Origin of the sequence: Halostagnicola kamekurae (assembly GCF_900116205.1) — an archaeon.
Taxonomy (GTDB): Archaea; Halobacteriota; Halobacteria; order Halobacteriales; family Natrialbaceae; genus Halostagnicola; species Halostagnicola kamekurae.
The window spans coordinates 733,726-788,951 of record NZ_FOZS01000001.1 but is presented as its reverse complement, the minus strand read 5'-3'; the positions used below and the strand labels follow the sequence as shown (position 1 = coordinate 788,951).

Genomic DNA, 55,226 nt, shown 5'->3' with positions numbered 1-55,226 from the left:
TCTCCCGCCATCACAGTCAGGACACCACACCGTCGCCCGGACCGTCAGGAGGCGTCGGATTCGCTCGACGGAGCCTCGAGACACCCACCGCTCTCGAGTAACGCTTCGAGAACGTCGCGATCAGGCGGCGCGTCGATGAGATGTCCCGCACACTCACAGTCCGACGAACCGAACCCCCGAACCTGATCGCCGGGGATCGATCGGGCGAGTTCGCACTCTCGTCGTTCGTCCGGAAAGAAGACGGGGTTCTCGAGGCTCGCGTCGGGGCACCCGAGCAGATAGTCGACGTGCCAGTGGCGCGTCTCGCGCTCACCCCGGGCGAGTTCGGCGTGGCGATCCACGCGAGCGAACCCGCCGGGGCCGAACGCGCTGCCGACGTAGGCGTAGGTTCCGGCGTCGAACGCGAGCGATCCCAGCGACCCGACCTCGAGAGTCGTCGGCCGCTCGAGGGCGAGAACGAGAACGTAGGTTCCACGCATGCGTTCGAGTCGACGGTCGGTTCCGACGGCAAAAACGGAGTCGGTTCGGTCGAGTCCCGGTTCGGGCGATGGGTTACGTCTCGCCGGTACCGGGGTCCTCGACGGCGGGCAACCCGGTCGCCATCAGGCGGCGAGCGATCGCGACGAGTCCGTTATCGAACCCGCGGCCGAAGACCGCCTGCTCGCGTTCGTGTTCGCCCGACGACGACTCGTGGAAGGTACTCACCAGAATCGAACTCTGATCGACCAGAAGTAGCCGGCTGATTTCGGTATCGTCGCCCGACCAGAGAGAGCCCGAAAGCCACGCGAGACCCGAAACGAAGACCTGGGTTCCCGGTAGTTCATCCTGTACCCGTTCGCGGATCGACTCCGCCGTCGTCCCGATAATGACGGTGACACCGCGTTGCTGGGCCGCTCGGAGCCGCCCGATGAGTTGTTCGGTGAAAATGTCCTCGTCCCCGAGGACGAAGACCAGTTCCTGATCGGCGTCGTCGATCAGTTGCTGTGTCCGACTCGTGATCCCGGCCGTTCCCGACAGCGACCACACCTCGTGGGTGACGTCCGTTTCGGCGTTCGTGGACACCGAATCGATCGCCTCGAGCGTGTCTCGAAGCGAGTCCGTCCGCGAGTCGTATTTTTGCTGGAGCGTGTCGGCCGCTTCGCCGACGGAAACGGCCCGAAATCGCTGCGGGTTCGAGTGTTGGATCTCGACCAGTCCGCTCGATTCGAGTACTCGCACCGCATCGTACACTCGAGTGCGGGGAACGTCCGAAACTTCGCTGATCTCCTTTGCAGTCCCCTGCTGGAGACGGGTCAATGCTACGAAAGCCTTCGCTTCGTACTCCTGTAGCCCGAGCTGTTGGAGCAGTTCGACTGCCTCTTCGTGGTTCGATAGCTCATCCATGGGTCCCAACCCCGCCACCGGTCGCCCAGTAGCTGAGTACCGTTTACCGCTCCACGTGAAAACACCTTCCGCTTGGCACGGTCTCACGGAATAGCCATTTTGGTCCGGTCTGCTACGAACCCCAGAGACGATCCGTTTCCGGGCCCAAGCGACGGTCTTGATACAACGTGCGAACTCGACATGGGCCTCGAGTGTGCGGCGATCGAACGAATCGGTCAGCGGTTTCACTCAGATAATCACAACAGATATTTACGGAGTGACTGTGAAGTGGGAACCGGTACGCGGCTTCAAGCAGGGTCCCAACCACGCTGTCGCCGTGTACCGGACTCCCCTCGGGGAGATTTCCGTACTGACGACCCATTTCGATTATGTCCCATAATACGGGAGACGAACCGGCGTCTCGCGCCACGACGCAACTCGAGGCGTTCGGACTGAGCACCTACGCGGCCCGGACGTTCGTCGCGCTCGTCAGCCTCGGCGACGGAACGGCTCAAGACGTAAGCGACGTCTCCGAGGTCCCACGAACCCGCGTGTACGATGCAGCCGCGGAGTTGCGCGACCGCGGCCTCGTCGACGTACAGCACTCGAGTCCCAAACGATTCGTCGCCATCTCCGCGGAGACCGCCGGCCGGCGGTTCAAGCAGGACTACGTCCACCGAGCGAACGAATTGACGGACGCGCTCGATTCGCTCGAGCCGAAAACGCTGTCGTCGGAACAACGAGGCGTCTGGACCGTGACGGGACGGGAAACGATCACCGAACGGCTCCTGTCGTTCATCGAGGAGGCGACGGACGAAATCGTGTACATGACCGTCGAAGCCCTTCTCTGTGAGAAGCTCACCGACGCGCTTCGGGCGGCGTCTGATCGGGGCGTTACGATTCGGGTTGCGGGGATGTCGCCGGCTGCGACCGCTGAGATTCGCCAGTCGATTCCGAACGCCGAACCGTTCGACTCGCTGTGGGACTGGTCGGATATGCCCGCCGGACGCCTTTCGATGATCGATCAAGAGAAGACGCTGGCGAGCGTCCTCGTGGACGAAGACGGGACAGAGACGTCCGAACGTCGCGACGAGACGGCGATCTGGGGGATGGGTGAGACGAACAGTCTGGTAATGGTTCTGAAGGCGATATTCACGTGGCAACTCGACGGAAACAGAGACGATTGAGTCACCGTCGAAGACACGGTTGGCGCTGTGGGAGCACTAACTCGCCAACTACTATTCGAGTCACTGACTCAGCCGCTGGTACTCGAGCCACGAACTCAGCCGCTACTACTCGAGTCACCAACGCGACGACTACGCTTCGAGGTCACTACCGCAGCAACTACTCTTCGAGTCGCCTCGAGACGAATCCGAGGAGCGCTTCGACCCGGTCGTGAGAGCGGTACCTGACGGTCCCGGTTCGGCTATCGTACTCTATAACGCCGGCATCGGCTAACTTCGGCAGGTGGGTGTGATGGAGTTCGGCTCGAGTGAGTCGCTGGTCATCTGTTCTCGCAGTCGGCGGGTCGGTCTCCTCGATCGGACTCGACCGAGCGGTCCGCTCGGCGACGACGTCGGCGAGGGCTTCGATTTCGATGACACCACCGTTCTCGCGGAGTTGGTGGAGGATGGTTCGTCGCCGGGGGTCGGCGACCAAATGGAGTACTGTCTCGGTCGAGATGGTCTGCGTGTTGACGTTCATAGAAAGTCCCACCATGTTCAGACGGGACATTCGCTCGCAGGAACATGGATGTGAATGTTTGTCACCTCTGGGGAAACCAGTGGCGTTAACCCAAATCCTCACACCTCGTCGGCGGCCTTCACTACTGTTTTCCCGGTGACGGCCCTGAGAAAACCCATGGAACGCGCACTCGTTATCGGCGGCACTCGCTTTATCGGCCGCCACCTCGTCGAGGAACTGCTCGAGCACCACTACGACGTGACGATATTCACTCGCGGGACTCGCGACGACCCGTTCGCGGACGACGACCGGGTCACCCATCGCGAGGGCGACCGGACGAACGATTCGGCGCTCGAGGCCGCTGCTGCGGACGTCGACCCCGACGCCGTCTTCGATTGCGTCGCCTACCACCCGAAGGACGTGCGCGCGGCGACGCGGCTGTTCGCCGACGTCGACGCGTACGTCTACGTCTCGAGCGGCGCGGCCTACGGGAGCGAGGAGATTCCGAAGCGAGAGGGCGAGACGGCCCTCGAGCCCTGCACGACCGATCAGGAGACCGACGACTCGAGCGAAACATACGGGAATCGAAAGGCCGAGGGCGACCGGGCGGTGTTCGCGGCCGCAGAGCGCGGCGTCAACGCCATGTCGGTCAGACCCTGCATCGTCTACGGGCCCCACGATTACACCGAACGGCTGGACTTCTGGATCGACCGCGTGAACGAGTACGATCGGGTCCTCGTCCCCGGCGACGGGACGAACGTCTGGCACCGGGCCTACGTCGAAGACGTCGCCAGCGCGCTGCGGATCGTCGCCGAGCGCGGCGAGCCGGGCGAGGCCTACAACGTCGGTGACCGGCGACTCGTCACACTCGGGGAATCGATCGAGCTGATCGCGTCGGCGCTGGACACGTCGGTCGAGGTCGTCGACGCGGGTCGCCGTGAACTCGAGGCCGGCGAACTCGAACCCGCCGACTTCCCGTTCTATCGATCCTATCCCCACGTCCTTTCGACGGCGAAACTCGCCGGTCTGGGTTGGGAGTCGACGCCGCTTTCGACCGCGATCGACCGGTCAGTCGCCGACCACCGCGAGAGCGATCGCGACGGAGCGGACCACGACCCGGGGCGAGAAGCGGAAGAACGGGTCCTCGGGATTCTCGAGACGATGTGAGAGGGATCGGTGGCGACTCGAGCCGGGGCGGACGATCCGGCTTCTCGAACTCGGGCGATATCGCCCAGATACCGCGGCACACCGACGCCTACATGGGAATCGGCAGCGAACGTGCGATGTCGATTCCGATTCTCTCAACGACCCGCGATCGAGGGATCGAACGTTTACGCGTTCACAACTCACTTAACATATAGATAATTGAATTGATACGAAAACCCTTATTGCAGCGTTTGAGCGTGGGGTGAGCATGGCATCGCCGATCCACCGTGCCGTCGATACGTACCGGAACGACGGCCTCGCGGCGCTCTCGGCAACGGCGTTTCGCAGCCTCCGCAGGCGGGCCGCGACGGCGTACTGGCGCGCTCGCAAGTCGCGGACGTTCGAGATCGACGGCGTCGAAGCGACCTTCGACACCCGCGGTCGCGCCGCGCGATCGCTCCGGATCTTCGATAGGGGCGAGCGAATCATGGTTCGGGACCTGCTCTCGGAACTCGAGGCGTCGGACGTGTTCTGGGACGTCGGCGCGCACATCGGGTTTCACTCGAGTCTCGCCGGCCAGCGGGCCCGCCGCGTCGAGGCGTTCGAGCCGACCCCACACACCGTCCGGCAGGGTCGGGCGAACCTCGAACGAAACGAGGTCGACGGTCAGGTACACGAGTGTGCGGTGTGGGACGCCGACGAAACGCTCACGCTCGATCCCGACAGCTCCGCGACCGGCGGCGGTGCGATATCGGTGCCCGCCCGCACTGGCGACGGCCTCGTCGACGAGGGGCTACCACAGCCGACCGTCGCAAAGATCGACGTGGAAGGAGCCGAACCGCGCGTGGTCGACGGGATGGCCGAAACGCTGGCCGACGATCGCTGCCGGATCGTCTACTGTGAGGTTCACCGTCCCGCGGACACGCGGCCGTCGGTCGAGGACCACGGCTCCTCGGTCGATGGATTCCTCGAGTCGTTCCGCGACCTCGGCTTCGCCGTCGAGACGCTCGCGGATCGAGGCCCCGACTTTCACGTCAAAGCGACGGCCCTCGAGTGAGCCGGACTTCGTTCGCGACGAGAACGCCTTTATATCGCGGCCACCCTCCACAGAGATATGTTCGATAAGTCGACGTGGATTCGCCTGCCGCGAAACGTCGTCGTCGGCAAGGGCGTTCGCTCGCAGTTTCTCGAGGTCGTCGACGACCTCCACCTCCGGGGTCGGCCGCTTTTCGTGACGAGTCCGACGCCGCGTTCGATCGCTGCGGAACCGATCGCCGCCGACCTCGAGGCGGCGGGGATCGAGCCGGCCGTCGTGACCGTCGAGCGGGCGAGCTTCGAAGCCGTCGAGGAAGTTATCGAGACGGCCGAAGCCGAGGAAGCCGCCTACCTCGTCGGCATCGGCGGCGGAAAGGCGATCGATATCGCGAAGATGGCCAGCCACCACCTCGAGATGGGTTTTTGCTCGGTTCCGACGGCGGCGAGCCACGACGGCATCGTCAGCAACCGCGGCTCGGTGCCGGACGGCGATACGCGCCACAGCGTCGCCGCCGAACCGCCGCTCGCGGTCGTCGCCGACACCGAACTCCTCGCGGACGCCCCCTGGGAGCTCACGACCGCCGGTTGTGCGGACATCATCTCGAACTACACCGCCGTGATGGACTGGCGGCTCGCCCACCGGCTCAAGAACGTCGAGTACTCGGGCTTCGCCGGCGCGCTCGCGGAGATGACCGCAGAGATCCTCGTCGACAACGCTGATCACGTCCGCCCCGGCCTCGAGGAGTCGGCCTGGATCGTCACCAAGGCGCTGGTCTCCTCGGGCGTAGCGATGTCCATCGCCGGCTCCTCGAGACCCGCAAGCGGCGCCGAACACCTCTTTTCCCACCAGCTCGACAGGCTCGCTCCCGACGCCGCCCTCCACGGCCACCAAGTCGGCGTCGGCTCGATCATGACCGCCTACCTCCACGACGGCGAGCGCGGTCTCTGGCAGGACATCAGGGACGCGCTCGACAGCATCGACGCGCCGACGACCGCGGCAGAACTCGGCATCGACGACGAGACCGTCATAGAGGCGCTGACGACCTGTCACGCGATCCGCGACCGGTACACCATCCTCGGCGACGGCATGAACGAGGAGGCCGCTCGAGAGGTCGCCACGACGACCGGCGTCATCTCCTGACGCGGCTCGAAGGGCGAGGGAAACGCGCGACCCCCGAAGCGAAGCCGAGACTGTCCGGTCGCTAGCACTGGGACGTACTCGCCGCACTGAAATTTCAACTACCTAAAGTTTTTGCAGGATCCGTACGGAGGGTCACGTAATGGCCCCCTACACTCCGCTGGTCCGACCCCGGTCGTACTTCGAAACGCGACCCCGTCCGATCGGAACTGCAGTCGGCGTGTTCTCGCTCTATCTCGCCGGCTCGATCGGGACGCTGTACGCCGTCACGTCCCTCCTGCTCGAGCGGACGTGGGGACTCCCGGCAGATGGTGAAAGGGTCGTATTCGATGCGATCAACGCGTCGAATCTGAGGTTCGTTCTGCGCTCGGTCGTGCTCCTGGCACTCATCGCCGCCGTGATTCATTTTCTGAGCGGGTGGGACGAAACGGATGGCACTCGCGCCGATGCGCTGTGTGTCGCTGGCTGGAGTTTCGCCCCGCAGATTGTCGCGCTTCCGATCGATTTCACCGTTTCGTGGTACGTCCTTCGGGGTCGGCAGTTCGTCTTCTCGGACGACGCGGCGTTGAGCGCACAGCAAACAGCCCTCGGCGGAACGATCGAAACGATAGCGATTCCGCTCGCCCTGATCGTGGCCGCGTGGACGGTGTACATCGTTCTAGACGGCGCGGCAGCAGCCTACGACGTTGGCCGAACCGAAACGCTCGCCCCCGCCGTCATCGTCGGTGCTGTAACCATCCTCCTGTAACTCATCTACGTCCTCGACTGTGATTCACCTACGCCCTCGACTGTGATTCACCTACACCCTCGAATAGCACTCGATCGAAACGCCACCATTCGACGACTGCGTCGAGAGACCACCGCCGGCCGAGTGAGACGCTCAGACGTGCTCGTCGAGGAAATCCGCGATTTCGGCGTAGGCCTCGATCCGGTTGTCGAGTTTCGAGAAGCCGTGACCCTCGTCGTCGAAGAGTAGCTTTCGGACGGGTACGCCCTGCTCTCGAGCCTGGTCGACGATCTGCTCCGCCTCGCCGACGGGCACCCGCGGATCGTTCTCGCCGTGGAGGACGAAAAGCGGTGCCTCGAGCGATTCGACGTTGTTGATCGGCGAGATTTCCGCTAAGAACTCCCGGTCGTCGGCGAGTGAGCCGTACTCCGCCTCCCGGAGTTCCCGCCGCCAGTCGCCGGTGTTCTCGAGGAAGGTGACGAAGTTGGCGATACCGACGATGTCGATCCCGGCCGCCCAGAGGTCGGGGTACTCCGTCAGCGCGGCGAGTACCATGAAGCCGCCGTAAGAGCCGCCCTTGCATGCAATCCGGTCGGGATCGATCGCCGGGTGATCCCGTAGCCACTCGACGCAGGCGCGGATATCGGCGACCGAATCCATGCGCTTTTCGACGTCGTCGAGGCTCGCGTACTCGCCGCCGTAGCCCGCCGAACCGCGAACGTTGGGTTCGAAGTAGGCGTAGCCGCGATCGAGGAAGTACTGCTTGACGCTCGAGAACGAGGGCCGACGCTGGCTCTCGGGCCCGCCGTGGATGTCGACGATGACCGGCGTTTGTCCTTCCTCAGTCGACTCGGGGAGGGTAAGATAGCCCGGTACCGCCAACTCGTCGAAGCTCTCGACGTGTTCGATGGTCGATTCGCGGAAGCTCTCGCGCGGAATGCCGGCCGTCGGTGCCGCCGTCCACCGTTCGGCCTCGCCGGTCTCTACGTCGACGACGAAGACGTTCGTGTTGATCGTATCGCCGGACGTCGAAACCGCGAACCGCTCCGCGTCCGGGCCGAAACTCACGCCGCCGGCGATGCCGCCCGGCAGGTCCGGTTCGGGAAACGTCTCGAAGTTCGTCGGCGCGTCGGGATTGAACTCTCCGACCGTGAGGTCGGTGTAGCCCTCGACGTTTCGGGAGAAGACGAACCGACCCGTCTGGTCGTCGACCGCGATACCGTCGACGTTCCACTCGCCGCCCGATTCGACCGTCTCGAGCGCCTTCGTCTCGAGGTCCAGATACGCGAGCTCGAGCGTGTCGGACTCGCGATCCGTGATCAGGTAAAGTCCCGGACTCTCCTCGGCGCCCGGCGGTATCGGTGCCCAGCTCGCGCTCTGATAGCGAACGTCGCCCTCGTGTGGCGTGAGGTGCTCGAGTTCGGTCGAGTCGGGGTCGATCGACTCGAGGTCAGTTTCGCCGTCGCCCTGCTCGAGATCGAGCACGTACAGATCCTGATCGAAGTTCGAGTAGGCCTTCGAGACGAGCAGTTTCGAATCGTCGGGGCTCCAGCCCGCGAGCGTGAGCCAGCCGTCGCCTTCGAAGACGAGGGTCGCGTCGGCGGGGGCCGACGGTTCTCGAGCGGTCGGATCTCGCCCCTCGCCGGCTTCGTCCGCCGCCCGCGGTTGCACGTAAACGTCGAAAACGGCCTCGTCGCGCCGGTTCGAGGTGAACGCGAACCACTCGCCGTCGTGGCTCCAGCCGCCCCAGCGGTGTTTCGCGTCGGGCGCTCGGGTCTGGTTCTGCACGAGGCCGGTTTCGGCGTCGAGTCGGAACAGTTGGGCGCGTTCGTTACCGCCCTCGTCCATCCCGAAGATCAATTCGGGCCGCTCGGGCGACCACGAGGCGAAGCTCACCTGTTCGTCCGTAAACGTGCGCTGTTCGGGCCAGGAAAGGGGTTCCTCGAGCGTCCAGACCTGCGGGACGCCGGTCGTGTTCATCAGAAACGAGAGGGACTCGCCGTCGGGCCCGAACGACGCGCCGTAGGCGCTTCGGATGTTGAGATAGCGTTCGATATCGTACATCGGCTACCTCGACTATCTCGGGTCGAGTCAGTAACCGTTTCCCCTCGAGACCGCGGGCGTGCCGCGGCGAAACTCGCCCGTAGGTCCGGCCTAGTTCGTCCCGCCGAGATCAACGGTCCGTCGCGCGGTCGCGATGGGGCGATCAGCTGGTCGGGTTGCCGGCTGCATAGCCCGAACGCGTGTTGGGTGCGGTTAACGAAATACAGGAATCCAGAACAGTAACGGACGATGCCAGACGAGGCCGAATCCGGCGGCGAAGAACAGCCCGCAGCAGTCACGACGGTCCTCCTCACGGTGCTGGTCGTCCTCGTCGCGTTCGGGCTGACGGTCGCGGTGATCGGCCCGGGGTTCTTCGACGAGGGAATGGCCGGCGACAACGATCCGGAATCGCTCGGCGATCTCGAGGGGTCCTCGAACGTCAATTCGACGGATAGTGCGACCAACGAGACGGCAAGCGACGGTGAGTCGTCCAGCGACGGCGAAAGCGACGAGAGTGACGATGAACCAACAAACGCTATAGAGAATAGTTCAGGGGAGGAGGAAACGGACGACGAAGACTCAGACGACGAAAGCGACGAAGACGGCGAGGAAGACGGATCGGACGACACGGACGGCTCTGACGGCGAAGACGGCGAAGACGGAGGCGATGACGAGGAAGAGACCGATGCCGACGGCGAGCGAGAGGGCGAGGGCGTCGACGAGGGGGCAGGGGAAGCCGACGAGAGCGAGGAGACTGACGAAGCAGAAGACGACGAAGAGAGCGAAGGCGACGACGAGACTGGAGGTGGAGACGACGGGGAAGATGGCCCGCTCGACGGACTCGACGAGTTCATCGACGGAACCATCGAGGACGCGATGTCGGACGACGAGTGAGCTGAACGATAGGCGCGATTACGGTCATTTCTGCACAGAGGCGCGTGAGAGTACAGTGCTGTGGACGTTCGGCCCTCGAGTCGTACCGACCGCCCGCGGATCAGATAACTTAGGTGATTTTTTAATCCGGGGCTGCGTCCCGACGGCATATGCAGGTCGCGTTCGTCTCGTTCGAAACGCTCGAGCACCGAGAGACCGAGACGAACCGGCGATTTCGCGACGTCGTCGAGGGACTCCGCGACGGCGGACACGACGTCCACGTCTTCTGTGCGCAGTTCTGGACCGAGGAGAAGTCGGTCTACGAACGCGAGGATATCACCTATCACGCCGTCGCCACGGGCCTCGACGCGCGCGCGTCCTTTCTGCTTCGACTCCCGTTCGTCCTCGCGTCCGCTCGACCGGACGTCATCCACGCGAGCGCGACGCCGCCGGGGCAGGTGATCGCCGCCAACTGGGGCTCGAGGCTGGCCCGCTGTCCGTTCGTCCTCGAGTGGTACGGCGACGGCGGCGTCGCCGAGGACAGACTCACCCGGTGGGCGACGAGCCAGCCCGACCGGATCGTGGCGCCCTCGGAACTCGTCGGCACCTGGGTACAGGAGATCGGTGCCGAGACCGAGCAGGTGACGACGATCCCGAACCGAATCGATACCGATCTGATACGGGACGTCGTGCCGGCAGAACAGGTGGAAGTCGTCTACGCCCGACGGCTCGACGAGGGCGCGAACTTAGAGAGTCTCCTGCTCGCACTGGCGGAGATCCGCCAGCGGGGCTGGAACGCCGTCGTCATCGGCGACGGTCCCGAACGCGAGCGCTACGAGGAGTTGGCGAGCGACCTGCGGATCGACGACCGCGTCCGCTTTGCCGGCGAATGCTCCCGCGAGGAGCGAATCGCCGTCTACCGGGGCGCACACGTCTTCGCACAGACGGCCGAACGCTGTGTCTTCCCGACGGAGATGCTCTGGGCGCTCGCCTCGGGCTGTGTCGGGATCGTCGAATACCACGCCGACTCGAGCGCTCACGAACTCGTCGAGGGCTGGGACCGCGGTTTTCGCACCACCAGCGAACAGGAGCTGACGAACGCGATCATCAGCGCGGGCGACCTCAAGTATCGCGACTTCGACGACCGCTTTACTGCGTTCGATCGAAGCGCGGTCAGCGATCGGTACCTCGAGCTCTATCGGACGCTACAGGACCAGTCTGGCGTGTTGTAGGGCATCGACTGACTCTTCGGTACCAACAGTTCCGCAGGAACGGCTACAGCCCCTGGGCCAGCGCCCAGGCGAGCGTGCCGCCGAGGACGAGAAAGCTCCGACGCCGACCAGGACGAGGAGGTTCGGGAGAACGGGCAGGACGAGAAGCGCGAGGACGGCGACCAGAAGGACGATGACGAGGTTGAGGCGGCGAACGATCGCATCTTCTATCAGTAGTCGTGAATTTATGTACGCCGACAAATAGATTGGATACACGACGGCGCTCGTGCGGTCCGGCGGCCGGTCAGAGATCGAACTTCTCGGCCGCGGTTTCCATGTCCTTGTCCCCGCGCCCAGAGAGGTTGACGAGGATGCGCTCGTGATCGGTCTCCTCGGCCAGTTGAATCGCTCGAGCGAGCCCGTGGCTCGACTCGAGGGCGGGGATGATCCCCTCCGTCTCGCTGAGTTCACGGAACGCGGCGAGAGCCGCCTCGTCGGTGACACCGCTGTACTCACAGCGGCCGACGGCGCGGAACATGGCGTGTTCGGGGCCGACGCCGGGATAGTCGAGACCTGCCGAGACCGAGTGAACCTCGACGTCCTCGTCGATGACGCGGGTTTTCATCCCGTGAAGGACGTCGTCCGCGCCGCTCGAGAGTGGCGCCGCGTGGCGACTCGAGTTCGAGCCCTCGCCGCCGCCTTCGGCCCCGTAGAAGTCGACGGGGTCGTCCCGGAAGGCGTGAAAGAGCCCGATGGCGTTCGAGCCGCCGCCGACACAGGCGACCGCGGCGTCGGGCAGTTCGCCCGTCCGGTCGACGAACTGCTCGCGAGCCTCCCGGCCGATGACACTCTGGAAGTCCCGGACCATCCGCGGAAACGGGTCCGGACCGACGACGCTGCCGACGAGGTAGTGCGTGTCGTCGACGTTCTGGGCGAAGTCCTCGAGGGCGGCGTCGACGGCGTCGGCCAGCCCCTCGTCCCCGCGGGTCACTTCGTTGACCTCGGCCCCCATCAGTCGCATCCGGAAGACGTTCATCTCCTGACGTTCGACGTCCTTTTTCCCCATGTAGATCTCCGTCTCGAGGCCGAGCAAGGCGCCGACCATCGCCGTCGCAGTGCCGTGCTGGCCCGCGCCCGTCTCGGCGATCAGCCGATCCTTGCCGGCGCGTTTGGCCAGAAGCGCCTGGCCCAGCGCGTTGTTGATCTTGTGTGCGCCGCCGTGGAGCAGATCCTCGCGTTTGAGGTAGATCTCGGCCCCGTAGCGCTCGCTCAGGTTGCTCGCGTAGTAAAGCGGCGTCGGCCGGCCCGCGAACTCCTCGAGCAGCGCGCGCAGATCGGCTTGAAACTCGTCGCTCGTTCCGATCTCGTCGTACGCGGCCGCGAGTTTCTCGAGCGGCTCCTCGAGCGGCTCGGGGACGTGTCGACCGCCGTATCCGTCGAAGTCTCCGGAAGACATCTCTGCCCGCCAGTTGTGACCTCGTCGTAATGTATGTTTGTGATAGTTGCCGACCGGAGTGGAAAATCGGCTCTCGAGACGGGACTTACTGGTCGCCTTCGCCGTCGTCCTCGGAGTCGACACCACGTTCGGTGGTTTCGTCGGCCACATCGCCAGTATCAGCGTGGGAGTCTTCGTTCTCACCGCCGGCATCGGCGTGAGGTCCCTCGCTTTCACCGTCGGCGCGAGGTTCGTCCGGGGTGTCGGCTCGCATGTGGGAGGCGTCCGCTTCGACGGTTCCCTCGGGTTCGGTCCCTTCCGTCTGCGACGGCTGGGCTTGCTCCGGGTCCGGTCCGGTCGCTTCGGAGGGCTCTTCTGCGAGCGCCGAGTCTGAAACGTCGATTTCGACGGCGTCGTCGTCCGTACTCCGCCGCGGATCGCCTTCCCCTTCGACCCCCGGACGAGAGCGGGATAGCTCGTCAGTGTCCTCGGAAAAGTCGACGTCCGAATCCGGATCGTCGTTTCGCGACGCGCCGAGTTCGGCGTCGGCGCTCACGTCGCCGTCCTCGTCGGTCTGGGCCGTGCGGCCGAGATCGTGGCGCTCGGCCGCAGTGTGTGCCTCGTCGGACAGCGCTTTCCCGTCCGTTTCGTTCGCCGTCGTCTCGTCTCCTCCGCGACGACCGAGTGCCCGTTCGATCGCCGTTCCACCGCGTTGTTGTCGCTGGTACTGGCCGAATTTGAGGAGCCCGCCGCCCAGAGCGAGTTGTGCGATCGCCCGAAACCTGCCTCGAGCGAGGGAACGAGCGCCCGCCAAAACGAACGCGCCACCGCCCGCGAGCGCCAGCGAGCCGTCGCTCGCACCCGTCTGAAGGAGCGTCTCGAGCGCCGATCGGTCGGTATCGTCGTCGCCACCGTTCGTCTCGAGTCCCAGTTCGTCCGCGGCGTCGGAAAGAGAATCATCGGTCATTGTATCCGATAACGGGGAGAGCCCGCATCGAGGGGGCTACTCGCTCGAGATGGTTGAAAGGTGGGCCGGCAGGTGACTACGGGCTACCACTCGAGGTCGTCCTCGACCACGCGATCCGGGTTCGCCGTGGCGAGCGCGGTCTTCACCGCGGCGACGGTTTCGGGCACGTCGTGGACGCGAACGATATCGGCACCCCGATCGGCCGCGAGCGCGCTCGCCGCGACGGTCGGAACGAACCGATCACCGGACTCGTCAGCGATCGGGTCGAACATCGACTTGTGGGAGTGACCGATGAGGACCGGCGAGCCGAGCGCCCGAAACTCGTCCGTTCGGCGCAGAATCTCGAAGCCGTCTCGAGGCGACTTGCCGAAGCCGAGCCCCGGATCGACGATGATCTGTTCGCGGTCGAGACCCGCTTTCTCGGCGAGCAACACGAGTTCCGCGAGTTCGTCGATCACGTCCTCGACGACGTCGTCGTAGTCGACGTCTCGGTCCGGAACGACGGGCGCGTCGATGCTGTGCATCACGATCAGCGGCGCGTCGTACTCGGCGGCGACGAACCGCATTTCGGGGTCCTCGAGTCCCGAGACGTCGTTCAGGATGTCCGCGCCGGCCTCGAGGGCGGCCTCGGCGACGGCCGCTTTTCGCGTATCGATGGAAATGAGCACGTCCTCGGCGAGCGAGCGCTCCTCGAGTCGTTCGACGACGGGGACGACGCGGTCGATCTCCTCCTCGAGCGAGACCGGGTCGGCACCGGGGCGGGTGGACTCGCCGCCGATGTCGATCACGTCGACGCCGGCCTCGATCATCGACTCGGCGCGGGCCACCGCGTCCTCGAGAGTGCCGTACTCGCCGCCGTCGTGGAAGCTATCGGGCGTCACGTTCAGGATGCCCATCACCGCCGTTCGGTCCTGCCACGGGTACTCGCTATCGGGCTCGGACCCGCCGATGTCGAGCGTCTCGCGCAGTTCGCGTGCCACCTCGGCCAACCCGTAGGGCTGGGCCTCGAGTTTGTCGGTCAGGCGCTTGAACTGGGAAAGCGTCCCCATCAGGACGGCGTCGGTTCGCTCGTCCTCGCGCTGGAGTCCCGAGAGGGCACACTCGCCGCCGAGGCTCAGAAGCTCCTGTTTCAGGTAGGAAGCCTGTCTGTACTGCAGGTTCGTCTTGACGACGCGGTGGACGGCCTTGCCGCGCATCCGGTAGACGCCCTTTTCGGTGACGTCGGCCCCCTCGAGCGTCTCGCGGGCGTCCTCGAGCGACCGGATTCGCTTCGGCACGTCCGCCGAGGTCCACCGGGACCGGGCTTCGGCGACCGCGAAGAGCGACCCGGTGACGACGACCGCGTCGCCGTCGTCCGCCCGCTCGAGCGCGCTCGAGAGGGCGTCCTGCACGGCCGAGTCCGTGTGAACGTCGTCGGGGTCGACGCCGGCGTCGGCGAACACCTCCGCGAGGACCGCACGGTCTTCGGCGCGGTCGACCGTCGGTTCGCAGGTAACGACCGAGTCGGGCGTCGGCAGCGCGGCAGCCATCTCGCGGTGATCCTTGTCGTGCATCGCGCCGAACACGAGGTGGAGGTCGTCGTACTCGTACGTCGAGAGGGTTTCGGCGACCCGCTCGCACGCGCCGGGGTTGTGCGCGCCGTCGAGGACGATCAGCGGGTCGGTGTCGAGCACCTCGAACCGGCCGGGCCAGTGGGCGTTTCGCAAGCCGCGTGCAATCTCGGCGTCGGTCACGTCCGCGACCTGTCGGGCGAGCGCCGCCGCGATACCCGCGTTTTCGGCCTGGTGTTCGCCCGGCAGCGGAATCCGCGTCTCGAGGGCCCAGCCGTCGCCGACGAGTTCGATGTCGGCTTCGATGTGGTTCGCCCGACCGTCGTAGGTGACTCGAACGTCGGGTCGGACCGCGGACGACGATCGGTCGCCCGTCTGACGGTCACTCGCCCCGTACTCGACCGTCTCGCCGTCGTGGCCGACCGTCAGCACGTCACCCGCGACCGCGCGGATAGACTCGAGCGTCTCGTCGGTGACGCCCGTCACGAGCGGCGCGTCCGCGGGGGCGACGTGGGCCTTGTCGCGGGCGATCTCCGCTTTCGTCTCGCCGATGATGCCGGTGTGCTCGAGGCTGACGCTGGTCACCGCGCTCGCGACCGGATCGACGACGCTCGTCGCGTCGAACTTGCCGCCGATGCCGACCTCGAGAATCGCGATATCGACGTTTTCGCGACCGAAATACCAGAGCGCGAGCCCGGTCATCGCCTCGAAAAACGTCGGGGATTCGCCCTCGGCACCCCGACTGGTAACGTAGGGGCGACTCGCTTCGACGAACGAACGCACTGCACTTCGGGGGATTTTCCGGCCGTCGACTCGGACCCGTTCGCGCAGGTCCTCGAGGTGTGGCGAGGTGTAGAGTCCGACGGAGAGACCGGCTTCGCGAAGCGTCCGCTCTAACATCCGCGCGGTCGACCCCTTGCCGTTCGAGCCCGCGACCTGCACGAAATCGACGCCCTTGTGCGGGTTCTCGAGGTGGGCCAGGAGGTCGGCCGTCGACTCCGTCCCCGGTTTCGGACGGAACCGCCGCAGACCAAAGAGGAAATCCGCTGCCTCGTGATACTCCATATCTGATCCACAGAGTCCGTCCGCTTTAGGGTTGCGCAACGGCATTTGCCACGACACTACGTGTCGTCGAACGAGCCGTTTCGGATCGATTGATGGTCAGGTTCGACCGACGTTCGGACTTTCTTACCGTTACCTGAGAGGGAAAACTTATGATCTGGTGTTCGAATCTGTCCCGTGTATGACGCAGTTACTCACGATTGGCGGATCCGAAACGCCGTCTAACTTCGAAATCACCGTGGATGGAACGATCGAACCGACCACCGGGGACTCCTTCGAGGACGCGATCATCGCGTCGGGAACGACCGTCGAGGGGGCCGTTGACTCCGACCACCTCGAGTTTCAGTTCTCCGGCGAAGTCACGGACATCACCGTCACCGGCGGTAGCACGGATGTCGAAATCGACGGCGAGGCGGTCGATCCGGGCGAATACGCCACGTAATCGAATCGGGGAGCGGAACGGATCGATAGGGGGTTGCTGGATCGACAGCGGGCGTTAGACCGACATATTCGTTACTCCGAGAGAGTTCGGTGGATCGCCGATCCGGGGCGTATCCATGGATCCGTTCGCCCGTCGTCGAGACGTATCAATCGAGTTGGATCGCCAGTAGCTCGAGTTCGTCGGACGGAATCGCCTCGTCGAACGCGCGTTCGATTTCGTCCCACGTCTCGGGACGGGAGGCGTCGATTCCGAACGATTCTGCGAACGCGACGAAGTCCGGATTCGTGAGCGTCGTCCCGAAGTGCTCGCCGCGTGTCGCCCGTTGCTGGGCGGAGATCAACCCGTAATCGTCGTCGACGAACACGACAACCGTGAACGAACACTCGAGTCGGGTCGCCGTCTCGAGTTCCGCGGCGTTCATGAGGAAGCCGCCGTCGCCGGTGCCGGCGACGACGTTCGCGTCGACCGCGAAGTCGGCGGCGAGCGCTCCCGGAACCGCGATTCCCATGCTCGCCAGCCCGTTCGAAACGATGCAGGTGTTCGGTTCGTAGGTCGGGAACCCCCGGGCGATTTTCATCTTGTGCGTGCCGACGTCGGAGACGAGCACGTCCGCGTCGGCCATCGCCTCGCGCAACAACGGGATGACGTTTTCGACGGTGATCGGATCGTCGTCGGTCGGTTTCGCCGTCGCCGCCTCGAGGATGCGATCGTGGTCGTCTTCACACCACAGCGAACACGCGTCGGCGGCGACTCGATCCGCGATCGCGGCGAGCGACGCACCGGTGTCGGCGACGATCTCCACGTCGGGCGCGTAGTGACGATACACCTCCGCGGGCTCGATATCGATGTGAACGATCGACTTCTCGAGATCCGGATTCCAGCCGGCGGGGTCGTGCTCGGCGATATCGTACCCGACCGCGACCACGCAATCGGCCTGCTCGATGGCCGTCGCGGCTTCGCCGTTCGGCCCCGAATCGAGCGTCATCAGCGACGCGGCGTGCCGGTCGGAAAGCGCGCCCTTCCCCATGTACGTCGCGACGACGGGAATCCCGAGTCGATCGACGAGCGCGCGGATGCTGTCGGAGCTACGCGTTCGAACCGCTCCGTTGCCGGCGAGGACGATCGGGCGCGCTGCGGATTCGATCAGCGCCGCGGCCCGTTCGACCGAGTCGTCATCGGGGTCCGGACGCCGAACTCGTTCGCGACTCGAGATCGGCGCGGATTCGATCTCTTCGCGGGCGACGTCTTCCGGAAACTCGAGGTGGGTCGCGCCCGGTTTCTCGTACTCCGCGAGTTTGAACGCTTTGCGCACCGACTCCGGGACGGTTTCGGGATCCGCGACCTGCGTATTCCAGGTGACGATCGGCTCGAACACGTCGACCACGTCGAGGGCCTGATGACTCTCCTTGTGTAACCGCTCGCGGTCCCCCTGGCCAGTGATCGCGACGACGGGGCTCTTGTCCAGTTGCGCGTCGGCGACGCCGGTGATGAGGTTCGTCGCGCCGGGGCCGAGCGTCGACAAACAGACGCCGGCCTCGCCGGTCAACCGACCGTGAACGTCGGCCATAAACGCCGCGCCCTGCTCGTGGCGCGTCGGAACGAAATCGATCTCGGAATCTCGGAGCGAGAACAGCAGGTCCTCGATTTCTTCGCCCGGCAGACCGAACACGCGGTCGACCCCCTCGGCCTCGAGGCAGGTGACGAGCAGATCGGATGCTGTCGGCATGGTCATCGCTCCGGGCTCTCAGCGTATTAGTCTACAGCCTGCAGCGCCACGACGAACGCGAGAAAGGGCGAAGGGGGAAACGGTCGGTTACTCGTCGGCTCCCCAGCGAGCGGCGCGTCTCGGTCGGTCGGAGACCGTCTCGACCTCGAGGTCGCCGCCCGCCGACTCGAGTCCCTCGACGTAGGCCTTCGCGCTGGCTTCCGTCGAGAGGTACGGGATCTCCTCTTCGACGGCCATCTCGAGCGAATCGCGGTCGCGACTGACCACGAAGTCGACCTTCCCTTCGCGGATGGCCTGTGGAACGTCGTCGAACTCGGCGATTTCGAAGTGGTCCTCGAAGCCGTCGACCTCGAAGTCGACGACCGCGGTGCCCTCGCTGACGGCGTTGTGGGCCGCCTCCTGGGCCTTCCAGTAGGCCGTGCCGAACTCCGCCGCGGTTCCCATCACTTCGCCGGTCGATTTCATCTCCGGACCGAGACGGGGGTCCGATCCCGGCAGGCGGTCGAACGGCAGGACGACCTCCTTGATCGAGGTGTGTTCGGGGATCTGCTCTTCGACGCCCAGACTCTCTAGGGTCTCCCCGGCCATTACCTTCGCCGCGAGCTTCGCGATCGGAACGCCCGTCGCCTTCGAGACGAACGGCACGGTGCGCGAGGAACGCGGATTGGCCTCGAGCACGTACACCTCGCCGTCTTGGACGGCAAGCTGGACGTTCATCAGGCCGCGGGTCTTGAGCGCCGTCGCGATGTCTTCGGTCACCTCGCGGACGCGCTCTAGAGTGTCTTCCTCGAGCGAGCGCGGCGGGATCATACAGGCGGAGTCGCCCGAGTGGACGCCCGCGCTCTCGACGTGTTCCATGATGCCGCCGATGAGCACCGAGCGGCCGTCGGAGACGGCGTCCACGTCGAGTTCGACCGCGTCCTCTAAGAACTCGTCGACGAGGATCGGTTTGTCCGGCGCGACGCGAACCGCCTCCTCGATGTACTCCTCGAGTTCGTCGTCGTCGTAGACGACGTCCATCGCGCGGCCGCCGAGCACGTAGCTCGGGCGGACGAGGACGGGGTAGCCGATGTCGTGGGCAAGCTCGAGGGCTTCTTCCTTCGAGGTGGCCGTCCCGCCGTCGGGCTGGGCGACGCCCATCTCGTCCATCAGCGCGTTGAAGCGGTCCCGGTCCTCCGCGAGGTCCATCGCCTCGACGCTGGTTCCCATCACGTCACAATCGAGGCCGCGGCGCTCGATCTCGTCGTGGAGCGGTTCGCCGATGTTGACCGAGGTCTGGCCGCCGAACTGGATCATGACGCCGTCGGCGTCGGCCGCTTCGGCCACGTCGGCGACCTCCTCGGCCGTGATCGGCTCGAAGAAGAGGCCGTCTGAGGTGTCGTAGTCCGTCGAGACGGTTTCGGGGTTGTTGTTGACGACGTGCGCGTCGATGCCGAGCTCGCGGAGCGCGCGAACCGCGTGGACCGAACAGTAGTCGAACTCGACGCCCTGCCCGATGCGGATCGGGCCGCCGCCGACGACGATGATGCTCTCGACGTCGCGGTCGACCTCGAGTTCGCCCGCGGCGGCGTCGCCGACGAGCGGCCCCTTGTCGAACTCGGACTTGCGCGCCGAGTAGTAGTACGGCGTCTCGGCCTCGAACTCGCCGGCGCAGGTGTCGACCTGCTTGTAGGTGCGGCCGGGCACGTCGGTCTCGACGGTGTCGACCGTCGAGCCCGTCGTCGCGGCGATCGAGGTATTGGTGTGGCCCGCGATGGCGGCCTCGGTGAAGTCGCCGTCCTGTGCGGCGCGCATCGATTCGGCGATACGGGAGTAGCGTTCGGTGTACCACTCGAAGATCCCAGTGAGCTCGACGACCTCCTCGGTCGTGTAGCCGCGCTCGAAGGCCTCGAACATCGCGTACGGGCGGTCGGGCGACGGGCGCTCTAGGTAGTGATCCTCGAGTTCCTCGTCGCTTACGTCCTCCCAGTCGACGTCGGGTTCGTACTCCGAGGATCGCAGCGCCTTCAGCAGCGACTCCTCGAAGGTCCGGCCGATGGCCATCGCCTCGCCGGTCGACTTCATCGCGGTCGTCAGTTCGAAGTCGACGTCGTCGAACTTGTCCTTGGGCCAGCGCGGGACCTTGGTGACGACGTAGTCGATCGCCGGTTCGAACGCGGCGGTCGTCTCGCCGGTGATCTCGTTTTCGATCTCGTGGAGGCGCTTGCCGAGCGCGACCTTCGCGGTCACGCGGGCGATCGGGTATCCCGTCGCCTTCGAGGCGAGCGCGGAGGAGCGAGAGACGCGCGGGTTGACCTCGACGACGCGGTACTCGCCGCCGGGCGTGCCGTCGTCGTGCCAGGCGAACTGGATGTTACAGCCGCCCTGAATCCCGAGTTCGCGGATCACGTCGAGCGCGGCGGTGCGCATCTCCTGGTGACCCTCGTCGGGGACGATCTGGGAGGGCGTGACGACCGTCGACTCCCCAGTGTGGATGCCCATCGGGTCGATGTTCTCCATGTTGCAGATGATGATACACGAGTCATCGGCGTCGCGCATGACCTCGTACTCGTACTCGACCCAGCCGGAGATGGACTCGGTGATCAACACCTCGCTATTGCGGGAGAGGCGAAGCCCCTTGCGAACGCGAGCGAGGAGTTCGTCGAACTCGTGAACGACGCCCGATCCCGACCCCCCGAGCGTGTAGGTGGTTCGCGCGATAACGGGGAGGCCGCCGACCTCGTCGACGGCCGCCTGGACGCGATCTTTCAGGTCGGCCTCGGTCAGTTCGGAGACCGACTCGCCCTCGTCGAGCGAGATGGTCGTCGAGGCCGGAACCGGCTGGCCGATCTTCTCCATGCGCTGGCGGAACAGATCGCGGTCCTCCGTCGCATAGATCGTATCCAGCGGCGTCCCCATGATCTCGACGTCGTGTTCCTCGAGCACGCCCTCCTCGGCGAGTTCGGCGGTGACGTTGAGCCCGGTCTGGCCGCCGAGTCCGGCGATCACGCCGTCGGGCTTTTCCGTTTCGATGATCTCGGCGATGGCGTCGGTCGTGATCGGCTCGATGTAGACCTCGTCCGCCATCTCCGGGTCGGTCATGATCGTCGCCGGATTGGAGTTGACGAGAACGACCTCCGCGCCCTCTTCTTGCAGCGCCCGGCAGGCCTGCGCGCCCGAGTAGTCGAACTCGGCTGCCTGTCCGATCTGGATCGGGCCGCTCCCGATCAAGAGGATTTTGCGCCCGTCCCCCGTGTCGCCGTCAGTGTTCGTGCTCATTGGTCTTGTTCATCCAAAATTCGCACATCGTAATAAGCCCCACGAAACAGTACGATTCTCGAAATCGAATTTCGAATTTCGAACTCGCTCGATTTCGACCGCGCTCGAACGCACTCGAGTAACGGGCGGCGCTCACGCACGGTAAGCGAACAATGAACTGTGCGGAGGGGTGTGCGAGGTCCTCTATCACGGAGACCAACGAGAAGCGTCGCGGAACAGCGAACGGCGAAGTCATTCGAAACGGTCTGCCGTTTCGTGACTGAGTGGATCGGAGATTCGCGATGCCCGCGAACGGGATACGTTCACTTGATGACGAAAGTCGGCGGCCTCTCGAGCCACCGTGAGCCTGTGAGCGAGGGAATCGGCTGGGGAGAGTGTGGAAATCGGCTCTGTGGAAACCATCAGCGGCTAACAAATTTCGAGAGGGATCGGTAAGTACAGGAATAGAAAGATCGGTCGTCACAGAGTGTTACGTGTTCGCTTGGGCACTCAACGGTATCCACTGACGATGAGGAGGAGTCCATAGAGAACACCGAGTATGATAAACACACCACCGCTGATCCCATAGAGCTCTCCTGTGGTATACTCGAATTGACCGCCATATCTCATTATCCCCGCAGATACCAAGAGTGTCAGCCCCGACCCGGTGAGAACTGTTGCAACGTCGAACCCAAACGGGTTACCAATGTCAGTCACGTCTCATATAACGCATTGATGATAAATAGAACTGCTGCTTGTAGAACCACTGAAGCAGACAAGAAGCATCTGTAGTTGCCGTTCAGTACAGAGCGTGAATCTATCACGACTGTCTGTGCAGACGAACCGCACGTACGAGCAGGCCAACAGCCACCGCGAACCAGACGATTGCCCAGACATCATTTGGAATCGGGTCGTTGATACTGTCGGTCAGTATCGCCACAGCGTACACTACACCTAACAGTGCAACGCCGAGTTTCACACTCCGCGGTAGTCGGGCATACAGGCCCCCGCTAGAATCAATTCCATTGGTCGACATAAATTGCCGTAGGTCGTTTCGATATATGTCACTTCGGACTAACCGACTGTGCTGGTAAGCTCATATCCATAGTGTGTGTTTCACATTCAAATTCCTCTGAAGAAGAGGATTTCAACAGAGCCGGAAATCCACGTTGCCAGCGTTTGTGGTGTACTCGAGTTCGCGGCTTCGCACCATCTCTGCGATCAGACTCGAGTTCGTCCCACACCAATGCACCACGCGAACTGGCTGATGAAAACTAGCTATTCCGCGACTTGCTTTGCCACGGCTAGTGTGAGCGCGATACCGGCAACGAAGAGCAGAATGTTACCGCTCGCGAGAAGGAGGAGCGATCCGAGGACACCGACGGGGTAGACGAACCGCGCCGGATCCTGTTCGGTGCTAGACGGAGCGGCGTCACACTCACCGGATTCGGTCATTACGATTTACTTGAGGCTGCCTCGATATAATACTTTTTTCACACTTCGGGAGACATCCAGGCGGGGTTCGAACAGACGACTCGCAGATACCGCCAGCATGTAGCTCCCCGACGGAGGTACGCGACCGCACTGACACGTGCTTCGGGCGACGAGGCCCCAACAGCGCCCCTCGAACTCACAGCGCCTGGTCGTGCTCGGTCTCGAACTCTCGAGCCTGCCGATACTCCTCGACGAACGCCTCGACGTCGAACTCGAGCATCTGTCGTTCGAACTGCGAAACCGCCTGATCGTCGCCGGCGTGGCTCATCGCGTGCTCCATGAGTTCGATGACCAGTTCGACGACGATCTCGTGCAGCCGTCTCGAGTCGAACCCCGTGACCCAGACGAGCGTGTAGCCGACGCTGCCGTCGTCGGCCGCGTCGTAGGAGGCGACCTGCTCTGGGAACTCCTCCATTGTCACACCGAGCAAGTGCGGCGTGCCGAAGCTGTCGAACTCGTCTTCGGTCTCGATGGTCTCCTCGAGCACCGTGACGAACGACTCGGGGAAAAATCGCGACGGGGGATGGGCGTCCGTCACGACGGCGTGGGTCTCGCCGCAGGAACAACTGTACTCGCGCATCCCCAGGTCGATGTCGCGTGGGTCGATCTCGGTGCCGCAGGGTAGCTCGAAACTGCCGACGTCGTCACCCGGAACGCGGGGTGTAGCCATTGTGCCACGTTCGGCCGGCGCGGGGATAAGCGCGACGCCTCGAGGCGAGAGCGGTGATGAGTTTAGCTCGAGGGCGTGATCGCGCAAAATGAACAGAGACCGACCGATTTGGAATCCTTTGCGATCAATATAGGCCAAGTAATAAACACACAAGACATATATTTGAGAGTAGGTGAGAACACGAGATCATGAACGGGAACCCAGTCATCTTCCGCCTCAATCTGATAATCGCGCTTTTGATTAGTAACATCGTACTAATGATTATCTTTTTTCTCCCTCTGGAATTGCTAACTCTCGGAGTGGTTTTGCTTGCCACCCTACTTCCAGTAGCGGGTCTGATACTCCTGCTTCGTATTCGACATCGGTGAAAATTGTAAATGTATGAACAATTAAAATGGAGATATGACGTCGAAAGCCAGTTCGATTCTCATTCCTGGAATCATTTGCATGGGTATCGGATTTTCCCTTTTCAATGTCCTAGGGGCCGAATTCGGGTTGATTTACAATATGATAGGAGCCGCATTCGGGTTAGTAATCGGATTTGCGATGGGTGAGCAGTTTTACCGGCGTCACGAATTAGAGAAGCAGGTCAGCGAACTGCAGGCAGACGAGAAAGACGAGGTGTGATGTTGTCCGATGCGATCAGTTTACACCGGAGGTCTCGAGGGGAATAGAATCACTCGAGACTCTCAGGGCCAGTCGTCTCGAGACGTATCCGGCTCGATTTCCTCGGGCGTCGTCTCCGACCCCATCGTCCAGTCAGCGGCCTCGGCGGCGTCCTCGATGTCGAGGTACTCCCAGCCGAGCTCGTCGGCGCGGGCTTCGTCGTCGTCGGTCGTTCCGATGAAGACGTACCGATCGGTGTCGAACTGGTCTTTGACGCCCTCGAGGCTCTCGTCAACGCCACGCGGGCCGGAGAAGAAGTCCTGGCGCACGCGATTTTTCCGCGTGAAGTTCGTCACGACGTAGGTCGGTTTCTCGGAGACGACGCCGATGTAGGTGGTCCAACTCCGGGCGTCCTCGAAGACGGATTCGGGGGAGGCGACTTCCTTCAACGCCTCGAGTTCGAACGCCAGAGTCATGTCGCTATCGCCGTTCATGCAGGGACCCAGGGGTGCGCGAGCCAAAACGGCTTCGATACCAACATAGAAATCACTCGAACAGCGACGGACTGGGGGCGGATAGTCCGCCGGAAGACGGCCTGAAACGCCCGTTGTGCACGCGCTCGGCAGGTCAACAAATACTTACCCGCAGGTCCGCTAGTGGACAAACAATGAGTCAGGAGGGCGAGCAGGAGCAATCCGACCGGAAGAAGTACGAATTCCGGAAGGTTATCGAGGATCTCAAGGACTACGAGGGGTCGGGAACGCAACTCGTGACCATCTACGTTCCCGACGATCGCCAGATCAGTGACGTCGTCGCACACGTCACCCAGGAACACTCCGAAGCGGCAAACATCAAGTCGAAGCAGACCCGCACCAACGTACAGGACGCGTTGACATCGATCAAAGACCGGCTTCGGTACTACGATACGTACCCGCCGGAGAACGGGCTCGTCATGTTCTCGGGGGCCGTCGACGCCGGCGGCGGCCAGACGGAGATGGTCACGAACGTCCTCGAGAGCCCGCCCCAGCCCGTCGAATCCTTCCGGTATCACTGCGATTCGGACTTTCTCACCGAGCCGTTAGAGCACATGCTGGCGGACAACGGCCTCTACGGGCTGATCGTCCTCGACCGGCGCGAAGCGAACGTCGGCTGGCTGCGTGGTAAGCGCATCGAGCCGGTCAAGTCTGCCTCCTCGCTGGTGCCCGGCAAGCAGCGAAAGGGTGGCCAGTCCGCACAGCGGTTCGCCCGACTGCGCCTCGAGGCCATCGACAACTTCTATCAGGAAGTCGCGGGAATGGGCAACGATCTGTTCGTCCCGAAGCGCCACGAACTCGACGGGATTCTCGTCGGCGGCCCCTCGCCGACGAAAGACGAGTTCCTCGACGGCGATTACCTCCACCACGAGATTCAGGACAACGTCATCGGCAAGTTCGACGTCTCCTATACCGACGAATCCGGTCTGAAGGAACTCGTCGACAACGCCGAGGAGGCGCTGGCCGACGCGGAGGTCATGAAGGAAAAACAGGAGATGGAGGAGTTTTTCGAGGAACTCCACGCGGGCGAGCGGGCGACCTACGGCTTCGAGCAGACCCGCGACAACCTCATCATGGGCTCGGTCGAGACGCTGCTGATCAGCGAGGACTTGCGCTCCGACGTCGTCGTCTTCGACTGTCCGGAGTGTTCGAACACCGACTACGAAGTGATCGATCGGCGTAATTCCACGCCGGATCACGAGTGTTCTGAGTGTGGAACCGCGATCGAGGCCGACGACGCCGACCGCGAGGACGCGATCGACCACCTCATCGAGATCGCCGAACAGCGCGGGACCGAGACGAAGTTCATCTCGACGGACTTCGAGAAGGGCGAACAGCTGTACAACGCCTTCGGCGGCTTTGCGGGCATCTTGCGGTACAGTACCGGCGTCTAAGCGTCGACGCGACTGCCTGATCGGGAACTTTTTACTCGTCGCTCGTCGTCGAATAGGTGAGGATGGGGCATTCGAGTACCGGAGACGACGTTTTACAGACCGTCGCCAAGCGTTCGCCGCTGCTCGAGCACCTCGACGACGGGCCGGCGACAAAACGCGAGTTGATCGCGGTCCTCGATTGCTCCCGATCGACGATCGATCGTGCCATCAGGGAACTCGAGGCGCTCGATTGTATACGACGCTGTGAGGACGGGTTTCGGCTGACCGTCGCCGGTCGACTCGCGCTCACGGCACATCGCCGGAGTCGGCAGACGTTCGAGTCGATCTCGAGGACGAGCGATCTGCTCCGCGAGTTGCCCACGGAGACCCCCATCTCAACGGACCTGATCCGCGATGCCACCCTGCTCGAAGTCCCGGCACACGCGCCGAACGAACCGTTCGAGGAGATCATCGAGCTGATCGACCGCGCAGAGCGACTTCGCGCCATCGCCGCGGCCGACAGAACGCCGGCGTTCCGACGGCAGTTTCGCGAGCGCGCAATCGACGACGCCTTCGACGTCGAACTCGTCGTCACCGAGGCGCTGGCACGAGTGACGCTGACGGATCACGCCGATCTGTTGGGAGACGGCGCGCTCGAGGGGGAGATCGACGTCTACACGGTGCCGACGGTCCCCTACGAGCTCTCGATCGTCGAGACGCCGACCGAGTCGGTCGTCTACGTCGTCCCGTTCGACGACGACCTGACCTACCGGGGCGTGATCCGGAACGATTCGACGGCGGCGCTCGAGTGGGCTCACGACGCCTTCCGTCGGTACAGAGCGACCGCGAGGCCGATTTCCGCGTTCGACCAGCGCGCGACGGACTGAGCCGGTCACAGCGTTCCGCGCAGGTGGACGGCATCGTCCGTGACCTTCTCGATGCTCCCCGAATCGAGCGGGTGTGCGTCGTCGGTGACCGACCCCCAGCCGAGTTTGGCTTTGATCGTCTGGAGGAGGGTCGGGTCGAGTACGACGTAGCCGCGACCGTTTTCGACGTGGGAGAGACGCCCGACTACGGTCCCGTCGGCGTTCAATACCCGCTTGCCGGTGTCCCACGGTTCGAGTGTCTCCCGCATAGTGTGTCCGGTGTCGCGTGATTCGGGCGCGAGCGCTCACAGCCGCCCTCGAGCGCGCGTGATCCAGCCGAGGTGGCTGCCGTTCGTCGTCTGAGCGAGGGTCTGGCGTTCGTCGATTCGTCCGAGGGGCGCGCCTTCGTCCGCTAGATCGTGAACGGTCGCACGAGGACGGCGACGATCCAGAAGGGCGACCGCGACGATCTCGAGGGACGGCCGAATCTCGAGTCGGGAAACGGCAAGCGACGACGAACGATCGGCCTGACCACGCCGAATCGCCGATCGGCGGCCCAGACGCGTGTTCACTGCCGGCTATCCGCCTCCGACAACGGATTCGAGTCGGATAAACGGGCGAAACCGTTGTCGAAGCTCACGATCCATTACTTCCCACAACACGCCCGAACGGGCGCTATATCGCCTCTGTATCCGGTCTCGAGACCTGATCGTCGGTCGCGAGCGCCGGTCGACGCGATCGATCCGATCCGGAGTAATACCCTCGCTATTCGAATCCACCGATCGTTTCACGCGAGAAACGGCGGACTTTCGCGAGTAACAGAACGGTTCGTTCGGGTAACGATCTACTTGCGGTGATAACGAAACGGTTATGATCGCTCTCGCGTAGTGGTATTCGTCATCAGATGGCCGCGTCTTCGATCGAGACCGTCGTCGACGACCCGCGAGTCACCGCCCAGTTCTGTCGTTCGATTCGTCACCAAGCCGGCGAAGTCGTGCTCCTCGGCGCCGTCCACGACCACCCGGCGAGCGTCGGCCGCGTGCGAACGGTCATAGAGCGGGTCGAACCCGACACGCTCGCCCTCGAGTTGCCCGCGGCCGCGATCCCGCTGTATCGCGCGTACGCCCGAGACGAACGATCTCCGCCCCGGTTCGGCGGCGAGATGAGCGCGGCAATCGACGCCGTCTCGAGCGCCGAGGTCGTCGGTATCGACGCCCCGAACTGGCCGTTCGTCCGCCGGCTCGTCGCCCGGCTCGTCGCCGACCGCGTCTCGCCGTCGACCGCCAGACGCGTTCTCTCGAGTCTCGGGAACGCGACCAGAGACGCGCTGACCAGCCGAGTCGCCGCGACCGTCACCGATGCGACGTCACTGACCGTCGCCGCCGACGAGCCGGTGTCGTACTCCTGTACGCGCGCGGACGATCCGGAGACGCAAGCGGCTCACGAGCGGGCACACGTCGCCGGCGTCCGGGCGCTGCTCGGCGGGACGCAAGACGAGGCCGAGCGTCCGACCGCGTATCGCGACGACGCGCGCGAACGATGCATGGTCGAGCAATTGCGGGCGCGACAGACGGACGGCTCGGTCGTCGCCGTCGTCGGTGCGGACCACCTCGACGCGCTCGAGGCCGGGCTGTCCGACTCGCTTAGCGGTGGATCGAGGAGACGCAGTTCCAGCAGTAACTGAACGTCTGATCCGACTCGTTGCGAGCCCCGCAGTGGGGACACTGGATCGTTTCGCCGTCGAACTCGAGGGTCGCCTCGAGTTCCGCGGGGTCGTCGAACTCCTGGCGCGGCGCGTAGTGGTCGTGTGGCGACTGGGGCGAGGTCCGCGGTCGGCCGCGGTCGGGTTCGGAAAACGACGGAGACGACGACGGGTCGTCGTCCGCGCGACGGACGTACAGGTAGTACAACAGCAGGTGAAGCAGGGCGAACAGGACCACGTAGCCGACGAGCCACCCCCAGGGGTCCATGTGTGAACATAACGCACTCCACACACTTGGCTATTCCCCGCGTTCAGCCGTCCGGAGAGTCAGTTTCGGGGAACCGTTCAGTTTGGCGGCTCGAGGTCGCGCTGGAACTCGTCGAACACCTCGAGATTGTCGTCGAGATCGTACTCGAGGTGTCGCTGCTCCTGTCGGTTGACGCCCGCGTCTTCGATCGGTATGGCGACGGACTCCCAGCCGGGTTTGATCTTCACGCTCTTGGCCGGCATGCCGACGGCGATGTGATGGGCCGGGATGTCGTGTTGGACGATGCCGCGCGCGCCGACGATGGCGTTCTCCCCGACCTTGTTGCCCGCACGGACCATCGAGTCGTACGTGAGCCGAACGTCGTCCTCGATGATCGTGTGGAAGTTTCGAACTGAGGTCTGATCGACGACGTCGTGGTCGTGGCTGTAGACGTGGACGCCGTCGGAAACGGAGACGCGATCGCCGATGGTGAGTTTCCCCCGGTCGTCCAAGTGAGCGTCGTCGTGGACGACCGTGTTGTCGCCGATCGTGATGTTGTGGCCGTAGGTAAAGGAGATCCCCTTGAAGAATCGGCAGTTCTCGCCGCACTCCTCGAAGAGGTGGTCGGCGAGCATCCGCCGGAATCGGAGCGCGAACTCGACGTTGTCCGCGATCGGAAGGCTGTCGAACTGCCGCCAGAGCCACTGGAGGTGTTTGGACCTGCGGAACTTCTCCTCGTCTTTCTCGGCGTAATACTCGCTCTCGAGGGTCGTATGACACGGGTCGTAGCTCTGCAATCGGACGCGCTCTGCCGTCGACACCGAGCCGCCGGCCTGCCAGCGGTCGTAGGCCTCTCGATCCCCGGAGAGATCGATCAGCACGTCTTCGACGACGCTGCACGTGTCTTCGTCGCTCGAGAGCCGTTCGTCGACCTCCGCTACGAACTCCCGCATTCCCGCCTCTGCCTCCTCGGGAAGCGAGACGTGCCGCTTTGTCATAGAATCGAATACTGTCGCGGAGGTCATAGGGGTTCGGTTGTCCGATCGGCTTGCCGGACGACTGACAATACGGCCGATTATAGGCCGCTCGGGGACATACTGGACAGAGCAGGGATTGAAGTGGTACTCAGGAAAACAAAAACGAGGAGACACGAGCGATAGCGAACGCAAACACGACGCCGACGAGTAGAACAGTCCCGACCACCAAGACGAACCCAATGAGCCCCGCGAAGACGATGACGATCACTTCCATCGACTCGAGCACTGGGCCGTCACTGATCAGGCTGAGAACGATTGTGGACACTAGCGTCACGAAGACGATAAACGCGAGAAGCGGCCCCACACGACGCCGGAGGATTTTATTCATATGCGTGTTCTTTACGCAGCCATACTGTAAGCAGTTCGGTCTCGAAATCGAGAGCAGTCCTGGTAGGGGGAACCGCGGTGAAATTCCCACCGGGTAGGGACGTTCCGTACACCCTAAGTCCCCTCGCTCCGAACGTGTGCGTATGCGATACAGCGAACTCGGCGACTCCGGCCTCGAGGTCAGCGAGGTCGGTTTCGGCGCGTGGACCGTCGGCACCGACTGGTGGGGCGACCGCTCCGAGGAGGACGCGATCGAGATGCTCCGGTACGCCGTCGACCGGGGCGTCACCTACGTCGATACGGGCGACGTCTACGGCCACGGCCGCAGCGAGGAGATCGTGGGACGAGCGCTGTCCGACGTCCGAGACGAGGTCACGATCGCGACCAAGGTCGGCTACGACTTCTACAACAATCCCCAGGCCGGCCACGGCGAGATTCCGAAGCAGATGAACCCCGAGTACCTCCGGGATGCCGTCGAGAAGAGCCTCGAGCGCCTCGAGATGGACTCGATCGATCTGCTCCAGCTCCACAACGCGGACGTCTCCGAGATCACGCCGGACGTGCTCGAGTTGCTCGACGAACTCGAGGAGGAAGGCAAGATCGACGCGACGGGGCTCGCGCTCGGCCCCTCGATCGGCTGGCTCGCGGAGGGCGACTTCGCCATCGAAAGGGAGTTCGACTCGGTGCAACTCGTCTGGAACGTACTCGAACAGGAGGTCGGCGACCACTTCCTCGAGACGATCGAGCGAACCGGCTCCTCGACGAGTCTCATCCCGCGGGTCCCCCACTCCTCGGGCATCCTCAACGAGCAGGTCACCCCCGAGACGGAACTCGGCGAGGGCGACCACCGCGGCTTCCGCCCCGACGCCTGGTACGAGACCGGCTGGGAGAAACTCGAGAAGCTGCGGTTCTTAGAGCGTGCGGGTGGCGGCGCTGGGGACGGCTCGAGCGAGCGAACGATGGGACAGGCCGCCATCGCCTGGTTGCTCTCCCACGATCCGGTCGCGTCCGTGACGCCGACGTTCCGCACGAAAGCCGATATCGACGAGTGGGCGGCGGCCAGCGACGTGCCGAGACTCACCGACGAGGAGATGGCCCGCGTCGAGGAACTGTACGAGAACGACTTCGGTATCGACCGCGACGACGGGATGGACTCGCTTCGAACCTCCGTCGACGGCGCTGACATCGAGTCGGCCGGGCTCGATAAGCTCGCAGCTGACTAATCGACCACCCTGCGGGCCGACTAGCCGACCGAGACGGCTTACGGTTCTGAATCGATTCTCGTCTTCTCGAGCCACTGCTTCCACGTCACCGAACCCACGGTCCGCTCTGGACACGTCGCCTCGCCGGCCCGGAAGCCGCGGGCAATGGCGCCCGGAACCGGGACGGGAACGATCGGACGCCACGCGGATCGACTGTCGCGATAGGCTCGAGCGAGTTCGCCGACGGTCCAGACCTCGGGACCGCCGACAGGTGGTACCCATCCAGCCGGTTCGAGCGTCGTGCGGTCGACGATCGCCGCGGCTGCCTCGCCGGTTTCGATCGGCTGCGTCCGGAAATCGGTCGGGAGCGGCCAGATCGGCGCCCACGAGAGTCCGTCGAGTAATCCGAAAACGAACTCGTGAAACTGCGTGACACGGACGATCGTCGCGGGAACGGGAGACCGTTCGACGATCCGTTCGGCGGCTCGCTTGTGCTCGTAGTACGAGTATGGAATCTCGTCGACGCCGACGATAGAGACGTACACGAAGTTCGAAACGCCGGCGGTGTCGGCCGCCTCGAGGAGCCGCTCGGTCCCGCGAACGTCGACCGCTTCGCTGTCTCCCTGCGGGGCGGACGCGGCGTGAACGACGACATCGATATCCGTGACGGCCTCCGACAGGCCCGTTCCGTTTTTCAGATCGAGTGTAACCCACTCGGCGTTATCACCAGTTCCCGACGGCGGCGATCGACTCGTCGCTCGAACGTCGTGACCTGCACGGTGCAACCGAGGCCGCAACTCCCGCCCGAGCGAGCCCGTCGCGCCGGTGAGGAGCGTCCGAACTGATTCGGTCATCCTGAGTGGAAGATTGGCGGCAAACAAGAAAGCAGTACTCCTCGCCGTCGCTCCAGTTACCAGCGCCGTCGCGCGTGATCAGGGAGTTTATACTCGATCGCTCGAGGGTGGGAGTATATGCCACTCGAGGGGTGGATAGATCGATGGGCGTGATCAAACGACTCGAACGGATCGGCGCGGTTACGAGCACGTACTTCGTCGTCTGGATTCTCCTCGGCTCGGCGCTCGCGTTGTACTCTCCATCGACGTTTACGCCCCTGGGCGACTACATTTCGGTATTTCTGGGCGTCATCATGCTCGGGATGGGGCTCACGCTTACGCCCACGGATTTCCGTCGAATCGTCGAGCGCCCTCGAGACGTTTTCATTGGTGCGGCCGCACAGTGGGTATTCATGCCGGTATTTGCCTATCTGCTCGTCGCCTTTCTCGGCCTTCCGAGAGACATCGGCGTGGGGCTGGTTCTGCTCGGCGCCGCACCGGGCGGAACGGCCTCGAACGTGATGACGTACCTCGGCCGCGGCGACGTTGCGCTCTCGGTGACGATCACGTCGGTGACGACGCTCGCCGCACCGCTGGTCATGCCGGCCTGGATCGTTCTGCTCGCGGGTGAGGAGATCACCGTCACCTTCGGCGCGATGGCCGAGGAAATCGTACTGATCGTCCTGATTCCGGTCGTCGCGGGGCTCCTCCTGCGAATCATCCTCGATCGGTACGCACCGGCGGTCGCAAACGCCGGACTCTCCATTTTTCCCGCGGTCAGCGTGCTCACGATCGTCCTCATCGTCGCGGCGATCGTCGGGCTCAACGTCGAGGAGATCCTCACCGCGAGCGCCACCGTCTTCCTCGCGGTGATCGTTCACAATGCTCTCGGACTCGGAGCCGGCTACGGTACCGGTTATCTGACCGGCATGAGCACGGACCGAACACGTGCCTGTGCGTTCGAGGTCGGCCTCCAGAACAGCGGTCTCGCCGTCGCGCTCGCGGCGGCGTTTTTCGACCCGGTCGCCGCGCTGATCCCGGCGCTGTTTAGCGTCTGGCACAATATTTCCGGACCGGCGCTCGCGACCGCGTTCGCGCGGCGAACCGATCAGGCGGTCGCGGACGCCGATTCGGCATCGACCGCAGACTGATCGGGAGCGGTCGCGTCGCCACTATCCAGCCCTATTTCTATCACCACAAACTGGGTGGAACGACTATTTCACACCGAAATCCCCTTAATCACACTTATTGTCTTTCAGGGTACGCTTTTCACGCCGGCCGTTGTGTGAGTCTATATCATGGAAAACGTCACGTACGTCCAGAAAGCCTGCGCCTACATCACTCGCGACACGGGCGAGTTGCTGGTGTTCGAGGGGCCGGGTCACGACGGACTCCAGATTCCGAAAGGGACCCTCGAGCCCGGCGAAACGCCTCGAGAGGCACTGTTCAGGGAGGTCGTTGAGGAGAGCGGCCTCGGGGCACTCAGCGCGACCCGCCACCTCTCGACCGACGTCTGGACGCGACGACGGTCGCCGCCGAAGCGGTACGTGCGCCACTTCTTTCACTCGAGCGTTCACGAACCGCGCGATAGATGGACGCACACGGTGACTGACGGCGGCGGGGAACATGGCTCCGAGTTCGAGTTTCGCTGGATCGATCCGCACGCTGCCCGCGAGTTCGCACTCGACCTCGACGAATACGTGCATCTTCTCCCCTCGGCGGATTCCGCCGTCGAGAACGCAGGTGACATCGTTTCGGCGTCGGATTGACGGCGGTTTCGAGACGGCCGGAAAACAGGCGGCTCGAGTGCGACGGAATCGTTCGCGAATGCGCCAAGATCTTCTCGAGGCCGACGTGACTTGGTAGAGACTGCGACGGGGGCTGTTCTCGAGCGCGGTGTAACCGGTAGTGACTGTGCCCCGCTCCACAGAGACTGCGCCGCTACTTCGAGAGCGCGCGCTCGACGGCCTCGGCGACGTTCCGCGCCTTCTCCGCGAGCGCCGTCGAAACGAGTCCGTCCTCGACAGCGGCCTCGAGTTCGGCTCCATCCACGATTTCGACGTCCCCCTCGGGCGAACGAATCACGTCGATATAGAGGTCGACGTACCGGGCCGCCCCGGGAAAGAGCTCGACCGGGGTACAGACGTTGACGTAGGTTCCCTTCGTCGAACCGTCGTCAGCCTTGTACGTCGTCGGGTACCACCAGCGGCCCTCGCGGAACTTCGTCACGGCCGTATCGCCGTCCTCCTTGGGGGTTCCGAGCGCGTCGTAGCTGCCGCCTGCGCTCATCGAGCGCTCGAGCGTGAGTTTACCCTCAGGGTCCCACTCGGTGACGGTGCCGGAGCCGAGCGAGAACAGCCTCCCGTCGGGTTTCCCGTGGCCGATCTCGAGCCGATCGCCCGAAACGGGACCGAACTGTTCGGCGACGGCGGCGAAAGGGAACCCGGCGTCCGCACCCGACTCGGACGCGTCGCCCGCATCGAACGCGGCCGCGGGAGTGGCACAGACGGCCTCCGCGAAGTCGACCGCCGAACTCGCCGCCCTGTCGGCGGCCTTGGTCCGGTGATGGCCCGGCATCGTCGTCTCGACGGCGCGACGGGCCTCGTCGAGTGCGAACCGAGAGCGCCGACCGAACCACAGCCAGACCGTCGACCGCGGCGCGACCAGCTGCGACGGCTCGCCCGGTTCGTCGGGTGCGTCGGCCAGTTCGTCCTCGAGCGCCGTGGCGCGGTCGACGACCCGCTGGAGCGCCTCGCCCAGCGCCTCGAGGTCCGCGTCCGCGGCGGCGTGGTGCCAGCGGAGCCCCCACCCCTCTGGAACGTCCGTCGAGAGCAGGTCCGTCATACCGACGAGTTCGTTCGCGCGCTCGCCCGAAAGCGCGGCCGAAATTCCGTTCCGATCTCGGGAGAGGGTACAGAGTCCGCCGCGAATCTGGCGAGTCGAGACGACCCGCGGGCGGTCGTCGGTCCACGGCGGGGCCGAGTCGCGAACCTGCAGGCGGTACTGATCGCCGGAGTCGACGTAGCCGTCCGCGTCGTCGTAGTTGAGATAGCCCCGACGCCCGTCGCCGAGATCGACGACCGCGCCGCTGCCGCCCGCAGCCTCGAGAACCTCGGCGTCGAAGACGGCACCCTCGGGTGTCTCGCTCTCCCACCGAAAGGTGTCGATCGCGAGGGCCTCGAGTTCGTCGGCGACCGCCTCGACGGCCGCCGGCGGACCCGAGATCCCGACGCCCTGTCTGTCACGGGTCGTCTCGAGGGCGACCGCTGCGGGGGCGACCGCGAACTCGTCGTCGAAGCGCTCGCGGATCGGCTCGGAGGCCTGGACGACGTCGAACCCGGCCTCGGTGAGCAGGCGGGTGAGCGCCGTCGTGTAGATGCCCCGAACGCGAACCGACGTCATCGGTCGCCCTCCGGTCGTGACCGCTGGGCGGCCGCGGAACCGTCCCCGATCATCGCAGCGTGTCGCGATCCGGTGCGAATCTGACCCGGCCGTCGATCGTCGGGCCGAGCGTCAACTCGACGTAGTCGTCCTCGAGGACCCGCCCGTCCTCGACGTAGACGCCCCAGCTATCGAAGCGGAGCCAGCCGCGCATCTCGTCTGCGTGGGTCATCAGATCCAGATAGTCGACGGCGTGTTCGGGGTACGTCTCGCTCGAGTGGGCCATGTCCATATCGGAGTAGACCGTCTCGTGTGCCTCGAAGAAGGACTCGAGCGCCTCGGCGTCGGCCTCGACGGCGTCGACGACGGCCGCGGACGCCTCGCGGAGGTCCGCGGTCTCGAGGCCGACGTCTCGAAGCGCGCGCTGGGTTCGTTGGTCGAAGTGCATACGCATCCGTTCGGCGGGCAGGCCTTTGTGGATTCCGTGTTCAGACGGCGAAAACGTCTTTCCGGGCGGCCGTAATGCGATAGGTATGGCACGGCGACGCGATCTGATCGAACGGTCCGCGGAAGACTCGAGGGACTTACAGGAGATATCGACCTGGGAACCGCGAACGGTGCTCGACAGGGTCGCCTGCAGGGTTTACGACGGTATCAGCTACGGGTTGCCCGCTATCCTCCTGCTGACCGCGGTGATCATCACGGCCGCGATTTTGCTGTCCCCGGCTATCGTCGTCGCCGAGGAACCGCTCGTGAGCGTCTTCTTCCTGCTCTCGGTTGTCCCCGCCGCGCTGCTCGCGGCGTACGTCTGGTACGCCGATATCACGACCAAAGAGCCGCTCGGACTTCTCGTCGCGACCTACGTCCTCATAATCCTGCTCGCGCCTGTCGCCGCGATCGTCAACTCCGGCGCTGGGCTGTTCATCAGTGAGGCGACGCTCCTCGGTAGTTTCCTGTTTTTCTTCCTGGTCGTCGGCCCCGTCGAGGAGACGATCAAGATGGTCGCCGTGCGCGTCTACGCCTATCGAAGCGACAGCTTCGACGCGGTAATCGACGGCGCGGTCTACGGCGCGATCGCGGGCCTCGGATTCGCCTCCATCGAAAACGCCATCTACATCGGCGGCTACCTCGCCGACCTCGAGGCCGGCACCGGACTCCTCGTCGGCGCAAGCGAGATCGCGACGACCAGAGCGCTCGCGGGTCCCGGCCACGTCATCTACTCGACGATCGCCGGCTTCTACCTCGGGCTGGCGAAGTTCAACCCGCGCAACGCCGGCCCCCTCGTCGTCAAGGGGATCCTCATCGCCGCCATCATCCACGGTACGTACAACTTCAGCGTGCAGTTCGTCCCCGGACTGGGGACGGCATTGCTCCCGATCGGTCCCGGCGTCGCGTTCGTGGGCTTCATTATCGTCTTCAACGCCGTCTTCGGCTACTACCTCTATCGAAAAATCGACCGCTACCGCCGGACCTACCGCGAAGTTCGAGACGACGCGGGGAATCGGGATCTGACGCCCGAGAAGACGGAGTTCGAGCCGAGCCAGCGGTAGGCGGCTCTCTCGAGTCGGCTCCGCGACGGGGCGGCGTCGGCTCGCGAGAACGTTCACCAGTTACTCCTCGCACGCCACACTCCTCGCGCGCCGCTCCCCTCAAAGCGGATTCTCGAGCGCCGTTTCGATCGGCTCGTCGCCCGAGAGCACCTCGAAGGTACGGTCGTACGTGCTCTCCATTGGGATCGCGGTCACGAGCACGCACGCGACATCTTCGCGCGAAATGTCGCCGTCTTTCCGCTCGAGATCCGCGGCCGTCCGAACGCGACCCGTCCCCTCCTCGGTGGTGAGTTCGCCGGGGCGAACGATGGTGTACGTGAGGTCGCTCTCCCGAAGCCGCTCGTCCGCCTCGGCTTTCGCGTTCAGATAGTCGCGAAGCGCCTCGGGGGCCATAGACGGCGTGTCCGCACCGAGGGAACTGAGCATGACGAACCGGTCGACGCCCCGGCGCTCGGCGGCTTCGACGAGGCGTATCGCCCCGTCGCGGTCGACGTCCCAGACGGCGTCACCCCCCGAGCCGGCGGCGAACACGATGGCGTCACAGCCCTCCACGGCGTGGCCGACCTCCTCCGTCAGGTCCGCGACCACGGGTTCGGCCCCGAGCGATTCGATGTCCTCGACTTGGGACTCGCTTCTGACCATGCCCCGCGCGTCGTGGGCACTGTCGGCCACGATGCTCGTGACGTGCTGTCCGACCTGTCCGTGAGCGCCCGCAACGAGAACTCGCATGGGTCTCGTTTCGGTCCCGGCGTCGGAATAGCTTTCTGCCGGCGAACGGGATCGGTCGGGTCGGAGGGCGGTCAGTTCCGGTGGAGAACGGTTACTCGAGGTGCGATTCCACCAACCGTTCGACGTACTTCGCGAGCACGTCGACCTCGAGGTGGACCGGGTCGCCGGGCGATTTCTCGGAGAGGGCGGTCTCGTCGTAGGTGGTCGGGATGATCGCAACCGTCACGTTCCCGTCGCTGGCGAGATCCGCGACCGTGAGGCTGATACCGTCGAGGGTGATCGACCCCTTCTCGACGACGTAGCGGTCGTACCCCTCGGGGAGCGCGAACTCGAAGTACCAGTCCTCGCCGACGGATTCGATCGACTCGACCGTCGCGACGGCGTCGACGTGGCCCTGGACCACGTGGCCGTCGAACCGGCCGTCGGCGGGCATCGCGCGCTCGAGATTGACGAGGTCGCCCTCACCGAGGTCGCCGAGGTAGGTCCGCTCGACCGTCTCGCTGGCGAGAAAGACCTCGAACCACGAGCGCTCTTCGAACCGTTCGACCGTGAGACAGGCCCCGCTGACGCTGATGCTCTGGCCGTGCTCGAGGCCCGCGGCGACCGCCTCGGCACCGATTCGGTATCGGAGGCCGTCGTCGGTCTGCTCGCGCGCGAGTATCTCCCCGGTCTCCTCGACGATTCCCGTGAACATGTCCTGACTAGAGATAGGCGGGTCGCGAGCCAAAGCCGTTCCGGGTCGGTAGACGTCGGCGTCTTTTTGAGGCTGTCGGCCATACCCCGATCCAATGGCCGGCATCATCGACACGATCAAATTCGCGGGCATTCTCGTCTTCGCGATCCCCGCCGCCCTCGCCGGGCTCGAGTTCGTGTTCGTCCGCGACGAACCGCTCATCGGCGGCGCGTTGCTCGTCCTCGCGGTCGGGCTCGTCCTCTTCGATCGGCTGCTCACGATGCCGTCCGACGTACCCACGATGGTCGCCAAACGCGTCGCCGGGTCGGTCGCGAGCGAACCCGACTCCGACGCCGACGAGTCGACAGAGAGGGAGTGAGCTGATTCTCCCGAACTGGTTCTCGAACACTAGTTCTCGGACGGGCGACAAGGACGATCACTGCGAACGGCCGCCACGAATGATAACCGCGAACGAAACCGCGGACGCCCACCGTGAAAGACCGTCAGATCACGTGATCGGGTTACGATAGTTCGGCAAGTATCTCGGCCTCGAACGTCTCGAGCGCCCGCTCTCGATCCTCGTTGGCGAGATTGACGATGACGTGGTCGACGCCCATATCCCGTAGACCCCGAAAGTACTCGCGGAACCACTCGGATCCGGCCCGCATTCCCTGATGAATCGGCGTCGGATCGGCGTTGGGATCGTCGGCGAACTCGACGCCCATCGCCATGCAGAACGGCTTCTCGCCCGCGAGGTCGCGCCAGTCCGAGAGGAAACTCTCGAGGGTCGGCTCCGGCAGGTGATAGAACAACCAGCCGTCGCCGCGGTCGGCGATCCACTCGAGGTCCTGCCGGGCGTGGCCCGTCGGCAGCAGGGGAAGCGTCTCTGTCGTCGGCTTCGGAACGATCTCGAGATCGCCCGCGAGCCGACCCCACCGGGTCTCGAGTTCGGGCGCGTCCTCGCGCCAGACCGCGCGGAGCACCTCTATCGCGTCCCGAAAGAGCGCGCCTCGATCCTCGGGATCGACGCCGAAGGCGGGGAACTCGGGGTCCCTGTCGCCGGTCGCCACGCCGAGGACGAGCCGGCCCGAAGAGAGCCGATCGATGCTCGCCGCGGCCTTGGCGACGTGGAGGGGGTGGCGAAGCGAGAGGACGATACTCGCCGTGCCGAGCGCGATCTCGTCGGTGACGGCGGCGACCTGCGAGAGCCACGTCCACGGGTCGAACGTCTGGCCCGCGTCGCCGAATTTCGGCCAGTAGGTCGGCACGTCTCGACACCAGAGCGCGTCGAATCCGAGCGACTCGGCGCGCTCGGCGAGTCGCAACTCCTCGTCGACGTCCGGCCTCGAGCGATTCGATCCCGTAAGCGGAAATCCAGTCCCGAACGTGAGTCCGTCGCCCCCGAACAGTCGCCGGTAGCCCGCGTTCTCGTATTCAGGCATTCGGATAGTCAATAGCGCTCAGCTTCGTAAATAACTGCTCGAGGGCGACCAGATCGGAACCTATCCGCTCGGGGAACGACAGCGAAAGAAAGGAAAACCGCAAAACCGCGAGCCGAACGGCGGAAACTCCGCAGGCCCGATACCCGTCGAGTCCGATCAGTCGTCGGCGGGCGCTGCGCCGCTTCCTTCGGCCTGATCTCGCGTCCAGGAGAGCTTGCCGCCGGCGGCGAGAATGTCGCGTTCGCGCTGGGAGGCGTCGAGCGTCGCCGTGATCTCGTAGTCGTCGTTGACGCGGACGGTGAACTCCTCCTGTCCGCTCGAGACGGCCTCGTAGACGTCGTCGACGACTTCGATCTCGTCGCCCTGATCGATGTTCTCGTAGGTGTCCTCGTCGATCGTCAGCGGGACGATACCGAAGTTAAAGAGGTTCGCGCGGTGGATCCGGGCGAAGCTCTGTGCGAGGACGCCCTCGATGCCGAGGTACATCGGACAGAGTGCCGCGTGTTCGCGCGAGGAGCCCTGTCCGTAGTTCTCGCCAGCGACGAGGAAGCCGCCGTCGGCCTCGAGCGCGCGCTCGGCGAACGTGTCGTCGACCCGCGAGAGGGTGAACTCGGAGAGTTTCGGCACGTTCGACCGGTACATCAGGATGTCCTGAGTCGCAGGGATGATGTGGTCGGTCGTGATGTTGTCTTCCATCTTCAGGAGCGCCTCACCGGAGACGTCCGAGCCGAGCTGGTCTCGGATCGGGACGTCGCCGATGTTCGGTCCTTTGATGAGTTCGTCGTCGACCGCCTCGTCGGGCGCGATGAGGTCGGTCTTGGAGCCGTCGTACTCGTCGGGGAGTTCGACGCCCGGTGCCTCGAGGTCGTCGAGTTCGTCCTCGAGATCCCGCGGGTCGACGATTTCGCCGGCGATCGACGCGGCGGCGGCGACCTCGGGCGAGCAGAGGAAGACGTTGTCGTCCTCGATGCCCGAGCGGCCCTCGAAGTTACGGTTGAAGGTTCGCATGGAGACCGAATCGGAGGCCGGCACGTGGCCGATCCCGATACAGGCACCGCAGGTCGCCTCGGAGAAGTTGACGCCGGCCGCCATCATCTCGGCGACCCAGCCGTCTCGGGCGAGCATCTCGGAGGCCTGCTTGGAACCGGGCGCGACGATCGTCTCGGTTTCCATCGCGACCTCGCGACCTTCGAGCATCTTGGCGACGGGGAGGATGTCCTCGTAGCCGCCGTTGGTACAGGAGCCGACGATGACCTGCTCGACGTCCTGTCCGGCGACCTCGCTGACGGGAACGACCTTGTCGGGCATCGATGGCTGGGCGACCAGCGGCTCGAGGTCCGAGAGGTCGACGACGATCTCGTCGTCGTACTCCGCGTCGTCGTCGGGCTGCAATTCGACGTACTCGTCTCCGCGACCGAGCCGTTCGAGGTAGTCCTCGGTCTGGTGGTCGGTCGGGAAGATCGACGTCGTCGCACCGAGTTCCGTCCCCATGTTGGTGATCGTCATCCGCTCGGGTGCGGTGAGCGTCTCGACGCCGGGGCCGGTGTACTCGAGAATCTTGCCGACGCCGCCTTTGACGGTGAGCCGTCGGAGCATCTCGAGGATGACGTCCTTCGCGGTCGCCCACTCTGGAAGCTCGCCCTCGAGGCGAACGTTGACGACTTCGGGCATCTCGACGTAGTAGGGCGCGCCGCCCATCGCGACGGTGATGTCGATACCGCCGGCGCCGATCGCGAGTTCACCGAGTCCGCCGGGGGTCGGGGTGTGGCTGTCCGAGCCGAGCAGCGTCTTGCCGGGCGCGGCGAAGTTCTCGCGGTGGACGTTGTGACAGATACCGTTTCCGGGCCGGGAGAAGTGGGCACCGAAGGTGCCGGCCGCAGAGCGCAGGAAGCGGTGGTCGTCCGTGTTCTTGAAGTCGAACTGGTAGGTCTGGTGGTCGCAGTACTGGGCAGCGATCTCGGTCTGGACCTCGTCCAGTCCCATCGCTTCGAACTGGAGCCAAACCATCGTCCCAGTTGTATCCTGTGTCAGAACCTGATCGATCTCGATGCCGATCTCCTCGCCAGTTTCGAGTTCGCCCTCGACGAGGTGATCCTCGAGAATCTTTTCGGTAAGAGTCTGTCCCATAGCGTCCGGATCTCGGCTTTCCGTCCTGATAAATCCAGCGTGTTTCTATCCGGGTCGACCATGCTAGTTCCGGGAAAAACGGCCACTGTTGGCGCAAATGTTGCGTCGGAAGTACACGTCCGTTTATAGCTGTTTTCGAGCCCATCGTACGAGGGACGGCTACACCGTGTGCGTTCGACCCACGACAGACGTGAACGAGCGGTATCCCTCCTGAGAGAATGTGACACCGGAACTGACCCGGAAGAACGCGACACGTTTTTCCCGGTCCCGTTCCGTTCTCGAGCGTATGTTCCGTTCCGGTGCCTTCGTCGCCGACCACGTTTCGCCGGCGACCGACGAGCAGATCCAGCCAAACGGCGTCGATCTCACCCTCGAGATCGTCTTCGAGCAACTCGAGCCAGGTCGCATCACGAAAGACGGCAAATCGGTCGGCGAGCGGGTCGCCCGCCCGCTCGAGGAACTCGAGGAGAAGGTGCCCCAGACGTACTACCTCCCCGAGGGAGCCTACGTCGCTCGCTACGGCGAGCGGATCGAGATCCCCGACGGCCACATCGGGTTCGTCTATCCGCGCTCGTCGCTCATGCGCAACTCCTGTATGCTCAACACGGCAGTCTGGGACGCCGGCTACGAGGGCCGCGGCGAGGGACTCCTGCAGGTCCACCACGACATCGAGATCCAGCGCGGCGCCCGTATCGCCCAGCTGGTGCTCGTCGAGGCCGACCACGAAGAGACCTACGACGGGAGCTATCAGGGCGAGAACCTCGAGGGACGCTAGTCGGCGCCGTCGTCCGAGTTTTGTTCGACTTCCGCGGATTTTCGTCCGACTCGCCCGTCGGCACCGTCGTCCGAGTTTTGTTCGACTTCCGCGGATTTTCGTCCGACTCGCCCGTCGGCACCTCGAGTCGAACGCTACTACCTCGAGTCCAGCTCCGCTATCTTGAGTCGAGCTCCGCTACCTCGAGCCGGGATTCCCTACTTCGTACGAATACGCGAGCGACGATCGGAGCCGATCAAACGCGTCGAGGATCTCACGAGCCCGCACTGCGTCGGGAACGCGAACGCGGGTCGGCGGCCTCGCCGATTCGGAGTCGCGAAGCCACCACCATGCTCGGCGGAACACCGATTCGGCAGACGCCGGTTTCCAGTCGAACCGAAGGACGGATTCCGTCGTTGCCACGCGAACGCGCTGGAGGCGCTCGAGATCGTACGCAACATAGCCGTTGGCGTTCGGATCGCGCTTCAGACGATCCCACGTCAGTTTGTAGTTCGCTCCGTCGCTCGTCCACGCGGCGACCCCATCGACGGGAACGACGGCCGATCCGGGGACCCGCTCCAGCGCTTCGTTCAGCGTCGCGACGAGTCTGTCGAGCTCGCTCGCGTTGCACTCGCGGATATGCGTCTCGTGAGGGACCGAGTAATACAGCCACGACTGCTCGGTCAGGATCGCGAAGGCCTCGAGGGAGAACGTGCGGTCGGTCCACCCGTCGGTATCACCGACAGCGATCTCCAGCACCGACTCGACGAGCGGCCGATCCGTCGGTAGCGACGCCCGGTACTCCCGTCCGGAGCCGGCGAAGACTTGCTCCGATTCCGGCACCCGCGCTAACTCGCCGCTGACGGTTTCGAACTGATCGTGCTTCGAATCGATTCGAAGGTGGACAGCGGATCCGTACTCGAGGAGGAGATCGACGACCCGGTTTTCGGCGGTCACGCGGCCGGTGTCGTCCCAATCTTTGACCCCAGGAAGGGACCGAGTGACGAGCCGGTGGGTCGGCTCGCCGCTCCCGGCTCGCTCGCGCAACGTCATCGCCCCATCACCGCGGACGTCATCGCTCCACCACCGAGATTTCGAACGCGAGTTCGCGTCTGCGACGGACAGCCATCGGACGGGTCGGACTAGGACGGGACGCAACCATAATTGCTGCGTCGAATCGTCCGCCGATTCGCACACAGTTTTCCCGCTCGCGGGCGTCCGTCCCGGTATGATGGCGACGACGCACGTGTTCGCGGGGCTGGCCGTCGTCGCCCCGGTCGCCTACGCCGGTCCCGAACTCGCGGCCCCGCTCGCCGTCGGCGCGATCTGTGGCGGACTCGCCCCCGACTTCGATCTCTTCCTCGAGCACCGGCGGACCTTTCACGCGCCCGTGCTCGGCGCACCCCTCGCCGCGCTCGGTATCGTCGTCGCACTGCTCGTTCCGGCGGCGATCACCGCCGCGCTCGCGGCCGCCGCGGTCGCCGCCTGGCTCCACTCGGCTAGCGACGCGCTCGGAGGGGGTCCCGAGATGGACCCGTGGACTCACCGAAGCGAGCGCGCAGTCTACGATCACGTCCGCTCTACGTGGATCCGACCGCGTCGGTGGATCCGATACGACGGTGCTCCGGAAGACGCCGCCCTGGCGGTCGGGCTCGCGGTGCCCGGGCTACTCGTCTTCGACGGCTGGGTGAGCGCCGTCATCGTCGTCGGCATCGCCGTCTCGGTCGCGTACGCGCTCGTTCGCCGGCGGCTCGTCGAGTGGACGCCCGAGTGGCTCGAGTGAGCGCCCCGAGACTTCTTAAGCGAAAACAAGGCCAGACCCGCTATGAGCGAACACGACTCGGTCGCGAAACGCCTCGAGCGGTACTTCATCATCGCTTCCACGCGGTGTTCGAACTGCGGCGACGTTCACAGCACCGTCACCGTCGACGGCGACGCGTACACGGCCGCTGATTTCGGCATCGACTCGCAGGCGGAGTGGTCGGAGACGCTCGACGAGGAAGAGGCGTGGATGCGGGCGAATCCGGCGGCAGTCGAGGCCGCGTTAGGAGCGCTCGAGGACGACTGGCCGCACTCGGTCGCGGCGGTGCGAAATCACGTCCTGTAGTGGCGACCGCAAGTGTCAGTCGCCGTCGGTCTCGAACCCCGACTCGCGGCGGTCGTCGCCCAGAAGGCGGATCGGCGGAAGGCGGTGGATCGCCCGAAGAACGGCTCCCTCGAGTGCGGGCACGACCGTGCGGTAGCCGATGATCGTGAACCCCGCGAGGATCACCGCGAATCCGGCGACCGCGAGTCCCGAAAGCTGTTCGCCCAGAACGAGCCACCCGCCGATCGCGGCGACCGCGGGGCTGGCGTAGAAGGTGAGGCTCGAGCGGATCGCCCCGACCTCGTCGATGAGGTCGAAGTACGCGATGTAGGCGATCGCACCAGCGAAGACGCCGACGTAGACCAGCGCGACGACCGCCCCGGCGGTCCACTCGATCGCGGCGGCCGACTCGCCCGCGCCGACACTCAGCGCGTGGAGCAAGAGCGCGCTGACGGGAAGCGCCCAGGCGGTTCGAACCGTACTCGAGGTCGTCGTCTCGGCGCGTCGAATCAGGACGCCGCCGAGCGCGGCGCTGACGGCGCCGCCGAAGACGATGGCGGTGCCGTAGTCGAGCGCGCTCGAGAGGTTCCCGGGATCGATTCCGATCACCATCGCGACGCCGACGAGTCCGACCGCGGTACCGACCGCCCCCGCTGGCGTCAGTCGCTCGTCGGCGAGCAAGACGCCGGCGAAAAGCGGCGAGAAGATCGGGACGAGACTGAAGACGATCGACCCGACCGCGCTCGAGACGTACCCCTGACCGACGAACAGGAGCGCATTCGCCAGTCCGATCGCGAAGACGCCGGCGGCGATGATGCCGGCGATGTCGCCTCGCGTTCGCGGGACGAGATCCGCTCGCGGCGTCGTCACTGCGGCGTACGCGAGGAGAAGAACGGCCGCGATATCGAAGCGCAACGCGACGAAAAGCAGCGGCGGGATGTACGCCTGTCCCGCTTTCGCGGCGACGAACGTCCCGCCGAAGAAGACGCTCGCGAGGACGAACGAAACGGCGACCCGCGTTCGGGACATCTAGCTCACCACCCGACACGGTTCTCGAGCAGTCCGAATAGACGAAAGGAGGTTCCAGATCATCGTGTATGTGACCGAACGAGGCCGACGCACGTAAATTAATTCAGTAAATATTTCAGAGTAAGAAACAGTGGTGCGGCGCGCTATCCTTTCGAGCGGCGCAATCGTTCACGGTGTGAAATTTATTCACGGCCCAAAACGCATTTCTATCGAGGGGGCAAACGACGCGTATGGACCGCGCACTCGAGGAGATCGAATTTCTCGCGCTCTCTCCGAATCGGATCGCGGTGTTGAACGCGCTCCGGGACGCGCCGGCCACGCGGCGCGAACTCGAGGGCGAGACGGGGGCCTCACAGCCGACGCTCGGGCGCATCCTTCGGGATTTCGAGGACCGGAACTGGATCGCGAGGATGGACGAGGGCTACGACGTGACCGCCACCGGACGGCTCGTCGCGGCCGGCTTTACGGACCTGCGGGAGATCGTCGAGACGGAACTGACCCTGCGAGACGTGGTTCCGTGGTTGCCGACCGACGAGATGGACTTCGACCTGCTCGCGCTCAGGGACGCGACGATCACCGTTCCGTCCCAGACGCGACCGGGCGCGCCGGTCAGCCGGGTCACGGACACGATCCGAGGCGCCGATTCCGTTCGAATCGTCTCCCACGCGTTCAACGAGCGGAGCCTCGAGACGATCCACCGGGGGGTCAACGAGAACGGACAGCGCTTCGACGGCGTCTTCTCGACGACCGCGATCGACGCCCTCGCGGACGACCAGTCTCTCGGGGACCTGCTTTGCGACCTCCTCGAGGCCGACCGGGCCGCGGTTCGCGTCGTCGACGGCGACGTTCCCCACGCCGTGACCATCGCCGACGACGTGCTCAGCCTCATGGTTCGAGACGACGACGGGGTGTTGCAAGCGGCGCTCGACACCGACGACGAACGGGTTCGCGCGTGGGGACGGGATCTCCACGAACGCTACTGGGACCGGGCGCGACCGCTCGAGGCGAGCGACCTCGAGTGAGCAGTGTAGGCGGCGAAAAGCGGTGCGGGAGACGGCTCAGTTCTCGAGGCGCTCTCGAGCGGCCGCGATCACGAGCGGGAGCGAGATGGTCGCGTCGCCGTAGACCGAGACGTTTCGGGCGTCTTTCTCGAGTTTGCCCCACGAGCGCGCCTCCTCGAGAGTGGCCCCCGACAGACCGCCTGTCTGTTTGGGGTCCATCGTCAACTGGACGGCGTAGTCGTACGCGCCGGGCGTGACGAGCATCGTCTGGAGGGTGAAGTTCTTCGGGACGCCGCCGCCGACGACGAACGCGCCCGCCTCCTCGGAATCGTAGGCGATGTCGGTCAGCGCGGTCATGTCGGCGAGCGCGTCGAGCGAGAAGTCGCTCGTCTGGGAGTACATCCACGCCTGCAGGCCGAGCACCGAGTCCTGAATCGCCGGACAGTAGATCGGTACGTCGTTCTCGTAGGCCGCGGCGGCGATACCGGGGCCCTCCGCGACGTTCTCCCGGTCGTTGACCGCCGCGTTGGCCCGTCCGAGTTCTTCGGTCAGCCGTTGGATAGGGACGACGCCCTCGGCCTCGAGCGGCGGGAAGACCTCCTCCCGGAGGTGGGACTCGAACGTGGCGAAGAACTCCTGCGGAAGGTAGACGTTGTAAATCCGATCGACGCCCTCGTCGCGCAGCGTCTCGTCGTGCTCGCGCTCGGTCTTCCCCTCGGCAGTCACCGATCCGTGGTGGTGTTTGCCCCCGATCGCCTCGATGCTGTCGTGGGTCAGGTTTGCCCCGGTCGTCACGAGCGCGTCGATGTAGCCATCCCGAATCAGGTCGGCGACGATGCGTCGCATTCCGGTCGGCACCATCGCGCCCGCGAGGCCGAAGAAGACAGTCACGCCGTCGTCGAACATCGCCTCCGTGACCGAGACGGCCTCGTGGATGTTCGCCGCGCCGACGCCCGCGTTCCCGTATTCGTCTGCCAGTTCGCCGACGGTCATCCCGGCTCGAGCCTCGGCGTGGCCGATCGGGTCGTAGGAGAACGTCTCTCGGCCCTCGTCCGACCCGTGGGCGTGCTCGCCGTCGTGGTCGCCCTCGTCGCGTGCGTCAGCGTGATCGTGCTCGTCGGTCATACTCGCGGATGGGGGACCGATCGTGTTGAACGCCGCGGTTCTGCGCTCGAGGGCGGGGCTAGTCGTTCGGGAACGATTTTCGATACAGAATCATCGTGAACTCGTCCCCGCAAAACTCGACCTGCCGTCGTTGTACCTCTTCGAACGAATTGCTCTCGTAGAACCGCTGTGCGCCGGTTTGTTTGGGCGTCGTATCGAGAACGATGTCTGAATAGCCTGCTTCGATCGCGCGTCGTTCGAGGGCGTCATACACTCGTTGGCCGTGCCCTCGCCGTTGGTGGGCCGGGTCGACGCGCATCCGTTTAAGTTCCGCCGTCGTGTCGGAGAGGTCCTCGAAAAACTCCGTGATATACCCCTCTGCGGGTCGAAACGCACCCATTGCAACGATTTGAGTATCGACTTCACCGACGAGAAAATCGCCCCCGTTCTCGAGATACGCCCCTTCGATATCCTCGAGATCCGGGTCCGGTGCGCCGTCGATGAACGATCCGACATCCCGCATCGCTTCCTCGTGGAGTTCAAGAATTCGGTCGGTATCGGCGGGCCGGTATCGTCTGAGAGACAACGGCGAAGCCATATCGGAATGTGGATTCGGAAATTCAATAAATATTTTCACATAAATGGTTGTGGATTTCACAAGGAATGGATCAACGACTAACGGAGGAGATGAAGGGAACTATAGCCCGGTCGGCACGTCGAGATACGTCGTCTCGAGGCCCCACTCCTCGACCAACTCCTGAAGCGACTGGACGCCGAACGTTTCGGTCGCGTAGTGGCCCGCCAGTACGACGTTGATACCCGCCTCCTGAGCCTCGTGGTAGACTTTCTGTTTCCCCTCCCCGGTGACGAACGCGTCGACGCCCGCGTCGACGGCGTCCTCGAGCCAGTCGGTTCCGCTGCCGGTGACGATCGCGACTTCCGAGATCTCCTCGGGCCCGAATCCGAGACCCCGTACCTGTCGATCGCCCGTATCGAGTTCCGACTCGAGGCGGTCACAGACCGATTCGAGCGAGAACGACTCGAGGGCGGTCCCGCGCTGGCCGATGTACTCCGGCCCGAGTTCACCGAACGGCGAGCGGTTCTCGAGACCCAACACGTCGGCGACCCCGGCCGCGTTACCGTGGTCCTGGTGGCCGTCCAGCGGGAGATGCGAGACGTACAGCGCGACGTCGTTTTCGATCAGCGGTGCGATGCGTTCGTACTTCCGACCCGTCACGCGGTCGAAGCCGCCCCAAGAGATACCGTGGTGGACGACCAGCGCGTCGGCACCGGCGTCGATCGCTCCCTCGATAGTTTCGGCGACACCGTCGACGGCGAAGGCGACGTGCTCGAGTTCGCCCTCGGCGGGGCCGACCTGGAGTCCGTTCGCGCTCGCATCGATATCCGCATAATCGGCCGTCCGGAGTTCCTCGTCGAGTCGAGCCGAGAATTCGGCGAGTTCCATACGCGGGGATTCGAACTCCCGAGACTTGTAAGTGTGCGTCGAGAGTGCCATCGCCCGAGGGCTGCGGTGCTATCGTCGATCGAGCACCCACCCGCGGAGAAACGGACCGCGACCGAGAACCGTCACTCCCCACGTTCGGCGGCGGCCGAAAACGCGAACTCGCGGAGGAGCTTTCCGGCGAGCGCCGCCGCCTGACCGTCGTCGCGGTCGTTCACTTCGACGACGTCGAACCCGCTCGCGGCAGGCGCGACGGCGCGCACGACCGAACGGAGTTCCCGGGGCTCGAGGCCGAACGGTTCCATGGTTCCCGTACCCGGCGCGTAGGCGGGATCGACGGCGTCGATGTCGACGCTCAGGTAGGCGTCCCGTTCGTCGAGCATCGACTCGAGGTCCGGGGCCGAGACGGATTCGGGGTTCGAGGCCGAGTCGGACTCGAGCAGCGAGTCGGGGCTCGACACCGCCTCCGGCGGAACGACCGTCACGTCCGCGGCCTCGGCGCGCTCCCACTCGGCCTCGCTGCCGGTTCTGGCCCCGATAACGATCGCCTCCTCGACCGAGTCGACGCTCTCGAGGATGCGCCGGGTGACACAGGCGTGAGAGAGGTCGTTGCCGTCGTACTCGTCTCGGAGGTCGAGGTGCGCGTCGAGACAGACGAACACATCGGGTTCGACGGCGCGAACGCCGGCCAGCGAGACGGTGTGTTCGCCCCCGAGCAGCAGGGGAACGGCGTCGTCCCAGACCACGTCGGTGAGCGTCCCTTCAAGGAACTCGAGGTACTCCGCCGCGTCGTCCCACGCGCGAACGTCGCCGTCGTCGAAGACCCGTAGCTCGGAGAAGTGCTGGTCCGTACGGCGGTCGTAATCGTCGTAACTTTCGGAGAAGGTTCGAATGCGACGGGGACCGAATCGGGCCCCCGGCTGAAAGGTCGTCGAGGCGTCCAGGGGCGCGCCGACGACCACGAAGTCCGCGTCGGGCTCTCGCCCGCTCGTCTCGGCTCGTCGGTAGTCGGCCGCCCCGGGAAACATTAGACGATCTTCCGCTGGTCTTCCATCTCGAGGTATTCGATGTTCTCGTCGGGCGAAACGTCCTCGTCGTCGGGGACACGCATCGTAATGGTTTCGTAGGTCTCTAGGTCCATCACCTGCATGTCGTCGCCGTCGACGGAGACGATCTGGCCCTGTTTGCGCTCGATGATCGGGACCCAGATCTTCGCGTCGACCGGCTGGGAGAGCGATCGCTTCTTGCCGTCGAAGACCCCCTCGGCTTCGATGCGGGCCTTAGCGCTGCCGTGTTTGCCCGGCTTTGCCGTGCTGTAGTCGTTGATCTTACACGCCGTATCCTCGATGACGACGTAGCTTCCTTCCTGGAGATCGCGAACTTCTTGCTGCTGTTTCGCCATACGCCGGGATAATCAACCGAACGGCATAAACCGTTTGGATCGGACGAGCGGCCGATTCCGACTCGTTCACCAGCCGAACCCGTCGGATTCGGTGGGAATCTCGAGCGGGCTCGCCGGCAACTCGTCGGTGATCTCGGGGACGTTGTACGCCCGCGGCGCGACGTCGTTCGGCGTCTCGGGATAGTACAACGAGGCCAGCGTTTGGATCTGTGTCCGACCGACGCCGAGTTCGAACTGGCCCCCGCCGTAGAGGCGAATGTCGCGTTCGTCGCAGAACGCGATGGTCTCGAGCAGCGACTCGAGCGAGCCGAATCGAGAGGGCTTGATGTTGAGCCACTTCGGTTCCCAGGGGAGCGCCTCGACGTCCTCGAGGCCGTGGATCGGCGCGTCCCAGGAGACTCGATCGCGCACGTCGGGGTCGTCGAAGAGGTCCTCGGTCTCCGAGGTCAGTGCGGGGTCCTCGACGATCGCCTCGGGGAACGCCTCGAGCACGCGACGATACAGCGCCGGATCTGCGGGCACGTCCACGTCGGTCCCCTCGTACTGGCCCTTGAGATCGAGAATCCGAACTGGTGCCGTGTTCGTAACCGCCGCGACGACCGGGTCGTCCCACTCCGGCGTCGGATCGAGTTTGAACTCGAGGTCGGGAACGCGTTCGCGCAGCGTCTCGAGACGATCCGTCGAGGGCGGCTCGCCGAGGCGGGTGCTGGCGACGAACCGAACCGGATCGAGCGAGCGCCCGAGTTCGGTTCCCAGATCCGTCCCCGCCTGCCGGAGCGCCAGATCGAGCGCGGCGCTCTCGAGCCCCCAGCGGCGGTAGTTCCGGAACACCTCGCGGTCGGGAGCGCCCGCAGGAAAGAGATCGGCGTCGGCGAGGCGGGCCGAGAAGGAGTCGATCGTGTACTCGCCGGAGAGATCCTCGAGTCCGGTTTCGGCTAGCGCGTGGTGTTCGTCCGTTTCGTAGGTGACGTCCTCGCCCGTCCCCGTCGCCGTTCGGCCGTTTTCGGCGGGGCCGGACAGCGAAAACAGCGTCGTCACCCGGGTGAAGCCGCTGGTCGTATCGGCCTCGAGTCGCTCCGTCGAAACCGAGTCGATCGCGACCGACAGATCGGCGATTCGATCGTAGTCCATGGTCTCACGAGGGGAGCCAGCGGGATATGGTTTCACCCTTCTATCGGTCCAGCGAACGAGTTACCGGCCGTCGTTTCGGCTCGTCCCGTCAAATCCGCACCGAGTCACTTCTCGCGCTGGCGCTGTCGGAACCGCTGCTTGGCGAACTGCGGTTCCGCTCTGAGCCCGCGTCGCTTCCGGAACGAACGGTACAGTTGCACCGTCACGGCCGCTCCGAAGACGGCGGCGACGATCGACGCCTCGGGCGCGCCGAGCGCGTAGAGGACGCCCATCGAGAACAGCGACATCGTCAGTAACATCCCGTAGATGAGCCGCTTTGCCAGCACGGCGAAGACGTTCTTCTCGTCCTCGAGACCGACCCGGACGTAGAGGTCGTCCCGGTCGATTCGATCGAGCGTTCGTTCCGCCTTCGGCGCGATTCGGGTCAGGGACTCGCCCGACCGCCGGAGCTGCTCGCCGGTTTCCTCGAGGTACTTGCGGACCGACTCCTCGCGATAGCCCTCCTCTGTGAGGTAGTCGGTCGCCGTCGAGATGAAGTCGAAGTCCGGATCGAGGGTGAGACAGACGCCCTCGACGACCGTCGCGACCCGGAGGACGAGCGCGAGGTTCTTCGGCAGTCGGAAGGGGAACTCGTAGATCGAGTCCTCGATCTGGCCGACGATCTGTTGGACGCGGTACTGCTCGACGGCCTCGCCGCGCGCGTTCTGGATCGCCAGTTCCATCACCTCCGCCATCACCGCGCGGTCGGCGTCCGGACTCAGCGTCCCGATCTCGATCAGCGCGTCCAGTATCGCGTCGATGTCCTGATTCGCGACCGCGACGTAGAACTCGACGATCTTCTGCTGGACGAACTCGTCGACCGACCCCGACATCCCGAAGTCGTAGAAGACGATCGTGCCGTCGTCGGTCACCGAGAGGTTTCCGGGGTGGGGATCGGCGTGGAAGACGCCGTCGTCGATGATCATCTGCAGGTAGGCCCGCTCTAAGGACTTCGCGACCTCGCCCCGGTCGATCCCCTTCGCGTCGAGTTCGTCAACGTCGTTTATCTTCGTCCCCTCGACGTACTCCATCGTGAGCACGCGCGGACCGGAGTGGCTCTCGAGCACCGCCGGGATTCGGACCTGCTCGTCGCCCGCGAAGTTCGCCTTGATCTCCTCTAGCATCCGTGCCTCGCGCTCGTAGTCCATCTCCTCGCGGATCGTCCGCGAGAACTCCTCGGCGAGGTTCCCGAGGGAGAACGACCGCGACTCGTCGACGAAGTACAGCAGGATCGGCATCGACCACCGGATCACCCGAAGATCGGTTTCGACCAGCGTCTCGATGCCGGGGCGGCGGATCTTGACCGCGACGTCACGCTCGTCGATCCGTGCGCGATACACCTGTCCGAGACTGGCCCCGCTGATCGGGTCGGTGTCGAAGGCCTCGAAGCGTTCGTCTACCGGTCCCAGTTCCTCCTCGAGGACGGCTTTCGCTTCCGTCCAGTCGGCCGGCGGAACCTCGTCCTGCAAGGCCGAGAGCACCTCGATGTACTCCGGCGGGAGGATATCGGGGCGGGTCGAGAGCAACTGCCCGAGTTTGATAAACGTCGGCCCGAGCGTCAACAGCGACTCGAGCAGGACCTCGGCGCGGTGTTCGTGGGTCTCCGGATCGACTCGCCTCGAGCCGCCGAACAGGAAAAAGCGCCGTCGATCGCGGGCGTAGGCGACCAACAGCGGGAGAAACTGCCACGCGACGACGACGAACCGCCGATACGCGCGGAGAGTCGACAGATCAGGCCACCCCGCGTTAGGCGTCCTCCCCGGCGACGACGTCGATCGTCGTCTCCGCCGCGGCCTCGCGCTTTGGCAGGGTCACCTCGAGGACGCCCCGTTCGACGGTCGCGCTCGCGCCGGTCTCGGTCGCGTCGTCGGGTAACGGAAGCGAAACGTCGAGAAACAGCGATCGGTTCTCCTCGACGTATCGGTAGTCGTCGTCCACCGATTTCTCGCGGCTCGCGTCGATTTCGATCTGTCCGCCTGCGACGGCCACCTGGAGGGTCTCGGCGGAGACGCCCGGGATGTCGAGAACGAGCAGGTACTCGTCGTCGCTCTCGAGAAGATCGAAGAAGACGTCGTCGGAGAGGTCACCCAGCGCCTCGCGGAGCGTAGACATGGTATGGTCACACGTTAGGACGCGGATACGAAAAAGCCCGCGGTCGCGGAGGCCGTCGGTCGCGCCAGTCACCCAGTGTTAGCCCGTGTGGTCCGCCGCTTCGGGCCCGTCGCGAACCCCGACTGCGGGTCCGTTGTAACCCCTCGGTGTGGTCCGCGGTTCCGGATCGGCACGCCGACTCTCACAGCGTCGATTCGACCGTGCTTAGACGACTCGACCACCGGTGTTATTCCGCGCGTGACACCTGACACGTGCCGTCGTAGCTGACCTCGCCCACAGAATCGATCGCACTCGAGTCGCCACAAACCGGACAGTCCGGATTCCGTCGGATCTCGACCGTCTCGAAGGACATGTCCATCGCGTCGTACATGAGGAGCCGGCCCTCGAGCAGGTCGCCTGTCCCCAGCAGGTACTTGACGACCTCGGTCGCCTGCACGCAGCCGACGGTCCCGGGGAGGACACCGAGCACGCCGGTGGTCGCACAGTCCGGAACGGTGCCGGGTTCGGGCGCTTCGGGGAACAGACACCGGTAGCACGGCCGCTCCGGATCCGAGTCGTCTTCGGCCGCGAGACTACCGTTCGTGAACGTCGTTATCTGGCCCTCGAACCGGTATATCGCGCCGTGTGATAGTGCCGTCCCAGTGAGTGCACAATAGTCGTTCAACAGGTATCGCGTG

At 64.6% G+C, this 55,226-nt stretch carries 57 protein-coding genes (1 of these 57 running past the window's edge); 21 read left to right on the top strand and 36 right to left on the bottom strand.

The window, feature by feature from the left end:
- Positions 1-44: 44 nt before the first annotated feature.
- Both BM348_RS03940 and BM348_RS03935 read right to left on the bottom strand, forming a co-directional pair.
- Positions 45-479 carry a GIY-YIG nuclease family protein gene (locus BM348_RS03940; protein WP_092902207.1) on the bottom strand — a complete coding sequence of 145 codons (435 nt, stop codon included), beginning with the start codon at positions 477-479 and terminating at the stop codon, positions 45-47.
- A 73-nt stretch (positions 480-552) separates the two neighbouring features.
- On the bottom strand, positions 553-1,383 hold the full coding sequence (locus BM348_RS03935; RefSeq protein WP_175507094.1) for a TrmB family transcriptional regulator: 831 nt from the start codon (positions 1,381-1,383) through the stop codon (positions 553-555).
- Between the two features lie 368 nt (positions 1,384-1,751).
- On the opposite strand from BM348_RS03935, the gene BM348_RS03930 reads away from it, so the two are divergent.
- Positions 1,752-2,549: a TrmB family transcriptional regulator gene (locus BM348_RS03930; RefSeq protein ID WP_092902206.1), complete on the top strand. Its 798-nt coding sequence runs from the start codon at positions 1,752-1,754 to the stop codon at positions 2,547-2,549.
- Positions 2,550-2,706: 157 nt separating this feature from the next.
- On the opposite strand, the gene BM348_RS03925 is transcribed toward BM348_RS03930, so the two are convergent.
- The gene (locus tag BM348_RS03925; protein WP_092902205.1) at positions 2,707-3,066 is read right to left on the bottom strand and encodes a DUF7344 domain-containing protein; all 360 of its coding nucleotides are present in this window, start codon (positions 3,064-3,066) and stop codon (positions 2,707-2,709) included.
- A gap of 156 nt (positions 3,067-3,222) precedes the next feature.
- On the opposite strand from BM348_RS03925, the gene BM348_RS03920 reads away from it, so the two are divergent.
- From BM348_RS03920 to BM348_RS03900, 4 genes are all read left to right on the top strand, one after another.
- Complete coding sequence (locus BM348_RS03920) at positions 3,223-4,212, top strand: NAD-dependent epimerase/dehydratase family protein (protein WP_092902204.1); 990 nt, start codon at positions 3,223-3,225, stop codon at positions 4,210-4,212.
- 247 nt (positions 4,213-4,459) lie between these two features.
- Positions 4,460-5,248 carry an FkbM family methyltransferase gene (locus tag BM348_RS03910; protein ID WP_092902202.1) on the top strand — a complete coding sequence of 263 codons (789 nt, stop codon included), beginning with the start codon at positions 4,460-4,462 and terminating at the stop codon, positions 5,246-5,248.
- A 57-nt stretch (positions 5,249-5,305) separates the two neighbouring features.
- Positions 5,306-6,367: an NAD(P)-dependent glycerol-1-phosphate dehydrogenase gene (locus BM348_RS03905; RefSeq protein WP_092902201.1), complete on the top strand. Its 1,062-nt coding sequence runs from the start codon at positions 5,306-5,308 to the stop codon at positions 6,365-6,367.
- A gap of 139 nt (positions 6,368-6,506) precedes the next feature.
- A complete protein-coding gene (locus tag BM348_RS03900) occupies positions 6,507-7,112 on the top strand; it encodes a YIP1 family protein (protein ID WP_092902200.1) in 606 nt (201 codons plus the stop codon).
- A 132-nt stretch (positions 7,113-7,244) separates the two neighbouring features.
- Here BM348_RS03900 and BM348_RS03895 read toward each other — a convergent pair whose 3' ends face one another.
- Positions 7,245-9,155, bottom strand: a complete 1,911-nt coding sequence (locus BM348_RS03895; protein ID WP_092902199.1) for a S9 family peptidase — start codon at positions 9,153-9,155, stop codon at positions 7,245-7,247.
- Positions 9,156-9,383: 228 nt separating this feature from the next.
- Here BM348_RS03895 and BM348_RS03890 point away from each other — a divergent pair, with 228 nt between their 5' ends.
- Positions 9,384-10,028, top strand: a complete 645-nt coding sequence (locus BM348_RS03890; RefSeq protein WP_092902198.1) for a hypothetical protein — start codon at positions 9,384-9,386, stop codon at positions 10,026-10,028.
- Between the two features lie 149 nt (positions 10,029-10,177).
- Entirely contained in the window at positions 10,178-11,239 is a 1,062-nt protein-coding gene (locus tag BM348_RS03885) for a glycosyltransferase family 4 protein (protein WP_092902196.1), read from the top strand.
- 283 nt (positions 11,240-11,522) lie between these two features.
- On the opposite strand, the gene trpB is transcribed toward BM348_RS03885, so the two are convergent.
- From trpB to folP, 3 genes are all read right to left on the bottom strand, one after another.
- Positions 11,523-12,674, bottom strand: coding sequence for a tryptophan synthase subunit beta (trpB, locus tag BM348_RS03880; protein ID WP_092902194.1), 1,152 nt, complete (start codon positions 12,672-12,674; stop codon positions 11,523-11,525).
- Between the two features lie 85 nt (positions 12,675-12,759).
- Positions 12,760-13,620 (bottom strand): hypothetical protein, encoded by an 861-nt coding sequence (locus tag BM348_RS03875; protein ID WP_092902192.1) that lies wholly within the window; start codon positions 13,618-13,620, stop codon positions 12,760-12,762.
- An 83-nt stretch (positions 13,621-13,703) separates the two neighbouring features.
- Positions 13,704-16,235: a dihydropteroate synthase gene (gene folP, locus BM348_RS03870; protein ID WP_092902190.1), complete on the bottom strand. Its 2,532-nt coding sequence runs from the start codon at positions 16,233-16,235 to the stop codon at positions 13,704-13,706.
- A gap of 178 nt (positions 16,236-16,413) precedes the next feature.
- On the opposite strand from folP, the gene BM348_RS03865 reads away from it, so the two are divergent.
- Positions 16,414-16,674: a hypothetical protein gene (locus BM348_RS03865; protein ID WP_092902188.1), complete on the top strand. Its 261-nt coding sequence runs from the start codon at positions 16,414-16,416 to the stop codon at positions 16,672-16,674.
- A 145-nt stretch (positions 16,675-16,819) separates the two neighbouring features.
- Here BM348_RS03865 and BM348_RS03860 read toward each other — a convergent pair whose 3' ends face one another.
- From BM348_RS03860 to BM348_RS03840, 5 genes are all read right to left on the bottom strand, one after another.
- Positions 16,820-18,400: an acetolactate synthase large subunit gene (locus BM348_RS03860; protein ID WP_092903593.1), complete on the bottom strand. Its 1,581-nt coding sequence runs from the start codon at positions 18,398-18,400 to the stop codon at positions 16,820-16,822.
- An 87-nt stretch (positions 18,401-18,487) separates the two neighbouring features.
- A complete protein-coding gene (gene carB, locus BM348_RS03855) occupies positions 18,488-21,658 on the bottom strand; it encodes a carbamoyl-phosphate synthase large subunit (protein WP_092902186.1) in 3,171 nt (1,056 codons plus the stop codon).
- 489 nt (positions 21,659-22,147) lie between these two features.
- Positions 22,148-22,354, bottom strand: coding sequence for a hypothetical protein (locus tag BM348_RS03850; RefSeq protein WP_092902184.1), 207 nt, complete (start codon positions 22,352-22,354; stop codon positions 22,148-22,150).
- Positions 22,355-22,915: 561 nt separating this feature from the next.
- On the bottom strand, positions 22,916-23,092 hold the full coding sequence (locus BM348_RS21100) for a hypothetical protein (RefSeq protein ID WP_175507093.1): 177 nt from the start codon (positions 23,090-23,092) through the stop codon (positions 22,916-22,918).
- 175 nt (positions 23,093-23,267) lie between these two features.
- On the bottom strand, positions 23,268-23,801 hold the full coding sequence (locus tag BM348_RS03840; RefSeq protein ID WP_092902180.1) for a DUF5815 family protein: 534 nt from the start codon (positions 23,799-23,801) through the stop codon (positions 23,268-23,270).
- A 402-nt stretch (positions 23,802-24,203) separates the two neighbouring features.
- Between BM348_RS03840 and BM348_RS03830 the strand changes: the two genes are divergently transcribed.
- Positions 24,204-24,428: a hypothetical protein gene (locus BM348_RS03830; protein WP_092902176.1), complete on the top strand. Its 225-nt coding sequence runs from the start codon at positions 24,204-24,206 to the stop codon at positions 24,426-24,428.
- Positions 24,429-24,490: 62 nt separating this feature from the next.
- Here the strand turns inward: BM348_RS03830 and BM348_RS03825 are convergent, their stop codons facing one another.
- Positions 24,491-24,901, bottom strand: coding sequence for a DUF7124 domain-containing protein (locus BM348_RS03825; RefSeq protein WP_092902174.1), 411 nt, complete (start codon positions 24,899-24,901; stop codon positions 24,491-24,493).
- Positions 24,902-25,074: 173 nt separating this feature from the next.
- Between BM348_RS03825 and prf1 the strand changes: the two genes are divergently transcribed.
- Both prf1 and BM348_RS21095 read left to right on the top strand, forming a co-directional pair.
- Complete coding sequence (gene prf1, locus BM348_RS03820; protein ID WP_092902172.1) at positions 25,075-26,334, top strand: peptide chain release factor aRF-1; 1,260 nt, start codon at positions 25,075-25,077, stop codon at positions 26,332-26,334.
- 62 nt (positions 26,335-26,396) lie between these two features.
- Positions 26,397-27,200 (top strand): helix-turn-helix transcriptional regulator, encoded by an 804-nt coding sequence (locus BM348_RS21095; protein ID WP_092902170.1) that lies wholly within the window; start codon positions 26,397-26,399, stop codon positions 27,198-27,200.
- Between the two features lie 5 nt (positions 27,201-27,205).
- Here the strand turns inward: BM348_RS21095 and BM348_RS03810 are convergent, their stop codons facing one another.
- Together BM348_RS03810 and BM348_RS20530 are read right to left on the bottom strand one after the other, a co-directional pair.
- Complete coding sequence (locus BM348_RS03810; RefSeq protein ID WP_092902168.1) at positions 27,206-27,448, bottom strand: hypothetical protein; 243 nt, start codon at positions 27,446-27,448, stop codon at positions 27,206-27,208.
- A gap of 36 nt (positions 27,449-27,484) precedes the next feature.
- Positions 27,485-27,751, bottom strand: coding sequence for a hypothetical protein (locus BM348_RS20530; protein WP_139231134.1), 267 nt, complete (start codon positions 27,749-27,751; stop codon positions 27,485-27,487).
- 332 nt (positions 27,752-28,083) lie between these two features.
- On the opposite strand from BM348_RS20530, the gene BM348_RS03800 reads away from it, so the two are divergent.
- Positions 28,084-28,863, top strand: coding sequence for a hypothetical protein (locus tag BM348_RS03800; protein ID WP_092902164.1), 780 nt, complete (start codon positions 28,084-28,086; stop codon positions 28,861-28,863).
- Here BM348_RS03800 and BM348_RS03795 read toward each other — a convergent pair.
- From BM348_RS03795 to BM348_RS03785, 3 genes are all read right to left on the bottom strand, one after another.
- Positions 28,823-29,149, bottom strand: a complete 327-nt coding sequence (locus BM348_RS03795) for a DUF7577 domain-containing protein (RefSeq protein WP_092902162.1) — start codon at positions 29,147-29,149, stop codon at positions 28,823-28,825. The two genes, BM348_RS03800 and BM348_RS03795, sit on opposite strands and share 41 nt — an antisense overlap.
- 77 nt (positions 29,150-29,226) lie before the next feature.
- Positions 29,227-30,126 carry an acyltransferase gene (locus tag BM348_RS03790; protein ID WP_092902160.1) on the bottom strand — a complete coding sequence of 300 codons (900 nt, stop codon included), beginning with the start codon at positions 30,124-30,126 and terminating at the stop codon, positions 29,227-29,229.
- A 127-nt stretch (positions 30,127-30,253) separates the two neighbouring features.
- A complete protein-coding gene (locus tag BM348_RS03785) occupies positions 30,254-30,493 on the bottom strand; it encodes a hypothetical protein (RefSeq protein ID WP_092902158.1) in 240 nt (79 codons plus the stop codon).
- Positions 30,494-30,635: 142 nt separating this feature from the next.
- Here BM348_RS03785 and BM348_RS03780 point away from each other — a divergent pair, with 142 nt between their 5' ends.
- Complete coding sequence (locus BM348_RS03780) at positions 30,636-31,715, top strand: aldo/keto reductase (RefSeq protein WP_092902156.1); 1,080 nt, start codon at positions 30,636-30,638, stop codon at positions 31,713-31,715.
- A 38-nt stretch (positions 31,716-31,753) separates the two neighbouring features.
- On the opposite strand, the gene BM348_RS03775 is transcribed toward BM348_RS03780, so the two are convergent.
- The gene (locus BM348_RS03775; RefSeq protein WP_092902154.1) at positions 31,754-32,548 is read right to left on the bottom strand and encodes an SDR family oxidoreductase; all 795 of its coding nucleotides are present in this window, start codon (positions 32,546-32,548) and stop codon (positions 31,754-31,756) included.
- Between the two features lie 143 nt (positions 32,549-32,691).
- Between BM348_RS03775 and BM348_RS03770 the strand changes: the two genes are divergently transcribed.
- The gene (locus BM348_RS03770; protein WP_092902152.1) at positions 32,692-33,678 is read left to right on the top strand and encodes a bile acid:sodium symporter family protein; all 987 of its coding nucleotides are present in this window, start codon (positions 32,692-32,694) and stop codon (positions 33,676-33,678) included.
- 147 nt (positions 33,679-33,825) lie between these two features.
- Positions 33,826-34,296 carry an NUDIX hydrolase gene (locus tag BM348_RS03765; protein ID WP_092902150.1) on the top strand — a complete coding sequence of 157 codons (471 nt, stop codon included), beginning with the start codon at positions 33,826-33,828 and terminating at the stop codon, positions 34,294-34,296.
- Positions 34,297-34,468: 172 nt separating this feature from the next.
- Here BM348_RS03765 and BM348_RS03760 read toward each other — a convergent pair whose 3' ends face one another.
- Together BM348_RS03760 and BM348_RS03755 are read right to left on the bottom strand one after the other, a co-directional pair.
- Positions 34,469-35,929, bottom strand: coding sequence for a DUF402 domain-containing protein (locus BM348_RS03760; RefSeq protein WP_092902148.1), 1,461 nt, complete (start codon positions 35,927-35,929; stop codon positions 34,469-34,471).
- Positions 35,930-35,978: 49 nt separating this feature from the next.
- Complete coding sequence (locus BM348_RS03755; protein WP_092902146.1) at positions 35,979-36,356, bottom strand: DUF7532 family protein; 378 nt, start codon at positions 36,354-36,356, stop codon at positions 35,979-35,981.
- Between the two features lie 85 nt (positions 36,357-36,441).
- Here BM348_RS03755 and BM348_RS03750 point away from each other — a divergent pair, with 85 nt between their 5' ends.
- Positions 36,442-37,458 carry a PrsW family intramembrane metalloprotease gene (locus BM348_RS03750; protein WP_092902144.1) on the top strand — a complete coding sequence of 339 codons (1,017 nt, stop codon included), beginning with the start codon at positions 36,442-36,444 and terminating at the stop codon, positions 37,456-37,458.
- A gap of 99 nt (positions 37,459-37,557) precedes the next feature.
- Here the strand turns inward: BM348_RS03750 and BM348_RS03745 are convergent, their stop codons facing one another.
- Together BM348_RS03745 and BM348_RS03740 are read right to left on the bottom strand one after the other, a co-directional pair.
- Entirely contained in the window at positions 37,558-38,187 is a 630-nt protein-coding gene (locus BM348_RS03745) for an SDR family oxidoreductase (protein WP_092902141.1), read from the bottom strand.
- Between the two features lie 91 nt (positions 38,188-38,278).
- The gene (locus tag BM348_RS03740) at positions 38,279-38,881 is read right to left on the bottom strand and encodes a riboflavin synthase (protein WP_092902138.1); all 603 of its coding nucleotides are present in this window, start codon (positions 38,879-38,881) and stop codon (positions 38,279-38,281) included.
- Positions 38,882-38,975: 94 nt separating this feature from the next.
- On the opposite strand from BM348_RS03740, the gene BM348_RS03735 reads away from it, so the two are divergent.
- On the top strand, positions 38,976-39,239 hold the full coding sequence (locus BM348_RS03735; RefSeq protein WP_092902135.1) for a DUF7533 family protein: 264 nt from the start codon (positions 38,976-38,978) through the stop codon (positions 39,237-39,239).
- 142 nt (positions 39,240-39,381) lie between these two features.
- Here the strand turns inward: BM348_RS03735 and BM348_RS03730 are convergent, their stop codons facing one another.
- Entirely contained in the window at positions 39,382-40,302 is a 921-nt protein-coding gene (locus tag BM348_RS03730; RefSeq protein ID WP_092902132.1) for an LLM class oxidoreductase, read from the bottom strand.
- A gap of 156 nt (positions 40,303-40,458) precedes the next feature.
- Positions 40,459-42,429, bottom strand: coding sequence for an aconitate hydratase (locus BM348_RS03725; protein ID WP_092902129.1), 1,971 nt, complete (start codon positions 42,427-42,429; stop codon positions 40,459-40,461).
- A gap of 232 nt (positions 42,430-42,661) precedes the next feature.
- On the opposite strand from BM348_RS03725, the gene BM348_RS03720 reads away from it, so the two are divergent.
- Complete coding sequence (locus tag BM348_RS03720) at positions 42,662-43,204, top strand: deoxyuridine 5'-triphosphate nucleotidohydrolase (protein ID WP_281244675.1); 543 nt, start codon at positions 42,662-42,664, stop codon at positions 43,202-43,204.
- Between the two features lie 177 nt (positions 43,205-43,381).
- On the opposite strand, the gene BM348_RS03715 is transcribed toward BM348_RS03720, so the two are convergent.
- Positions 43,382-44,236, bottom strand: coding sequence for a hypothetical protein (locus tag BM348_RS03715; RefSeq protein WP_175507092.1), 855 nt, complete (start codon positions 44,234-44,236; stop codon positions 43,382-43,384).
- 175 nt (positions 44,237-44,411) lie between these two features.
- Between BM348_RS03715 and BM348_RS03710 the strand changes: the two genes are divergently transcribed.
- Both BM348_RS03710 and BM348_RS03705 read left to right on the top strand, forming a co-directional pair.
- The gene (locus BM348_RS03710) at positions 44,412-44,966 is read left to right on the top strand and encodes a metal-dependent hydrolase (RefSeq protein ID WP_175507091.1); all 555 of its coding nucleotides are present in this window, start codon (positions 44,412-44,414) and stop codon (positions 44,964-44,966) included.
- 42 nt (positions 44,967-45,008) lie between these two features.
- On the top strand, positions 45,009-45,290 hold the full coding sequence (locus BM348_RS03705; RefSeq protein ID WP_092902123.1) for a hypothetical protein: 282 nt from the start codon (positions 45,009-45,011) through the stop codon (positions 45,288-45,290).
- A 15-nt stretch (positions 45,291-45,305) separates the two neighbouring features.
- On the opposite strand, the gene BM348_RS03700 is transcribed toward BM348_RS03705, so the two are convergent.
- Positions 45,306-46,298, bottom strand: a complete 993-nt coding sequence (locus BM348_RS03700; protein WP_092902120.1) for a DMT family transporter — start codon at positions 46,296-46,298, stop codon at positions 45,306-45,308.
- Between the two features lie 230 nt (positions 46,299-46,528).
- Here BM348_RS03700 and BM348_RS03695 point away from each other — a divergent pair, with 230 nt between their 5' ends.
- Positions 46,529-47,320, top strand: a complete 792-nt coding sequence (locus tag BM348_RS03695; protein WP_092902117.1) for a helix-turn-helix transcriptional regulator — start codon at positions 46,529-46,531, stop codon at positions 47,318-47,320.
- Positions 47,321-47,356: 36 nt separating this feature from the next.
- Here the strand turns inward: BM348_RS03695 and BM348_RS03690 are convergent, their stop codons facing one another.
- The 9 genes from BM348_RS03690 to ubaA all read right to left on the bottom strand — a co-directional run.
- Positions 47,357-48,424: a deoxyhypusine synthase gene (locus BM348_RS03690; protein WP_092902114.1), complete on the bottom strand. Its 1,068-nt coding sequence runs from the start codon at positions 48,422-48,424 to the stop codon at positions 47,357-47,359.
- Positions 48,425-48,482: 58 nt separating this feature from the next.
- Positions 48,483-49,001, bottom strand: a complete 519-nt coding sequence (locus BM348_RS03685; RefSeq protein ID WP_092902111.1) for a GNAT family N-acetyltransferase — start codon at positions 48,999-49,001, stop codon at positions 48,483-48,485.
- A 99-nt stretch (positions 49,002-49,100) separates the two neighbouring features.
- Positions 49,101-49,868 (bottom strand): Nif3-like dinuclear metal center hexameric protein, encoded by a 768-nt coding sequence (locus BM348_RS03680; protein ID WP_092902109.1) that lies wholly within the window; start codon positions 49,866-49,868, stop codon positions 49,101-49,103.
- Between the two features lie 122 nt (positions 49,869-49,990).
- Positions 49,991-50,893, bottom strand: a complete 903-nt coding sequence (gene speB, locus BM348_RS03675; RefSeq protein WP_092902106.1) for an agmatinase — start codon at positions 50,891-50,893, stop codon at positions 49,991-49,993.
- The gene (locus BM348_RS03670) at positions 50,893-51,267 is read right to left on the bottom strand and encodes a translation initiation factor IF-5A (RefSeq protein ID WP_092902103.1); all 375 of its coding nucleotides are present in this window, start codon (positions 51,265-51,267) and stop codon (positions 50,893-50,895) included. The genes speB and BM348_RS03670 overlap by 1 nt, the downstream gene beginning before the upstream one ends.
- A 66-nt stretch (positions 51,268-51,333) precedes the next feature.
- The gene (locus BM348_RS03665) at positions 51,334-52,398 is read right to left on the bottom strand and encodes a hypothetical protein (RefSeq protein ID WP_092902100.1); all 1,065 of its coding nucleotides are present in this window, start codon (positions 52,396-52,398) and stop codon (positions 51,334-51,336) included.
- Between the two features lie 104 nt (positions 52,399-52,502).
- A complete protein-coding gene (locus tag BM348_RS03660; protein WP_092902097.1) occupies positions 52,503-54,107 on the bottom strand; it encodes an ABC1 kinase family protein in 1,605 nt (534 codons plus the stop codon).
- Positions 54,108-54,183: 76 nt separating this feature from the next.
- The gene (locus tag BM348_RS03655) at positions 54,184-54,549 is read right to left on the bottom strand and encodes an Hsp20/alpha crystallin family protein (RefSeq protein WP_092902094.1); all 366 of its coding nucleotides are present in this window, start codon (positions 54,547-54,549) and stop codon (positions 54,184-54,186) included.
- A gap of 226 nt (positions 54,550-54,775) precedes the next feature.
- A protein-coding gene (ubaA, locus tag BM348_RS03650) for an SAMP-activating enzyme E1 (protein WP_092902091.1) crosses the window boundary here: on the bottom strand, positions 54,776-55,226 show its 3' portion. Its footprint extends 404 nt past the window's final position; 451 of the gene's 855 nt are visible here — the last part of the coding sequence; its start codon lies off the right edge, out of view; the stop codon is at positions 54,776-54,778.

Excerpts from the sequence above, each read along its gene's own strand:
- BM348_RS03655 (WP_092902094.1), bottom strand. The coding sequence starts at position 54,549 with ATGTCTACGCTCCGCGAGGCGCTGGGTGACCTCTCCGACGACGTCTTC.
- BM348_RS03830 (WP_092902176.1), top strand. The coding sequence starts at position 24,204 with ATGACGTCGAAAGCCAGTTCGATTCTCATTCCTGGAATCATTTGCATG.
- BM348_RS03900 (WP_092902200.1), top strand. The coding sequence starts at position 6,507 with ATGGCCCCCTACACTCCGCTGGTCCGACCCCGGTCGTACTTCGAAACG.
- BM348_RS03680 (WP_092902109.1), bottom strand. The coding sequence starts at position 49,868 with ATGGAACTCGCCGAATTCTCGGCTCGACTCGACGAGGAACTCCGGACG.
- BM348_RS03860 (WP_092903593.1), bottom strand. The coding sequence starts at position 18,400 with ATGCCGACAGCATCCGATCTGCTCGTCACCTGCCTCGAGGCCGAGGGG.
- BM348_RS03780 (WP_092902156.1), top strand. The coding sequence starts at position 30,636 with ATGCGATACAGCGAACTCGGCGACTCCGGCCTCGAGGTCAGCGAGGTC.
- carB (WP_092902186.1), bottom strand. The coding sequence starts at position 21,658 with ATGAGCACGAACACTGACGGCGACACGGGGGACGGGCGCAAAATCCTC.
- folP (WP_092902190.1), bottom strand. The coding sequence starts at position 16,235 with ATGGAGTATCACGAGGCAGCGGATTTCCTCTTTGGTCTGCGGCGGTTC.
- BM348_RS03885 (WP_092902196.1), top strand. The coding sequence starts at position 10,178 with ATGCAGGTCGCGTTCGTCTCGTTCGAAACGCTCGAGCACCGAGAGACC.
- BM348_RS03790 (WP_092902160.1), bottom strand. The coding sequence starts at position 30,126 with ATGACAAAGCGGCACGTCTCGCTTCCCGAGGAGGCAGAGGCGGGAATG.
- BM348_RS03770 (WP_092902152.1), top strand. The coding sequence starts at position 32,692 with ATGGGCGTGATCAAACGACTCGAACGGATCGGCGCGGTTACGAGCACG.
- BM348_RS03895 (WP_092902199.1), bottom strand. The coding sequence starts at position 9,155 with ATGTACGATATCGAACGCTATCTCAACATCCGAAGCGCCTACGGCGCG.
- BM348_RS03865 (WP_092902188.1), top strand. The coding sequence starts at position 16,414 with ATGACGCAGTTACTCACGATTGGCGGATCCGAAACGCCGTCTAACTTC.
- BM348_RS03670 (WP_092902103.1), bottom strand. The coding sequence starts at position 51,267 with ATGGCGAAACAGCAGCAAGAAGTTCGCGATCTCCAGGAAGGAAGCTAC.
- BM348_RS03920 (WP_092902204.1), top strand. The coding sequence starts at position 3,223 with ATGGAACGCGCACTCGTTATCGGCGGCACTCGCTTTATCGGCCGCCAC.
- BM348_RS03930 (WP_092902206.1), top strand. The coding sequence starts at position 1,752 with ATGTCCCATAATACGGGAGACGAACCGGCGTCTCGCGCCACGACGCAA.
- BM348_RS03810 (WP_092902168.1), bottom strand. The coding sequence starts at position 27,448 with ATGCGGGAGACACTCGAACCGTGGGACACCGGCAAGCGGGTATTGAAC.
- BM348_RS03795 (WP_092902162.1), bottom strand. The coding sequence starts at position 29,149 with ATGGACCCCTGGGGGTGGCTCGTCGGCTACGTGGTCCTGTTCGCCCTG.
- BM348_RS03690 (WP_092902114.1), bottom strand. The coding sequence starts at position 48,424 with ATGACCGACGAGCACGATCACGCTGACGCACGCGACGAGGGCGACCAC.
- BM348_RS03760 (WP_092902148.1), bottom strand. The coding sequence starts at position 35,929 with ATGACGTCGGTTCGCGTTCGGGGCATCTACACGACGGCGCTCACCCGC.
- BM348_RS03940 (WP_092902207.1), bottom strand. The coding sequence starts at position 479 with ATGCGTGGAACCTACGTTCTCGTTCTCGCCCTCGAGCGGCCGACGACT.
- BM348_RS03925 (WP_092902205.1), bottom strand. The coding sequence starts at position 3,066 with ATGAACGTCAACACGCAGACCATCTCGACCGAGACAGTACTCCATTTG.
- BM348_RS03905 (WP_092902201.1), top strand. The coding sequence starts at position 5,306 with ATGTTCGATAAGTCGACGTGGATTCGCCTGCCGCGAAACGTCGTCGTC.
- BM348_RS03730 (WP_092902132.1), bottom strand. The coding sequence starts at position 40,302 with ATGCCTGAATACGAGAACGCGGGCTACCGGCGACTGTTCGGGGGCGAC.
- BM348_RS03700 (WP_092902120.1), bottom strand. The coding sequence starts at position 46,298 with ATGTCCCGAACGCGGGTCGCCGTTTCGTTCGTCCTCGCGAGCGTCTTC.
- BM348_RS03765 (WP_092902150.1), top strand. The coding sequence starts at position 33,826 with ATGGAAAACGTCACGTACGTCCAGAAAGCCTGCGCCTACATCACTCGC.
- BM348_RS03665 (WP_092902100.1), bottom strand. The coding sequence starts at position 52,398 with ATGGACTACGATCGAATCGCCGATCTGTCGGTCGCGATCGACTCGGTT.
- BM348_RS03710 (WP_175507091.1), top strand. The coding sequence starts at position 44,412 with ATGATGGCGACGACGCACGTGTTCGCGGGGCTGGCCGTCGTCGCCCCG.
- prf1 (WP_092902172.1), top strand. The coding sequence starts at position 25,075 with ATGAGTCAGGAGGGCGAGCAGGAGCAATCCGACCGGAAGAAGTACGAA.
- BM348_RS03750 (WP_092902144.1), top strand. The coding sequence starts at position 36,442 with ATGGCACGGCGACGCGATCTGATCGAACGGTCCGCGGAAGACTCGAGG.
- BM348_RS03840 (WP_092902180.1), bottom strand. The coding sequence starts at position 23,801 with ATGGCTACACCCCGCGTTCCGGGTGACGACGTCGGCAGTTTCGAGCTA.
- BM348_RS03705 (WP_092902123.1), top strand. The coding sequence starts at position 45,009 with ATGAGCGAACACGACTCGGTCGCGAAACGCCTCGAGCGGTACTTCATC.
- BM348_RS03775 (WP_092902154.1), bottom strand. The coding sequence starts at position 32,548 with ATGACCGAATCAGTTCGGACGCTCCTCACCGGCGCGACGGGCTCGCTC.
- BM348_RS21095 (WP_092902170.1), top strand. The coding sequence starts at position 26,397 with ATGGGGCATTCGAGTACCGGAGACGACGTTTTACAGACCGTCGCCAAG.
- BM348_RS03745 (WP_092902141.1), bottom strand. The coding sequence starts at position 38,187 with ATGCGAGTTCTCGTTGCGGGCGCTCACGGACAGGTCGGACAGCACGTC.
- BM348_RS03725 (WP_092902129.1), bottom strand. The coding sequence starts at position 42,429 with ATGGGACAGACTCTTACCGAAAAGATTCTCGAGGATCACCTCGTCGAG.
- BM348_RS03740 (WP_092902138.1), bottom strand. The coding sequence starts at position 38,881 with ATGTTCACGGGAATCGTCGAGGAGACCGGGGAGATACTCGCGCGCGAG.
- BM348_RS03715 (WP_175507092.1), bottom strand. The coding sequence starts at position 44,236 with ATGACGTTGCGCGAGCGAGCCGGGAGCGGCGAGCCGACCCACCGGCTC.
- BM348_RS21100 (WP_175507093.1), bottom strand. The coding sequence starts at position 23,092 with ATGACCGAATCCGGTGAGTGTGACGCCGCTCCGTCTAGCACCGAACAG.
- trpB (WP_092902194.1), bottom strand. The coding sequence starts at position 12,674 with ATGTCTTCCGGAGACTTCGACGGATACGGCGGTCGACACGTCCCCGAG.
- BM348_RS03875 (WP_092902192.1), bottom strand. The coding sequence starts at position 13,620 with ATGACCGATGATTCTCTTTCCGACGCCGCGGACGAACTGGGACTCGAG.
- BM348_RS03695 (WP_092902117.1), top strand. The coding sequence starts at position 46,529 with ATGGACCGCGCACTCGAGGAGATCGAATTTCTCGCGCTCTCTCCGAAT.
- BM348_RS03800 (WP_092902164.1), top strand. The coding sequence starts at position 28,084 with ATGGCCGCGTCTTCGATCGAGACCGTCGTCGACGACCCGCGAGTCACC.
- BM348_RS03785 (WP_092902158.1), bottom strand. The coding sequence starts at position 30,493 with ATGAATAAAATCCTCCGGCGTCGTGTGGGGCCGCTTCTCGCGTTTATC.
- BM348_RS03935 (WP_175507094.1), bottom strand. The coding sequence starts at position 1,383 with ATGGATGAGCTATCGAACCACGAAGAGGCAGTCGAACTGCTCCAACAG.
- BM348_RS03685 (WP_092902111.1), bottom strand. The coding sequence starts at position 49,001 with ATGGCTTCGCCGTTGTCTCTCAGACGATACCGGCCCGCCGATACCGAC.
- BM348_RS03735 (WP_092902135.1), top strand. The coding sequence starts at position 38,976 with ATGGCCGGCATCATCGACACGATCAAATTCGCGGGCATTCTCGTCTTC.
- BM348_RS03890 (WP_092902198.1), top strand. The coding sequence starts at position 9,384 with ATGCCAGACGAGGCCGAATCCGGCGGCGAAGAACAGCCCGCAGCAGTC.
- BM348_RS03825 (WP_092902174.1), bottom strand. The coding sequence starts at position 24,901 with ATGAACGGCGATAGCGACATGACTCTGGCGTTCGAACTCGAGGCGTTG.
- BM348_RS03910 (WP_092902202.1), top strand. The coding sequence starts at position 4,460 with ATGGCATCGCCGATCCACCGTGCCGTCGATACGTACCGGAACGACGGC.
- BM348_RS03755 (WP_092902146.1), bottom strand. The coding sequence starts at position 36,356 with ATGCACTTCGACCAACGAACCCAGCGCGCGCTTCGAGACGTCGGCCTC.
- speB (WP_092902106.1), bottom strand. The coding sequence starts at position 50,893 with ATGTTTCCCGGGGCGGCCGACTACCGACGAGCCGAGACGAGCGGGCGA.